Below are 55,606 nucleotides of genomic sequence, written 5' to 3'. Positions count from 1 at the left end.
GTGGGCGTCGATCGTGTTGAGGAACATCTCGATCTTGCCCTCGAGCTCTGCGATGCCCTCGCCGGTGAGCGCGGAGACGAAGACGACGTCGTGGCCGGTGCGGTCGAAGGCGTGGCGCAGCTCCGCGAGCACGAGCGGGTCGGCCTGGTCGATCTTGTTCACCACGACGATCTCCGGCGGGATGGTCTCGCCGGAGTCGCGAATGACATCGGCGAAGACCTTGTTCACCGCCTCGATCTGCTTCAGCGGGAAGGGGTCGGAGCCGTCGACGACGTGCAGGAGCAGGTCGGCGTGGGTGACCTCCTCCAGCGTCGACTTGAAGGCCTCGACGAGCTGGGTGGGCAGGTGGCGAACGAAGCCGACGGTGTCGGTGAGCACGACGCTGCGGCCGTCGGCGAGCTGGGCGCGGCGTGTCGAGGGGTCGAGGGTGGCGAAGAGGGCGTCCTCGACGAGCACGCCCGCGTTCGTCATCGCGTTGATGAGGGAGGACTTGCCCGCGTTGGTGTAGCCGGCAATCGCGATCTTGGGGGTGGTCGAGCGCTGCCGCTTGGCCCGCTTGATCTCGCGGGCGGTCTTCATGTCGCGCAGCTCGTGGCGCAGCTTGGCCATGTCGGTGCGCAGGCGGCGGCGGTCCGCCTCGATGCGGGTCTCGCCCGGGCCGCGCAGGCCCACGCCGCCGTTGGAGCCGGCCCGGCCGCCGGCCTGGCGCGAGAGCTGTCCGCCCCAGCCGCGGGTGCGGGTGTAGAGGTACTCCATCTGCGCGAGGCTGACCTGCGCCTTGCCCTCCTTGCTCTTCGCGTGCTGGGCGAAGATGTCGAGGATGAGCATGGTGCGGTCGATCACCTTCGTGTTCAGCGCCTCCTCCAGCGCGACCATCTGGCCCGGGGAGAGCTCGCCATCGAAGACGACGGTGTCGGCGCCTGTGGCGGTGACGATCTCCTTGAGCTCCTTGACCTTGCCGGAGCCGATGTAGGTGCCCGGGTCCGGCCGGTCGCGCTTCTGGTAGAGCAGGTCGATGACCTGGGCGCCGGCCGTCTCGGCGAGGGCGGCGAGCTCGTTCATGTTCGCCTCGACCTCGGCGGTCGTTCCCTCTGTCCACACCCCGACGAGGATGACCTGCTCGAGACGCAGCTTGCGGTACTCGACCTCGTAGCCGTCCTGGGTGTCTTCGGATCGCAGCTCGGTGTCGCGGGTGACGCGCCGGAAGGCGTTGCGCTCCTCCAAGTCGAGGGCGCCCACCGTGGGTTCGGCGCCGCGCTGGCGGGAGGCCGGCTGCGGGTCGTTGTGGCGGAACGCCTGGCGGAGGAGCTCGTCGTGCGTGGCCTCGTCTGTGCCGGCGGCGGCGAAGGGGCGGACGCGTTTGGGCTGGAAAGAAGATTGAGTCATTAAATCCTTAGTGTACGAGAGTGCGCGCGTAAATTCCCTATACAGCGCGCGTTTACCTTTCTCAGCAACGCGCCCGGGCCCGGTTTTCTTCCCGCGCGCGGATTCAGCCGCCGGGCGATGGCGGACTAGAATGATCCACCATGAGCGAAACAGTCATCACCGACCTGTCCAGCATCGGCCTCGGCTTCGACAGGTGGCAGGACGCGGTGGAAGCGGCGATCGCCACCAACCGCCTCGCCGTCACTGGCGAGGTGCGCGGCGGCCAGCTGATCCAGTACGCGGATCCCTCCGGCGCCCAGCTGAACATCCTCGCCGTCGAGCCCTTCGCCACCTTTGCGGGCTTCGAGGCCTCGACGCGCACCTACGCGCACATCTCCATGCTCAACGACGTCGTCGCGCTCGCCGACATCGTCGACCCGCACGGCAACACCATCACCTCGGTCACCCTCAACCTCGCCCAGGGCCCGTTGCTTGTCGACGGCCCCACCCTGCAGTGGCAGGAACTCGCCGTGACCGCCCTGGGCCTGAACGTGACCACCTACGCGAGCGCCGAGGAGTTTCACGCCCACCGTCCGGACACGCTCGGCGAGGTCCGCTCCGCCGGCGCCGAGGCCGTCGCCTCGGGCGCCGCGGTCGCCCCGGACGCGGGCGCTGAGTTCTCGGCCCGCGTCCTCGAGGCCGAGTACCGCACCAGCGAGCTGACGGGCGGGCGCTTCATCCACGTCTCGGTGGACGGCGCCTTCCCCTTCGAGGTGTGTCTGCCGGACGGCGAGCTGCCCGAGCGCAACAACGTCATCGCGGGCACCGCAGTGCTCGCGGGCTCCATCCCCGCCCCGGTCGGCGGCGGGTGCGGCGGCTGCGGCGATGCGTGCGGCTGCGGGGGCCACTAGGCTTTCGGCAACGCCGGTACGCCGACACCACAGGAGGGGGTGAGAGGGTGGATTCGTCCAGGAGGGACCTCGCGCGAGCCCTCATCGCGGCCGCGCTCATCGCGGCCGTCATCGTGCTGATCATCACGCTCAAGGGGCCGGGCCTGGTGCTCTCGGTCGTGCTCGTGGGGGCGGCGACGGTCTACGTCCGGCGGATCCTCGGCGACCCGGAGACGTCTTCCCTGCGGGCGTCGCTGGCCATCGCACGCGACGACATCTCGGACGTCCTCGCCCAGTACGACACCCTCCTGCACGGGCTGACTACCGAGGCGGTGGCGGAGCGCACCCTGCACTACCCCGCCCTCGCCGACCCGGGTACCACGAACCCGGTCATCCAGGACTTCCAGCTGCGCGCCGCGGCGGCGCGGCGCTTCGTCTCCAGGGTCGACACGCGCTTGGCTGACGGCGACCTGGACCGCGCCCAGCTCGAGCGCCTCATCGCCATCGCCGACGAGCGCGCGCTCGCGCTGGCGTCGTCCTGGCGCGAGGCGCGCCGCGCCGCGAAGGAGCTCGGCCCGGGCTACGGGCTCGGCGGCGCCTAAGCCCGGCGGGTGTCCCCCGGCGCGGAGGAGAACGCGGCCAGGTCCACCTCGCCTCGGGCCACGATGCGCGACGGGCCGGTCATGACGGCCTCCCCCGCGTTGATGTCCACCCGCACGGCGCCGCCGGGGACGTGGACCTTCACGGTCCCGTTTTCGATTCCGGCGTCGGCAAGCGCGGCGCGCGCCGCTGCGACGGTTCCGGTGCCGCAGGAGCGGGTCTCCCCCACCCCGCGCTCCCAGACGCGCATGTGCACGCTGCCCGCGTCGAGCTCGGTGAGGATCTCCACGTTGACACCCGCGGGGAAGAAGTCACGGTCGAAGACCGGCTGGCTCAGCTCGAGCGCGCGGAGGTCGTCGGCGCTCAGGCCGGGGATCACGGCGGCGAGGTGGGGGTTGCCCACGTCGACGCCCAGGCCGGCGAAGTCGAAGTCGCCCATCCGCGCCGTGGACACGCCGGTGACCTCGACCGGGCCCATGCCCACGCGCACAGAGGCCTCGCGCGGGGTGTGCTCGAGCACCGCTACCTGCTTCACGCCCGCGCGGGTGCCCACCTCGAACTCGTCGTGGCTGATCAGACCCTCGGCGCGCAGCACGTGGGCGAAGACGCGCACGCCGTTGCCGCACATCTCGGCGATTGAGCCGTCCGCGTTGCGGTAGTCCATGAACCAGCGCCCCTCGCGCTCGACGACGCGCAGCAGCCCGTCGCCGCCGATGCCCGCGCGGCGGTCGCACAGGCCCGCCACGATCTCCTCGGTGAGGTTCAGCTCGTCGCGGGGGTCGGGGATGATGACGAAGTCGTTTTCGGTGCCGTGCCCCTTGAGAAAGGCAACGGGCGCGGGTGTGGTGTCGGAAGGCTTTGCGGCGGAAGTCACGCGAGCGAGTCTAGCGCGCGAAGAGCGCCATCGACGTCCGCCTCGGCGGCCGGGAGCCACGTGATGCGCGCGTCGCGGTTGAACCAGGAGCGCTGGCGGCGCACGTAGCGGCGCGTGCCCGCGATCGTCTGCTCCACGGCCTCGTCCCGGCTCAGCTCGCCACGCAGCATGGCGAGCACCTGCGCGTAGCCGATCGCGCGCCCGGCCGTGGAGTCCGCGCGCAGCCCCTGGCCCACGAGCCCCTCGACCTCCTCGACGAGCCCCTGGGCGAACATGAGCTCGGCGCGCCGGGCGATTCGCGGGTTGAGCCACTCCGCCTCCGTGCGCAGCCCGAGGATGCGGGTGCCCCACCGCGGCGGGGCGTCCTTCGGCGGCTGGGAGGCCTGGAAGGGTTTGCCTGTCAGCTCGATGACCTCCAGGGCGCGGACCGTGCGGCGCGGGTCCTTGTCCTCGATCACCCGCGCGGCCTCCGGGTCGACCGTGGCCAGGTGGGCGTGGAGGGCATCGACGCCGACGTCGTTCAGGCGCGCCTCCCACCGGGCGCGCACGGCGGGGTCGGTCGGGGGAAAGCTCCAGGCGTCGATAAGCGACTGCACGTAGAGCATCGACCCGCCGACGAGCACGGGGACCTTGCCGCGCGCGGCGATTTCCTCGACCGTCTCGACGGCGCGCGCCTGGTACTCGGCCACCGATGCCGTGTGCGTGACCGGCCAGATGTCGAGGAGGTGGTGCGGGATCCCCCCGCGCTCGGACACGGGGAGCTTGGCGGTGCCGATGTCCATGCCGCGGTAGAGCTGCATCGAGTCGACGTTGACGATCTCCCCGCCGAGCTCGCGGGCAAGGGCGATGCCGAGGGCGGACTTGCCGGAGGCCGTCGGCCCGACGACGGCGACGGGCGCGATCATGCGCGCACCTCCCACGCCGCGACGTAGGAGCCGACTCCGAGGGAGCCGTCGGAGTCGATGAGCTCCGCGCGGACCACGTCGAGCGCGGCGAGCTCGCCCCAGAGGGAGGGCTCGATGACCCCCGCCGCGCCAAGCTTGTCGACGTCCACCCGGCCGCGGCCGGCGAGAAACTCCTGCAACGCGGCGTGCGCCTCGCGCGCCCCCTCCACCAGCGACAGCGGGGCGCGGGGCGTCAGGCCGGCGGGCCCGTCCACGACCACGACGGTGAGCAGCTCGGGGTCGAGCGGGGCGACGTGCTCGCGGGAGGAAGCCACGTCGAGCGCCCCACCCAGCGCGTAGCGCGCCACGAGCTCGGGCAGGTGCCTACCTCCGCCGACCTCGACCTGCGGGGCTCCCCACGCAGCGAAGGAGCCCTCGTGGCCGGTGCGCCAGCGTTCGTCGCGGCTGCCCACGATCTCGGCGCGGGCGAACCCCGCGCCGCCGACGTATTCGCGCACCGCAGCGAGCAACTGCCGGCCGGGCAGGTGCGACGGGGCGAGCTCGGGCACCAGGGCCGGCGAGCCGGGCATGATGAGCAGGCGGGGGTTCGTCACGGCCTCAACACTAGCTGCACGCCACGGTCCCGCGGCCCAGTGCCCGCCCGCGATGCCCCATACGCCTGACAGGGCGCGATGCCGGTCGGTAATATCTGGCACACGTGCGGGCGCGCGTCCAACGCGCCCCGCCCTGGCAGCCGTGACGCGCGGCACCGTACCAGCAAGGCCCGAAAGGACGACACCATGACTCAGCCCCCCACCCCGGGTAACACCCCGAAGCCCTCACCAGCGGCGATGGCGAAACGCACGCCCAAGCCGGGAGCCCGGCCGGGTTCGGCTGACCAGCAGCACACCACCCCGTCGCCCGTCCCGGCCGCACCGCTGGCCGCCCCCGTCATCGCCTCCGACCCGTCGAAGTTCGGCCGCGTCGCAGAGGACGGCACCGTCTACGTCACCCGCGGCGGCGTGGAGCGCGAGATCGGCTCGTGGCAGGCGGGCAGCCCGGCGGAGGGCCTGGCCCACTACGGCCAGCGCTTCGACGACCTCGCCACCGAGGTCGGCCTGCTGGAGACCCGCCTCGCCGCCCACCCCGAGGACGCGGCGCAGCTGCGAACCCAGGCGGAGACCCTGAAGGGATCCCTGGACACCCAGGCGGTCATCGGCGACCTCGACGCCCTGGAGGCCCGCCTCGACGCGATCATCAACCACTCCGAGGAGGCCAGCCAGCGCGCGAAGGAGGCCAAGGCCGAGCGTCGCGCCCGGGCCATCGCGCGCAAGGAGGAGCTCGCCGCCGAGGCCGAGGACCTGGCCGAGAACTCCACCGAGTGGAAGAAGGCCGGCGACCGCATCCGCGCCATCCTGGACGAGTGGCGCACTATCCGCGGCATCGACCGCACCACCGACGACGCGCTGTGGAAGCGCTACTCCCGCGCCCGCGACGCCTTCAACCGCCGCCGCGGCTCCCACTTCGCCGAGCTCGACCGCAATCGCGCCTCCGCCCGCCGGGCGAAGGAGGACCTGGTGCAGCGCGCGGAGGCGCTGAAGGACTCCACTGACTGGAACGAGACCGCCCGCGCCTACCGGGACCTGATGAGCGAGTGGAAGGCCGCGGGCCGCGCGCCGCGCGACGTGGACGACAAGCTGTGGGCCCAGTTCCGCGCCGCGCAGGACCACTTCTTCGAGGCCCGCAACGCCGTGCACGCCGAGCGCGACCGCGAATTCGAGGCCAACGCGCAGGCCAAGGACGCGCTCATCGCCGAGTACGACGCCCTCATCGACCCCGCCAAGGGTCTCGGCGCGGCGAAGTCGAAGCTGCGCGAGCTGCAGGACAAGTGGGAGGAGATCGGCTTCGTGCCGCGCGGCAAGGTGCGCGAGTACGAGGACAAGATCGGCGCCATCGAGAAGCGCGTGGCGGACGCGGAGGAGTCCCGCTGGCGCGCCTCCGACCCGGCGGCGCAGGACAAGGTCAACCAGTTCCAGGTCAAGGCGGACGACCTGACCCGCCAGGCCGAGGCCGCCGAGGCGAAGGGCGCGACCGCCAAGGCCGCCGAGCTGCGCGCCCAGGCCGCCCAGTGGCAGGAGTTCGCCGACGTGGCCGCGAAGGCGGTCAACGGCTAGCGTGCTGACTCCCCTCATCCTCGGCAGCGCTGACACCGACGATGCCCGGGAGGCGGTCGCTGCGTACGTCTTTTCGGCCACGCTCGCGATCCAGGACATTACGGGGCTGGCGTCCTCCGGGGTGACCGCCTCGCACGTCGCCAAGCGTCTCGAGGGCTCCGCCGAATCGCGCTCCCACCTCTTCGCGCTGTCCTCGCGCACCGCTCCCCGCCCCCTCGGAGAGCTGGGCTACCCCGAGCTGACGGCGGAAGACCTGCTCGACACCGAGGCCTGGGTATTCGTCTCCCTCCCGCTGCTCGAGGACCTGGGCGTCATCGAGGCGCACGTCACCCTCGACGCGGCCATCGCCCCACTGCCCGGCGAGACCGTTCCCCCGGCCCCGTGGGAATCCGCGCTATCGCTTCTCGACGCCCTCTCCACTGCCCTCGGCAGACCCATCCGCCAGGTGTGGGTCACCGGTCGCGCCCCTTCCAGCCTGGCCGAATTCGGCTACACGCCGGCGTTCACCGAGGTCCAGGCGGTATTCGACGTCCCCGAACTACCCGCGGGACCGTGCGACGTTGTCGCGGACTTGGCATTTGCCCCCGCCGACCTCGCAGGGCTGCGCGGCGTTCTCACCTCCTCCTCGCGCGACTACCCCCGCGGCGAGCTCGCCATGGACACCGTGGAGTGGGACGAGGCGCGGCTCCGCGACGCCGGGGCGCGCCTGCTCGACCGCGGCGGCGCCCAGCTCACGGCGCTGGCCCGCGACTGCGGCGGCCGCGTGGTGGGCATGGCCGAGGTGGTCCACTACGACTCCGACGCCGAGAATCTCTGCGAGCTTGGCCTCATCTACGTTCTCCCCGACCAGCGCCGCCGGGGCCACGGCGCGCGGATGATCCGTTCGGCTCTCGGCGCTGCGCGCGAGCGCTGGCCGAAGGTCGATACCGCGTACCTTTCCTACCCCGCCGGGGATCCAGCTGCGGAGGCCGTGGCAGCCTCCCTCGGAGCGCGCGAAGTGTCCACGACGACGGCGTGGCAGAGGACGGGGCCTTCCTGAGCCGACGATCGCGCGGCGCATCTCGCGCGCCTGCACCCGATCACACCTGCAGACATAGTTTTGCCGCGTGTACAATCTCGGCGCATGGACGGCTTCCTCCCGCTCGCCCGCCGCTACCTGCTCTTCCAGGCGGGATTGGTGGCCCTCTACGTAGTCTCCGGGTTCAACTCCAGCAGGTTCGCCCTGCGCGTCTCGCTCGGGATCGCGATCGCCCTGGGCGTCGCCGCAATCCTCACCAGCCTGGCGCTTCTCGGCGCCGTCGCGGCCCGAAAGGCGTGGCGAAGGGCCGCCGCTCTGCCCTTGGTGCTCAGCGCGCTGCTCATCGCCACCGGGTGGGGCTTCGGCATCGCGGGCTGGGCGGAGGAGTTCGCCGCCAACGACGAGCTCCCCATCATCAACATCGGGATCTTCCTCGCGCCCCTCGGGCTCATCCTCGGTTTTCCGGCTGCGGTGTCGCTCCCGGAACGCCCCTCCACCGAGAAGGACTAGAGCCTAGACCCGCGGCAGTGTGACGTAGTCCGGTAGGGGCAGTGGGGCGTCGATAGGCTGCTTGGCAGGGTTCATGTCCACGCCCAGGTCCTTGGCAAAGATGAGACGGGTGGACTCGTAGACGCGCGGGGAGTTCTCGTTGAGCTCGAAGACGCGAGCGCCGCGCAGGGTGTTTTGCGTCCACGTGCCGTCGTTGAGGCCGTAGGGGGCGAAACCCGTGCCCGGGCAGTAGCCGAGCTCGACGCCGAAGTAGTCGCCCTTGTAGCTGTTGATGTGGTCGTGCCCGCAGTAGATGCCGAGCACGTCCCCGCGATCGCGCACCGCCGCGTAGATGCCGGAGTTGAAGGAACCGTAGTAGATGTCCTCGTTTTTCACCCCGTCGATGCCGAAGGTGGTCTTCGCCTTGAGGTGGTTGATCTCGTCGTGGTTGGCGGGCCCGCCGTACCACATGTCGCGGTGCTCGTAGGTGGGAATGTGGAAGTACATCAGGCCCGGGACCGTGCGTCCGAAGCGCTGCTCGGCCTCGCGCGACGCGGCGAGGTACCAGTCGATCTGGGCGGGGCGGATGTAGTCGTAGTGCGGCACGTCGTCGTTGTTCTGCACAGGGTCAGCCCCGGGCAGGTAGTTGCCCGAGTCAAGCAGCCAGATCGCGAACTTGGCGACGTCCCTCTCGCGCGACCCCGCGATGAGCAGCTGCGCGTCCGAGTGGCCGAAGGGGCGTTCCCCGGCGGGCGGGTTGAGGTTGTGCTTGTACTGGCGCACGAAGTCCGCCATGTGACGCTCGTACACCCCGGTCCCGGCTGCCTCCACGGAGTCCTCGTCGTGGTTGCCGAAGGTGATCGCCCAGGGCACCTGGCGGTCCTCCATCGGGCGCACGACGTTGTTGAGCGCCTGGAAGACCTCCTCGGCAGTGGTGGGGCCGTCGGTGATGACGTCGCCGTTGATCAGGGCGAAGTCCGGCTTCTCCTGGTCGAGGACCTTACCCATGAACTCGATGGTCCGCCTGTCCGTCAGGTGGTCGTCCTGCGTGTCGTTGAACTGGACGATGGTGAAGCGGCCTTCCGCGTTGAAGGACAGCGGCATCCCCGCCGGTGTCGGCGCGGTGCCCGGGGCGGTGGAGGAGGACTCGACGATGGAGCTCATCCCCGGCAGGGATGACGAAGAGGACTGCGCCCGCGCCGGGCCCGCCAGCCCCGCCACCGCCGCTGCGGCGGCCGCCGCGCCGCCGCCCCGCAGGATTGCCCTGCGCGACAGGCGGCGGTGGTCGTTGGTACGGGGCTGTTCGGGGTTCATCGGGGTCCTTTCGTCGCCGGCCGTCGGCCGTTGTCCGGTTGAGTGACGATGCGGACCTTATCCCGCCCGGGTGGACGGCGGGCTAACTGAGCGTGAACCCTTGCCTACTGCCCCGCCGGGGCCTCCACTACTCGTGGCGGCGGTGCCTCTCGGCGGCGCGGGCCCGGCGGTCGTCGACAAGCAGGGGGTTGTCCTCCCCGCGCGAGATCGCGGCGCTCGCCTGCGCCCTGGCGACGTCGTCGTACTGGTCCGCGTTGCGCAGCCGCTCGGCGAGCTCCCTCTGCGCGGGCGTGCGCCGAACGACGACGGGGATGTAGGCGAACACCGCCACCGCCACCGCCGCAATCGCCAGGTAGATACCGGGGCCGTGGTGCAGCCCGGCGTCGTAGGTCGCGCTCGAGCGGCGCAGCCACACCGCGAGCAGCGAGAGGATGAGGGCGATCGTCGTGGCCATCCACCCGGGGGCGGCGAGCGCGAAGCGCTTCGTTGCCACCACCAGGGAGGTGAGCACCGCGAGGCCGAGGAAGCTGAACCAGACGAAGAGGTGCTCGGTGACCTTCACCTGCGCCTGCCGCGAGGCCTCGCCCGGCACCAGGACCTGCCAGCCGCTCGCGTCGGCCGCAAACGGCAGGAACAGCGCGACGAGGTACGCGACTACACAGCCCAGCAGCACCCAGCGCGACGTGCCGAGGTCGACGCTTTTCGACGCCTCACGCTCCTGCCGCGCCAGGTCCTGCGCGCTTTCCTTCTCTTCCGCCATCTCCGGACCTCCAGTCTTTCCCGGGTACAACGCTGGCCCCGACTCTAGCCCCGCGTGCTGCAGCAGGCTGAATCCGCCGCCGGGGCGGCGGGCGGCCGGCCCACGGTGGGCAGGCCCAGGCCGACGCCGACGGGCGCAGTGGTGGGCACGGTTCCGGCGGCGGAGTTGTCCCCCGCCTTCGTGCGCCGGTGGCTGATCACCCCGGCGTCGGCGATGAGGTAGTGCGGCTTCGAGTCCGTCACCGTCACCCGGACGACGTCGCCGGGGCGGATCTCCCCGTGCAGGTTGCCCTCGGCGCGGAAGTGTACGAGCCGGCCGTCGCGGGCGCGGCCGGACATGCGGTGGGTCTCGTCGTTCTTCCGCCCGCCGCCGGCCTGGACGAGGAGCTCCTGCTCCGTGCCAACCAGCTTGGCGTTCTCCTCGGCGCTGATGCGCTCCTGCAGCGCGAGCAGGCGCTCGAAGCGCTCCTGGACGACATCCTTGGGCAGCTGCTCATCCATCTCGGCGGCCGGGGTGCCCGGGCGCGGCGAGTACTGGAAGGTGAACGCCGAGGTGAACCGGGCCTTCTCCACCACGTCGAGGGTTGCCTGGAAGTCCTCCTCGGTCTCGCCGGGGAAGCCGACGATGATGTCGGTGGTGATCGCGGCGTGCGGCAGCTTCTCGCGCACCTCGTCGAGGATGGCCAGGAACTTCTTCGAGCGGTACGACCGGCGCATTTCCTTGAGCACGCGGTCGGAGCCGGACTGCAGCGGCATGTGCAGCTGCGGGCACACGTTGGGGGTCTCCGCCATCGCGTCGATGACGTCCGAGGTGAACTCCGCGGGGTGCGGCGAGGTGAAGCGCACCCGCTCGAGCCCCTCGATCTGCCCGCAGGCGCGCAGCAGCTTGGAGAAGGCGGAGCGGTCGCGCTCCAGGTCTTCGTCGACGAAGTTGACCCCGTAGGCGTTGACGTTCTGGCCCAGGAGCGTCACCTCGCTCACGCCCTGGTCCACCAGCGCCTGCACCTCGGCGAGGATGTCGCCGGGGCGGCGGTCCTGTTCCTTGCCGCGCAGGCTCGGCACGATGCAGAACGTGCAGGTGTTGTTGCAGCCCACGGAGATGGACACCCACCCGGCGTAGGAGGACTCGCGCTTGGCGGGCAGCACCGAGGGGAAGACCTCGAGCGCCTCGACGATCTCCACCTGCGCCTCGTCGTTGACGCGGGCGCGCTCCAAAAGCGCGGGCAGGGCCGAGATGTTGTGGGTGCCGAAGACCGCATCCACCCACGGCGCCTTCTCCACCACCGTGTCCCGGTCCTTCTGGGCCAGGCAGCCGCCGACGGCGATCTGCATGCCGGGGTGGCGGCCCTTCGTGTGCTTGAGCTGGCCCAGCGAGCCGTACAGGCGCTGGTCCGCGTTGTCGCGCACCGCGCAGGTGTTGAAGACCACCAGGTCGGGCTCGGCGCCCTCGGCGGCCGCGACGTAGCCCGCCTCCTCGAGCAGGCCGGAGAGGCGCTCGGAGTCGTGGACGTTCATCTGGCAGCCGAAGGTGCGCACCTCGTAGGTGCGGGCCGGAGTGGCGTCGTCAAGCGTGCGTTCCCGCGTGGAAAGTTGCTCTGTCACGGTGGCCCAGTCTATCGCTGGCCCGGGTGTAGTCCTAACTGCGCAAAGCCACCCCCTCGCGCGCGCTGTCCAGCACCTTTAGAGCGTCCTGCAAAATATCTGGGCGTTCCCATGAATTACATCACAGGCACCGTGTAAGAGTTAGATTCATGACACAGGCGTCTGAACCCATGATCCGCATCGCAGGCGTGGACAAGTACTTCGGCGACTTCCACGCCCTGAAAGACATCAACCTCGACGTGCCTCGCGGCCAGGTCGTCGTTGTGCTCGGCCCCTCCGGATCCGGCAAGTCCACCCTGTGTCGCACGATCAACCGCCTCGAAACCATCGAGAAGGGTTCGATCGAGATCGACGGCAAGCGCCTGCCCGAGGAGGGCCGGGAGCTGGCCAAGCTGCGCGCCGACGTCGGCATGGTGTTCCAGCAGTTCAACCTGTTCCCGCACCTGACCATCCGCGACAACGTCACGCTCGGGCCGGTGAAGGTGCGCAAGATGTCCAAGGCGGACGCCGAGCGCCGCGCGAACGAGCTGCTCGAGCGCGTCGGCATCGCCAACCAGGCGGACAAGTACCCCGCCCAGCTCTCGGGTGGCCAGCAGCAGCGCGTCGCCATCGCGCGGGCGCTGGCCATGGAGCCCAAGGTCATGCTTTTCGACGAACCCACCTCCGCCCTGGACCCCGAGATGGTCGGCGAGGTGCTCGACGTGATGACCGAGCTCGCCCGTTCCGGCATGACCATGGTCGTGGTGACCCACGAGATGGGCTTCGCCCACAAGGTCGCCGACCGGATCCTGTTCATGGCCGACGGGGAGATCGTCGAGGACTCCGACCCCCAGACCTTCTTCAGCGCCCCGGCCTCCGAGCGCGCCCGGGATTTCCTGGGCAAGATCCTGCCCCACTAGTTTTCCCGCCGCGTTTTCCAGACCAGCCCCCAGATAGCTCAACCCCCAGTAAAAGGAGACAACGATGAACCGCACCTTCCGCTCCCTCGCCTCCGCCGCAGCCGCCGTGCTCGCCGCAACCACCCTCGCCGCCTGCGGCGGCGGGGAGACCGGCGGCGACGGGCTGCTCGCCCAGATCGAGGCCGGCCAGGTCACCCTCGGCACCAAGTACGACCAGCCGGGCCTCGGCCTGCGCGAGGGCGACGGCTCCATGTCTGGCCTCGACGTCGACGTTCTGACCTACGTGGTCAACTCCATCGCCGACGACAAGGGCTGGGAGCACCCGGAGATCACCTGGCGCGAGACCCCGTCCGCTCAGCGCGAGACCCTGATCCAGAACGGGGAGGTCGCCGCGATCGGCGCCACGTACTCCATCAACAAGTCCCGCGCCGAGGCCGTCAGCTTCGGCGGGCCGTACCTGCTCACCCACCAGGGCCTGCTGGTCCGCTCCGACGAGTCGGGCATCAAGGGCCTCGACGATCTCGACGGACGCATCCTCTGCTCGGTGACCGGCTCGACCCCGGCCCAGAAGGTCAAGGACGCCCTGCCCGGCGTCCAGCTGCAGGAGTACGACACCTACTCCTCCTGCGTCGAGGCGCTGCGCAACGGCAACGTCGACGCCCTGACCACAGACGCAACGATCCTCGGCGGCTACTCCGCCCAGTCCCCCGGCGACTTCACCGTCGTCGAGCTGGAGAAGGACGGCGCGCCCTTCACCAACGAGCACTACGGCATCGGCGTGACCAAGGATGACTCCGAGGCCGTCGACGCCATCAACAAGGCGCTCGAGGCGATGTACTCCGACGGCTCCTTCCAGAAGTTCGTCGACGAGAACCTCGAGGGCGGCGTCGGCGTCTCCGAGGACAAGCCGGGCGACCTGTCCTTCCTCTAGAACCCCGGCACACGCCCCACACCCGAAGGAGAACCCGCGATGGACGCCCTCTGGGCCGACCTGCTACCCAAGCTCTGGCCGGCTTTCTTCACCACGATCAAGCTGACGGTCTATTCCGCCCTAGGCTCGATGATCCTCGGCACGATCCTCACGGCCATGCGGGTCTCCCCCGTCGGCGTCCTGCGCGGGCTGGCCACCTTCTACATCGAGACGGTGCGCAACACCCCGCTCACCCTCGTGGTCCTGTTCTGCTCCTTCGGGCTCTACCAGAACCTCGGCCTCCAGCTGGCCAGCCGCGACTCCAGCACCTTCATCGCGGACCAGAACTTCCGCCTGGCGGTGCTCGGCTTCATCCTCTACACCTCGTGCTTCGTGGCGGAATCGCTTCGCAGCGGCATCAACACCGTCCACTTCGGACAGGCCGAGGCCGCCCGCTCGCTGGGCCTGAGCTTCGGCCAGATCTTCTCCCTGGTCATCTTCCCGCAGGCGCTGCGCGCGGCCATCGTCCCGCTGGGCAACACCCTCATCGCCCTGACGAAGAACACGACGGTCGCCTCCGTCATCGGCGTCGCCGAGGCCTCGCTGCTGATGAAGTCGACCATCGAGTTCCACGCCAGCCAGCTCTTCGTCATCTTCGGCGTCTTCGCTCTCGGCTTCATCATCCTCACCCTGCCCATGGGCCTCGCCCTCGGCTGGGCCTCCGAGCGTCTGGCGGTGAGGCGCTAATGTCCGTTCGAGCAACAGTGCTTTACGACGCCCCCGGCCCCCGCGCTGTCCGTCGCAACCGCATCTACACCGCGCTGGCCCTCGTCGTGCTCGCGCTGGCCGCCTGGTGGGTGCTGGCCCGACTGGCCGACAACGGCCAGCTCACCGCCGAGAAGTGGCAGCCCTTCCTCGATTCCCGCACCTGGCGCACCTACATCCTGCCGGGCCTGTGGGGCACCTTGAAGGCCGCCCTGCTCAGCATCCTCTTCGCGCTCGTGTTCGGCGTTGTCTTCGGGCTGGGGCGCCTCGCCGAATTCCGCGTGGTGCGCTGGGCCTGCGGAGTGATCATCGAGTTCTTCCGCGCCATCCCGGTGCTGATGCTGATGATCTTCCTCTACCAGTTCTTCGCCGTCTTCAAGGTGGTGCCGCCGCGAGGCCTGGCGTTCTGGGCGGTCGTCGTGGCGCTCACGCTCTACAATGGCGCCGTCATCGCGGAGATTCTGCGCGCCGGGATCCGCTCGCTGCCCCGCGGCCAGACCGAGGCCGCCCAGGCCCTGGGCCTGACGCACTCGCAGACCCTGTGGAGGATTCTCCTGCCGCAGTCGGTCGCCGCGATGCTGCCGGCGCTGATCGCGCAGATCGTCATCGCCCTGAAGGACTCCGCCCTGGGCTACCAGATCGGCTACGTGGAGGTTGTCCGCTCGGGCACGCAGGTGGCCTCGGCGAACAAGAACTACATCCCCTCGCTCATCGTGGTGGCGCTGATCATGATCCTGATCAACTACGCCCTGACGCGGCTCGCGGTGCGCGTCGAGGCCCAGCTGCGGGCCGGGCGCGCGCGGCGCAACCCCTTCGCCAAGGTCCCCGTGGCGGCCCACCAGGGCCTGGACACGAAGGACAACGCCACGGTGGACTGGCACACGCCGGGCTACGTCAAGATCGACAACCCCGACGAGTAGCGGGGACAGGGGCCGGCACAGCGCCGTCAGTCGCCTCCGAGCTCCTCGATGCGCTGGTCGAGCACCTCGCGGCCGAGCCGCATGCTCATCCCCCCGACGTAGCCGCGCCGTGCCATGACCCCGACGATGCGGCGCAGGTGGGCGTCGTACTCGGCCCTGTCCGCGGGCGGCGCCTTCACGCCCCGGGCCTTCTTCTCGGCCACGGCGCGGGCGGTCGCCTCCTCGTCCTCGGCGCTGATCTGTTCCAGCGCCTCCGCGCGCTGCGGGGCTCCCACCCCCTTCGCCTGCAGCTCGAGGTCGAGCGCCTTGGCGGATTTCCCGCGGCGGGCGGCGCGCTGGCGGACCCATTCGCGGGCGAAGGCAGCGTCGTCCAGCAGCCCGGTGCGCTCGAGGTCGTCGAGGACGCGGTCGACGAGGGCGTCCTCGAACTCGGCGCGCAGGAGCCTCTCGCGGAGCTCCTGGCGCGAGCGGGCTCGCTGGTCCAGCAGCCCGAGCGCGCGCTTGCGCACAGGGGCCAGGGCTTCCTCGGCGGCGCGGTCGAACAGCGCCCCGCCGGCCTCGCCCGCCTCGTAGGCGTCCAGCGCCGCCTGGAGTCTCTGCAGCTTTTCCGGATCCGGGGCGGCCACGGTTCTTACTCGTCACCCCCGCCGACGAGATCGTCGTCCTCCTCGTCGAAGTCGATGTTGGGCACCATGTCCACGGGATCGTCCGTCAGCTCGTCGGACGCCGCCGCGTTGACGTAAGCGCCGACGCCGAGCTTCTGGAAGATCTTGTCCTCGATCTCATTGGCCACGTCCGGGTTTTCCTTCAGGAAGATGCGCGCTTTCTCCTTGCCCTGGCCGAGCTGGTCGCCCTCGTAGGTGAACCAGGAGCCGGACTTCTTCACCAGGCCGTTGTCCACGCCCATGTCGATGATGGAGGACTCGCGCGAGATGCCCTCGCCGTACATGATGTCGAACTCGGCGACCTTGAACGGCGGGGAGACCTTGTTCTTCACCACCTTGAGGCGGGTGCGGTTGCCGATGGAGTCCTGGCCGTCCTTCAGCGTCTGGATGCGCCGCACGTCGCAGCGCACCGAGGCGTAGAACTTTAGCGCCTTGCCGCCGGTGGTCGTTTCCGGGGAGCCGAACATGACGCCGATCTTCTCGCGCAGCTGGTTGATGAAGATGGCGGTGGTGCCCGAGTTGTAGAGCGCGCCGGTCATCTTGCGCAGCGCCTGGGACATCAGGCGGGCCTGGAGGCCGACGTGGGAGTCGCCCATCTCGCCCTCGATCTCCGCCTTCGGCGTCAGCGCCGCCACGGAGTCGATGACGATGATGTCAATCGCGCCCGAGCGCACCAGCATGTCGGCGATCTCGAGCGCCTGCTCGCCGGTGTCCGGCTGGGACACGAGCAGGTTGTCCGTGTCCACGCCGAGCTTGCGCGCGTAATCGGGGTCGAGCGCGTGCTCGGCGTCGATGAACGCCGCGATGCCGCCGGCGCGCTGGGCGGAGGCGATGGCGTGCAGCGCCACGGTCGTCTTACCGGAGGACTCCGGGCCGTAGATCTCCACGACGCGGCCGCGCGGCCAGCCGCCGATGCCCAGCGCGACGTCGATGGCGGTGTTGCCCGAGGAAATCGACTGGATGGGCGGGCGGTTCTCGTCACCCAGACGCATGATGGCGCCCTTGCCGAAGTCCTTCTCGATCATCGCCAGCGCCGCGTCGAGCGCGTTCTTCCGGTCCCCGCCGGCCGCGGCGGTCTTCTTCTTCGTAGCCATGGTTCTCCTCACATCTTTCGGGCATTTCTCGGGCGGGTCCGCGGGTCGCCGTGGATCGCGCCAGCCGTGTCGACACTGTCCGTCTACTTAGACTGGCAAAGTGGGGCGCACGGTTCCCTGCGCGCCTTGCACCGCTGCCGCCGGGATCGAATTCAAAGATATACGCCGCGCCGTCACCGGCTCGACAATACACGCAAAAACGTTCGAAATCATCCCGTGAGGGGCGGGCACTTACCACCCGGGCCTGTCGACGCCCAGACGGCGCTCCTCAGGGATGTCGTAGGCCTCGCACAGCCCCTCCCAGGCCTCCGCCGGGTCGACCCCACGTTCGATGAGCTCCTTCGCGGTCGCGCCGCGCCCGGGTAAGACCTGGGATTCCACGACCCACCCGGCCCGGGCGGGGCCGAACTCGTCCTCGACGCGTTGCTCAAACTCGGTCAGTCGCATGCGGCCAAATATACGCGCCGCCCGTTCCACAACGTTCTAGCCGACCGAAAAAGCGCCGCTTGAACACCGTTCAAGTAGAGTTTCCGCCATGACAACTCGATCCTCTTCCTCCGGAGCCGCCGCGCGCACCTCCGACCTCGCCTACGTCGCCGTTTTCGCCGCCCTCATCATTGCCCTCGGCTTCGTCGCCGTCCCCGTCGGTGTGGCCGGGGTGCCCATCCTCCTGCAGAACACCGCCGTGATCCTCGCCGCGCTCGTCCTCGGACCCCGCCGCGGCTTCTACGCCACCGGCCTGTTCCTGCTCATCGGCCTGTTCCTCCCCGTGCTCGCGGGCGGGCGCACCACCATCTTCGCCCTGGGCAGCCCGACGATCGGCTACGTACTGAGCTACCTGGTCGCCGTGCCCGTGGCCGGGGTGATCGCCGCCCGGGTCGTCGATAAGCCGAAGGCCGTGAAGGCGGCGCTGTTCGCTGTGGCCGGCTACCTCGGCCTCGCCATCGAGTACGTGATGGGCGCGATCGGGCTGATGTTCCGCGCCGACCTCGACGCCGCGGGTGCCGCGAAGGCGCAGCTGCCGTTCATCCCCACGGACGCGATCGAGATGGCCGTGATGGTCGCCATCGCCATCGGCGTGCACACCGCCTTCCCGCATCTGCTGCGCAAGGAATCGCGCTAGAGTGCCCGCCATCACCTTCGCGGGTGCGGGCGTGACCTACGAGGGCACGACGGTCCTCTCCCCGCTCGACCTGGAGCTGCGGGAGCGCCGCATCGGCATCATCGGTTCGAACGGTTCGGGCAAATCGACGCTGGTCAGGATGATCAACGGCCTCGTCGAGCCGACCGAGGGCACGGTGCTTTACGACGGCACCTCCCCCGCCTCCGACGGCAGAGCCGTCCGCCGCCGCGTCGGGTTCGTTTTCTCGGACGCGGAGTCGCAGATCGTCATGCCCCGCGTGGCCGACGACGTCGCGTTCTCGCTGCGCCGCTTCAAGCTCCCCCGCGCGGAGGTCCGTGCCCGCGTCGAGGCTGTCCTGGAACGTTTCGGGCTGGCGGATCGCGCGGAGAACTCCCCCCACACCCTCTCCGGCGGCGAGAAGCAGCTCCTCGCGCTGGCCGCGGTCCTGGTCATCGAGCCGGACACCGTCATCGCCGACGAGCCCACCACGCTTCTCGACCTGCGCAACCGCCGCCGCATCATCCGCGAGCTCGACAGCCTGGAGCAGCAGCTCATTGTGGTCACCCACGACCTCGAGATGCTGCGCGGCTTCGACCGCGTCCTCTGCCTCAACCGGGGCACACTGCTTTACGACGGCACTCCCGACGCCGCCATCGACACCTACCTGCGCCTGATGGACGACCCGATGGACGGGGAGCCACTGTGATCCGCGAGGTTCCTCTCGGCGTCTACGTCCCCGGCACCACCGCGGTCCACCGTGCCGCACCGACGGCGAAGTTCGTCGCCCTCCTGGTGTTCATCCTCACGGTGACGGTCCTGCCAACTCGGCCGTGGCACGGCGCGTGCGCCCTGGTCTTCGTCGTGCTGCTGTACGCCCTGGCCCGCATCCCCGCGGGCGTCGCCGCGCGGCAGCTCGGCCCGGTCGCTCCCCTCATCGCGCTGCTCGGGGCGTACCTGTGGTGGCAGAACGGGCTGCCGCGGGCCTCGACGACGACGCTGGGGCTGCTCGCAACCCTCGCCGCGGCCAACCTTCTGACGCTCACAACGACCGTCGAGGAGCTGCTCGAGGCCCTCGAGCGCAACATGGCGCCGCTGGCCCGCATCGGCGTGCCCGTGGAGACGATCAGCCTCGCCATCGCCCTGACCATCCGCCTTATCCCCCTGATGTTCGCCACCGTCGACGAGGTGCTGCAGGCCCGAAAGGCGCGGGGCGCGGGTCTCTCGCTCGCGGCCTTCGGCACGCCGGTGGTGATCCGCTCCGTCAAGCGGGCCCAGTCGGTCGGCGAGGCGCTCATGGCGCGCGGGGCCGGCGACTAGCGAACACCCCCGAAAGAGAAATGCACCCGGGCGGATAACGCCCGGGTGCAGTCGTGTCGCGGTGTGTGAGTAGAGGGGGACTACTCGCCGCGCAGCTCGCGCATGCGCTGCGCGACGGCGTCGCTGGAGACGTCGGTGCCGGCAGCGGGGGCCTCGGCGGCGTTGGAGGAGGTGTCCTCGCCCTTCTCGATGGCCGGCTTCGCCCCGGAGGTGAGCTCCCCGGCCATCTCGGCGCGGATCTGCTCGAGGCGGCCGTGGCCGGCCATCTGGATGCCCGCCTGCTCGACCTCGGCCATGCGGCCCTGGATGGAGTTCTGCGCGAGCTCGGCCTGGCCGAGAGCATTGGCGTAGCGGCGCTCGATCTTCTCGCGCACCTGGTCCAGGTTCGGGGTGCCGGAGGTGATCGCGTTCATCGACTGCATGGTCTCGGAGACCTTCTCCTGCATCTTCGCCTGCTCCAGCTGGGAGAGCAGCTTGGAGCGCTCGGCCACCTGCTGCTGCAGGTGCGCGGCGTTGCGCTCGACCGCCTGCTTGGCCTGGGCGGCCTGCTGCAGGGCCTGGTCGTGGAGGTTCTTGGTGTCCTCGATGGACTGCTCGGCGGTGACGAGCTGAGCCGCGAAAGCCTCGGCGGCGTTCTCGTACTCCTGCGCCTTCTGGGCATCACCCTCGCCGCGGGCCTTGTCGGCGAGCTGCAGCGCCTGGCGGGTGTTGGCCTGGAGCTTCTCCACCTCCTCGAGGCGGCGGTTGAGCTGCATCTCAAGCTGGCGCTGGTTGCCGATCACGGCGGCGGCCTGCTGGGACAGCGCCTGGTGCTGGCGCTGCGCCTCGCTGATGGCCTGCTCGATCTGGATCTTCGGGTCGGCGTTCTCCTCGATCTTGCTGTCGAAAAGTGCCATCAGGTAGTTCCAGAACTTGGAAAATGGGTTAGCCATGTCGAGGTGTCGCCTTTCGTGGTGTTTTGTCAGTAACCGCTAGCCAATCCTAGTCACAGCTAGGCTTCCGCGGCGGCCGGAGCAGCGTGTTCCAGCTCATCGGCAATGGAGTGGAGGGAGAGGTTCGAGACTGCGTCGAGGAGCACCTCCGCGACCGTGGTGTCCAGGGCCTCGCAGATCGACTGCAGCAGCTCGGAGGACACCTCCTTGCGGCCGCGCTCGAGCTCCGACAGGTAACCGGAAGACACGCGCGCCTGGGCTGCGAGGTTGCGCAGGGTGACCCCCTTGTCCGCCCGGTAGGCGCGCAGGGACATGCCCAGCGCCTCGCGCAGGAGGGTCTCACGTTGCGCCGTGCGGCGCACCCCACGGGGCGCGCTCACCGGGCGGTGCGGGGCTACCGGGTGATCGAGGAGAAGAGTTGTCGTTGCCATCAGAAGCGTCAACGATCCTCAGACTGCTTTTGTTCCCGCACCCCGGTCAGCGCTCCCACAAGGGCGGCCTCCACGGCCGAGGCGCGGATGGCGGCCCTGTCCCCCGCCAATACTCGCACCGGCTCGGGAGCGCCCGGCACCAGCGCGAATCGCCCGCGGGAGTGCTCGACGAGCTCCGCAGCCGCCGACGATGCCGTCCACAGCGGCCCCGCCAGGCCGACCCAGACCTCGCCGACCTGGTGCCCGTCTTGCGGGTCCGGGCCCGCCACGCCGGTGATCGCGACGGCCCAGTCCGCGCCGCACACCTTTCGCGCGCCGCGCGCCATCTCCCGCGCGGTGACGGGAGAAACCGGCCCGTGCTCGGCGAGCACCTCCGCAGGAACGTGGGCGAGGGTTTCCTTCAGGTCGGTCGCGTACGTCACCAGGCCACCGCGCAGCACGTCGGAAGCGCCGGCGACCTCGGCGAGGGTCGCGGCGGCCAGGCCAGCCGTCAGGGACTCGCAGAAGCAGATGGTCTGGTTGCGCCGGCGGAGGGCGTCGATAAGCGAAGAAGCGAGCTCAGACATTGGCTTTCCTTGCGTCGAGGAGGTACTGGATTCCGGTGATGACGGTCACCGCGACGGCGACGAGCATGACCAGCAGAGTCGGCACGTCCATCCACCCCGGCAGCGGGCACAGGTAGAGCGCCACGCCGAGAGACTGCAGGACCGTCTTGAGCTTGCCGCCCTTCGAGGCCGGCACGACCTTGCCGCGGCGAAGCATCCACATCCGCCACAGCGTGATGCCGAGTTCGCGCACCACGATGACCACCGTGATCCACACCGGCAGCGTGGAGGCGATGTTCAGCGTGACCAGCGCCGTGATCATCAGCGCCTTGTCCGCGATCGGGTCGGCGATCTTGCCGAAGTCCGTCACCAGGCCTCTCGCTCGGGCAATGTCGCCGTCGAGCTTGTCCGTGGCCATGAGCACGGCGAACAAGCCGAAAGCCCACCACCAGTGGTGAGCCAGCACAAGCCAGGCGAAAACAGGGACGAAGAGAATGCGCAGCGACGTCAGAACATTGGGCAGGTTCCAGTTCGACGGTGTCGCAGCGGGGGTCGGAGTGCTCACGTCTCCAATGTACCTACCGCCGCGCTACTTCTTCCCGCCTCCCCGGGAGACGTCGAGGTGCTCCGTGTCGCGCGACCCGGTGGCGGTATGGTCGCCGCGGCCGGAGGTGGCCGGGTCGTCGATCCATTCTAGGTGGTTGCCGTGGCTGTCCACCTTGCGGCGGTTGCCGTGGTCGTCGTAGTCGATGTGCCAGCTCGGGCCGCCGGTTTCGCGGCGCCCGGCCGCGATGTCGATGCGGCCCTTGATCAGGGAGGCGATGACGGTGAGCGCGAGCACGCCGACGATCACGGCGAGCGACAGGACTGTGCTGACCTCGGGCACGTGGACGTTCTCCCCGCCGTTGATGAAGGGCAGGTTGTTCTCGTGCAGGGCGTGCAGCAGGAGCTTGACACCGATGAAGCCGAGGATGATGCCCAGGCCGTAGGGCAGGTAGACGATGCGGTCGAGAAGCCCGGAGAGCAGGAAGAACATCTGGCGCAGGCCCATCAGGGCGAAGGCATTGGCGGTGAAGACGATGAACGCCTCGGAGGTGATGCCGTAGATCGCGGGGATGGAGTCGAAGGCGAACATGACGTCGATGAAGCCGATCGCCAGCAGCGCCACGAACAGCGGCGTCGCGGCCCGCTTGCCGGCCTTCGTCCGCGAGAACAGCTTGTCGCCGTGGTAGGACTTCGTCACCGGGATGACCTTGCGCAGGGCCTTGACCACCGCCATGTCGTTCGGGTCGGACTCGGGCTGGTCCGTCGCCTCGTCCCAGAGCAGCTTGATCGCCGTGTACAGCAGGAAGATGGCGAAGAGGTAGAACACGTCCGACCAGGCCTGGATGATCGCCGCGCCGAGCAGGATGAACACCAGTCGGCACACCAGGGCGATGATGATGCCGAGCAGGAGTACCTTCTGCTGGTACTTCCGGGGGATGCGGAACGAGCCCATGATGAGCGCGAAGACGAACAGGTTGTCCACCGACAGCGCCAGCTCGGTGATGTAGCCGGTGAAGTACTGCACGCCGTGCTCGGTGTCCCACAGCCACCAGATCACGCCGCCGCACACGGCGGACATGGCCATGTAGAAGACCGTCCAGAAGCCCGCCTCCTTCAGCGATGGCTCGTGGGCCTGGCGGACGTGGGTGGCGAAGTCGAAGACGAAAAATCCGAGGATGACGGCGCCTGCGACCGCCCAGATCCAAAAGGGAACGTCCATGAAAAGAACCTCCGGTCAAAAAGGGGATGCTGACATGACCGGAGGTCTCCCCCACCCCACCGTTCGGCGGGGCCGCCCGGGCCGGGGCTCTCGCGAGCGCCGTGCTGACGGCCCGTGGCGTTTTCGGGGTACTCCCCTCCAATGCGTGTGCCAGCCTACAGCACGCGGGCACGCACGCTTGGCGACGCCCCTCCCGGCACCCAAGCGGGCCTAGAACGCCCCGCCGGTCGGGTTGTAGGTCGCCTCGACGACGCTGGTGTTGTCCCCGGTGGCGCCGCCGTTGTCGTCGTCAAGCGCGTCCTTGGGGGCCTCGGCGGGGTCCGCGCCCTTGATCATCCAGATGATCGTGTCGAGCTCGTCGGGCTTGACCAGCACCTCGCGGGCCTTCGAGCCCTCGGAGGGGCCGACGACGCCGCGCGACTCCATGAGGTCCATCAGACGGCCCGCCTTGGCGAAGCCGATGCGCAGCTTGCGCTGCAGCATGGAGGTCGAACCGAGCTGGGAGGTAACCACGAGCTCGACGGCCTCGAGCAGGTCGTCCATGTCCTTGCCGATGTCGTCGTCGATGACCTTGCTCTCGGCGGACTTGTCCTCGGTGACGCCCTCGACGTAGTCGGGCTCGTCCTGCGCCTTCGCCGCCTCGACGACGGCCTGGATCTCCTCATCGGTGACGAAGGCGCCCTGCAGCCGCTGCGGCTTGCCCGCGCCCTGCGGGATGAACAGGCCGTCACCCATGCCGATGAGCTTCTCGGCGCCGGCTTGGTCGAGGATGACGCGCGAGTCCGTCAGCGAGGACGTGGCGAAGGCCAGGCGCGACGGCACGTTCGTCTTGATCAGGCCGGTGACCACATCGACGGACGGGCGCTGCGTGGCGAGCACCAGGTGGATGCCGGCGGCGCGCGCCTTCTGGGTGATGCGCACGATCGACTCCTCGATCTCCTTCGGCGCCGTCATCATGAGGTCGGCGAGCTCGTCGACGACACAGACGATGAAGGGGTACGGGCGCATCTCGCGCTCCGAACCGGGGGGCGCCTGCAGCTCGCCGGAGCGGACCTTGCGGTTGAAGTCCTTGATGTGGCGCACGCGCGCGGACTTCATGTCCATGTAGCGCTGCTCCATCTCCTCCACGAGCCACTGCAGCGCGGCGGCCGCCTTCTTCGGCTGCGTGATGATGGGGGTGATGAGGTGCGGGATGCCCTCGTACGGAGTCAGCTCCACCATCTTCGGGTCGATGAGGATGAGGCGCACCTCCTCGGGAGTGGCGCGCGTCAGCAGCGAGATGAGCAGGGAGTTGACGAAGGCCGACTTACCCGAGCCGGTGGAGCCGGCGACGAGGAGGTGCGGCATCTTCTGCACGCTGGAGGCGATGAACTCGCCCTCGATGTCCTTGCCCAGGCCGATGAGCATGGGGTCGTGGTCGGCGGCCACCTTGGGCGCGTCGAGGACGTCGCGAAGCCGCACCATCTCGCGATCCATGTTCGGCACCTCGATGCCCACGGCCGACTTGCCCGGGATCGGGGTGAGCAGGCGCACGTTGTCGGTGGCCACGGCGTAGGCGAGGTTGGACTGTAGGTTGGTGATCTTCGAGACCTTCACGCCCGGGCCCAGCTCGACCTCGTAGCGGGTCACTGTCGGGCCGCGCGAGAAGCCCGTCACCTGGGCGTCGACCTTGAACTCGTCGAAGACGTCGGTGATCGCCTCGATCATCCGGTCGTTGGCCTCGGTGCGCGTCTTCGGCGCGGCGCCGGGCACGAGCAGGTCGGTCGAGGGCACGTCGTAGTCCGAGCGCGTCTCGGGCGTACGGGGGGCGGGCGCCGGCACGTCCTTGTCCAGCTCGGATTTCGGGGTGGTCGCGGGGATTGCCGAGGCGTCGATGCCGCTGCGGGCGATGATCGCCTGGCGCATCGACTCGCGCGACTGCTCCACGGCGTCCGCCGCCGCTTCACGACGCCCCTCCGGGCGCCGCAGGACCTTCGTTGCGTTCTCATCCGCTTCCTCGACGTGCTCCGGTCCGTCAACGTCCGGGGCGACAGGGGTGGGCGCAGCGGAGCGCGCCTCCTCCCCTGCCCCGGCGGGCTCGTCGAAGAGGTTGGCGGTGCGGTCGCGGCGCCGCCCGAGGATCCGCGTCGATCCCACCTCCGGGGCCGCAGCGTCTGCGGCGTCCCCGCGGGACTCCTCGCGCGCGGGGTAGTTGTCCATCGGGGTACGGCGCCGCGGCGCCGGGCGCACCCTTTCGGTGTGGCGGCTCGGGGTGGCGACTCTGCTGACCGGGGCGCGGAGCTCGCGGCCCGCGGCGATGGAGTCGAGCTCCCCGTCCACGCCTTCGTACGGATCGTCGCTGTCCTCCGGGTCCGGGGTGTCGCCGGAGCCAAAGGCGGAGCGCAGGGCCGCCGCCGTGTAGTCGTAGGCTTCCCGCACGGTGATCCCCGTGGTCTTCAGGGCCCCGTACACGATGACGAGGGCGAGCAGCGGCACCGCGACGTAGGAGGAGAAACCAGCCGCGAGGCTCCCGCCGAGCAGAGCTCCGATCGCGCCGCCGGCGACCTTGCGGCCCTCCCAGTCCGCGGGGTTGCCCGCCAGGACGTGCACGAGGCCGAGCATGCCGACGGCGATGATGGCGATGCCCACGCAGACGCGGGTGCGCACCGCCGGGTCGTGCCGCACGTCCAGCATGAGGGCGACCGCCGCCGCGACGAGCGCCACCGGCAGAATCAGAGCGCCTGCACCGATGACCCAGTGCACGCCCTCCCCGATCACGTGGCCGACGGGGCCCGCGATATTGAGCCACACGGACGCGCCGATGACCGCCGCCAGCCCGATGATGAGCAGGCCCCACAGGTCCGCCCGGTTGGTCGGCTCACCGGCCTCCCGGGGTTCGTCCGTTTCCTCGTGCGTCGCCCGCGTGTCCACGTCCTCCTTGAAAAAATCATCCATGTCATCGTCGCGCTCGTCCGTACGCTCCGGTCCCCCGGCCCTGCGCCGGCCCCCGAACAGTGAGGCCACCGAGCGCACCCCCCGCGCAGTCCCTCGCGCGGCAGCGCCGAGGGAGTCCCCCACCACGCGGTAGGCCGAGCCCACGCGCTCCTCGGAGGTCTCCGCCGCGACCATCGTCGAGGTGGGCGGGTGCGTCATCGAGGACGGGCCGCCGTGCCACGACGTGGTGGGGCGCCCGGCACGTTCCCGGCCGCGGGGGCCAGACGGCGGGCGCCCGGAGGTGCGGTGCGCGGAGTTTTTGACAGACATGGTTGTAACACTAGTACCTTCCGCCCCGTATCCCACACGCGCCACACCGTCGGGAGGCCGAGAACCTCTTCCCCGCGTCTAGACCCTCAGCTTGACTTCCGCCTTCTTTACGAGCTCCCCGGGCCCCTTCACCCGCACCTCGACGGCCTTCCGGCCGGAGATCCACAGCAGCAGCTCGCCGGGCTCGCCGGCAACGCGCACGACGTCATCTCCGCGCTCCGCCACCGCGCGCGCCCCGCCGACGGTCACCGGAGGCAGCGCCGGCGGCGTCAGGATCACGGGCACACCCACGCCGCGCAGCGTCATCTTCCCCATCATCGCGGCCGCGCCCAGCAGCTGCTTGTCGACGACACCGCTAAACCGCCTCGGCCGAGCCACCCCGTCCCCGCGGCGGACGTCTTCGTGGTGGATGAAGTTCTCCGCGGTGTTCATCGCGGAGTCCACTGGGCGCAGCGGCAGCGGCGGACCCGCCGCCCACGCCCGGACCAGCTCGCCGTAGGGTCGCGCCTTTTGCTTCCGCGTCTCCTTCTCCAGCACGCCCGACAGCGGCGGCGCGAAAATGCCGAGCGCGGCGGCCGGCCGGTTCTCGCGGATGAAGAGGTGGGCGGCGAGATCGCGGGTCAGCCAGCCTTCGCACAGGGTCGGGGCGTCGGGTCCGACGTCGAGAAGCAATTGCGCGAGACGCTGGCGTTCTGTTTGAGCAAAAGACATGGGCCCCAGCATAACGCCGGGGCCCATTATCTCGCCGTGGTTAGAGGGACTCGCGGGAGGCGGCGACGTCCTCGTCGTCGACCGGCGCGTTGTCCGCGGCCATCGGGACGACGGTCGGCAGGATCACCGGCTCGCGCTTGTACTTCTGCTGGATCGCGCGCGAGACCTTGCGGCGCAGCTGCTGGACCATGCGGTAGGGGTCGTTCTCCCCTTCCGCGGCGAGGTCGCCCATGACCGTCTCCACGCCCTCGACGACCTTCTTGTTGAAGTCGCGGTCGTCCTCCGAGAAACCGGTGGTGGACACGCGCGGGGCCTCCAGGAGGCGGCCGGTGCGGTCGTCGATGACGCAGGTGATCGAGACGACGCCGCCCGAGGCCAGGCTCGTGCGGTCGGCGAGCACGTCGGGGTCGACGTCACCCATCGTCTCGCCGTCGACGTAGAGCTGGCCCACCTGGTACTGGCCGACAACCTTGATCTTGCCGTCGATCATGTCCACCACGACGCCGTTCTGCGCCAGCGCCGTGTTCTCGGGCTTGACGCCCGTGGAGATGGCCAGCTCCTTGTTGGCGCGCATGTGGCGCCACTCGCCGTGGACCGGCATGGCGTTGCGCGGGCGCGCCGCGTTGTAGAGGAAGAGCAGCTCGCCGGCGTAGCCGTGGCCGGAGGCGTGCACGTGCGCGTCTGCGTTGGTGACCACCTCGGCCCCGATCTGCGCGAGGTTGTTGATCACGGCGAACACCGCCTCCTCGTTGCCCGGGATGAGCGAGGAGGACAGGATGATCAGGTCGCCGTCGCGCACCGTGATCTGCCGGTGCTCGCGGCGCGACATGCGCGACAGCGCCGCCATCGGCTCGCCCTGGGTGCCCGTGGTGATGAGCAGCACCTTGTGCGGCGCCATCTTCGCGGCCTCCTCGATCGGCACGATCGTGCCCTTCGGGGCCTTCAGCAGGCTCATCTTCTCCGCGATCTCCATGTTGCGGATCATCGAGCGGCCGTTGAACGCCACCTTGCGGCCGTTGGCCACGGCGGCGTTGACCGCCATCTGCACACGCGAGACGTTCGACGCGAAGGAGGCGATGATCACGCGCTGCTTCGCCCGGGCGACCAGCCGCGTCAGCGTCTCCTCGATGCCCGCCTCGGACACCGAGATGCCCGGGACGGTCGCGTTCGTGGAGTCGCACATGAACAGGTCGACGCCCTCATCGCCGAAGCGGGACAGGGCGGGCAGGTCGGTCGGCTTGCCGTCGTAAGGCGTCTGGTCGAGCTTGATGTCGCCCGTCATGACAACGTGGCCGGCACCCGTCTTGATGGACACGCCCAGGCACTCCGGGATGGAGTGGTTGACGTGCCAGAAGCGCAGGCGGAACGGGCCGAGGTTGACCTCGGAGTCCTTGTTCACCTCGTGCAGCTTCGGGCGCTGGCGGTGCTCCTGCGTCTTCGCCGAGATCAGGGCGTTGGTGAAGCGCGAGGAGTAGATCGGGATGTCCGGGCGCAGCTTCAGCAGCCACGGGATCGCGCCGATGTGGTCCTCGTGGCCGTGCGTGACCACGAGCGCCTCGACCTTGTCCAGGCGGTTCTCGATCGGGCCGAAGTCGGGCAGGACGAGGTCCACGCCCGGCTCGCCGGAGTTCGGGAAGAGCACGCCGCAGTCGACAATGAGGAGTCGGCCGTTGTACTCGAACACGGTCATGTTGCGGCCGATCTCGGAGATGCCGCCGAGCGCGTAGATGCGCAGGCCGTTCTGCGGGGCCTTCGGCGGCGCCGGCAGGCGCTTGGTCAGGTCCGCGCCCTGCATCGACTTCATCGGGTTGCGGCGGTTGCCACCACCGTTTCCGCCGTTGCCGCCGTTACCACGGCCCCGGCCGCGCCCGCGACGGCCGCGGGAGGAGCGGTTGCCCCCGTTGCCGCGCTCACCGTCGGAGTCGTGCGCGCCGTCGCGGCGCTTGGACTGGCCGCCCTCCGACTCGGAACCGGAACGGCTCTCTCGGGCGGGCTCTCTGTCCGGGGCCTGGAAGACCGGCTGCTGGTCGGCGGGCTCGGGCGGGCCAGCCTTGCGAGTTACCTTGCGCGTCCGGTTTCGGGGTTCATTCATACTTAAAGGACTCCAGCCTTTTCCATGTCTCTACGGAGATCCTCGATCTGCGCCTCGGTCGCGGGAACGACCGGCAGTCGGGGGTCTCCAACGTCAATGCCCTGCAGGCGCAGGGCAGCCTTTGCAAAAGTTGCACCACCGAGGATTGCCTGCTGGCGAGCCAGCACATCGATGGTCGTGGCGTTGATTTCCCGCGTGCGGGCGAGGTCGCCTTCCTCGAAGCTTGTAACCATTTCTCGCAGCAGACGCGGCGCGGCATGGCCGACAACGGAGATAACACCCGTGGCGCCAACGGACAGCCACGGCACGTTGAGCGGATCGTCGCCAGAATACCAGGCCAGGCCGGTCTCGTGAATCAGCGGGGCAGCCTGGAAGAAGTTGCCCTTCGCATCCTTGAGGCCCTGGATCGTGGGGATGGTGGCCAGCTCGCGGATCGTCGCGGCCTCCACCGGGATGCCCGAGCGGCCCGGGATGTCGTACAGGCAGATCGGCAGATCGGTCGCGGCGGCGACCTCGCGGTAGTGCGCGACCAGGCCCGCCTGGGAGGGCTTGGAGTAGTACGGGGTAACCACGAGCAGCGCGTCCGCCCCGGCGTCGCGCGATGCCTTGGCCAGCTCCACCGAGGTGCGGGTGTTGTTCGTTCCCGCCCCGGCGACGAGGATCGCCCGGTCGCCGACCTCCTCCTTCACAGCCTCGAGCAGCGCGATCTTCTCTGCCGGGGTGGTCGTCGGCGACTCGCCGGTGGTGCCGGCGAGCACGAGCGAGTCGACCCCGTTGTCTACGAGGTGGGCAGCCAACTTTCGCCCCGCGTCCAGATCCAGCTCGCCCCGGGAATCGAAGGGAGTGACCATCGCGACAGAGACGGTGCCGAAAATCTCAGCACCAGTGTTAGCTTTCGTTGAAGTGCCCATAGGCAGATAGGTTACCCGCTCGCCGGGGCGGCCGTGCCACCAGCGCGCCGTATGCGGTCACTGGATGTAAGGGGTGGTGGCCATTTTCGTGCCGTCGGCCAGCTCGCTGACGAGGAAGTCATCGAAAAGCGTCGGCGCCGTGCCGCGCAGCAGCTCCAGGCAGGCGATCGCCAGTCCCCGGATCTCCACGTCGGCGTGCTCAGAGGCTCGCGCGGCGATGAACTCGCGCCACGCCCGGTAGTTGCCTGTGACCACGAAGCGCGTCTCCGTGGCATTCGGCAGGATCGCGCGCGCCGCCTGGCGGGCCTTCTTGCTCCGCAGCAGCGAGTTCTGCTCGCCCGCCGGGTCCTCTTCCAGGGCCCTGAGCAGCTCCGTGTAGACGAAGCGGGACTCGTCGACCGCGCGGAGGAACAGCTGGCGCAGCTCCGGGTCCGCGGCGATCGCGGGCGGGACCACGACCTCGCTCGCGCCGTTGTGGACGTAGCGCTGGCTGAGCTGCGAAAACGAGAGGTGGCGGTGGCGCAGCAGCTCGTTTCCCGCGGCCCGCGACAGTCCCCGCACGTAGAGGGTCGCCGTCGCGTGCTCGAGGAGGGCGTCGTGGCCGACGTCGATGATGTGGTGCAGGTAGGCCTCGTTGGTCGCCGTGTGCGGGTTGGGCCGGTCGAAGGTTTCGTAGCAGGCCCGCCCGGCGAACTCCACGATGGACTCGGCGTCCGTCGCCGCCGCGTCGGCCTCCCACCCGACACCGGCGGGGGGCGTGAAGCTGGTCGCGGCGATGAGCTGGACGTCGAGGCTGGACTCCCTGGATTCCACGGCCACCGGCTACAGCCCCAGGTAGGTGTCCAGGCCCACCGTCAGACCCGGGTGCTGGTCCACCTGGCGCACGCCGGTGAGCACGCCCGGCACGAAGGACTCGCGGCCGTAGGAGTCCTGGCGGATGGTCAGCGACTGATCCGTGGTGCCGAAGATGACCTCCTCGTGCGCGACCATGCCGGACATGCGCACCGCGTGGACGCGGACACCGTCGACGTCGGAGCCGCGGGCGCCGTCCAGGCTCTGCTCCGTGGCGTCGGGGGCCGCGCCCAGACCGGCTTCCCGGCGGGCGTCGGCGATGCCCTGCGCGGTCTTGATCGCGGTGCCGGAGGGAGCGTCGAGCTTGTTCGGGTGGTGGTACTCGACCACCTCGGCCGATTCGAAGTAGGGCGCCGCCTGCCGCGCGAACGCCATGGTCAGCACGGCCGAGATGGCGAAGTTCGGCGCGATGAGCACGCCGACTCCCGGGTTGTCCTTCAGCCACGCGCGGACCTGCTCGTAGCGCTCGTCGTCGAAGCCGGTGGTTCCGACGACGCAGTGGATGCCGTGGGTGATGCAGAACTCCAGGTTGCCCATCACCGCGCCCGGCGTGGTGAAGTCCACGATCACCTCGGCGCCCTTCTCGGTCAGCTCCTCGAGCGCATCGCCGTGGTCAATCTCGGCGACGAGCTCCAGGTCTTCCGCAGCGCGCACGCCCTGCACCACCGCGGATCCGACCCTGCCCCTGGCTCCCAGAACTCCAACCTTGACGGCCATGGCTACTCCTTACGTGTTGTTTCGTGGCTTCCTGTTTCGGAAGAATCGCTTTCCGGCCACTCTATCGCTTTCCGCCTCCGCCCCGCCCCGGGCCGTTAAAGTGGGAACTATGAGACCTATGTTGCCCATGAGACGAACCCTCTGCCCAGCCGCGCTCACCCTCGCCCTCGCCCTGGGCGTGAGCGCCTGCTCGCCCAGCGACGCCCCCTCCTCCGCCCCCGACACCTCCCGCGCGTCCACCACGTCCGCCGACAGCCAGACTCAGAGCCAGACCCAAGCGCAGTCGCAGACCCAGTCCGCACAGGCCCACGTCGCCGCCACCGCCGACGAGGCGACCACCGCCGTCGCCTTCGGCACGGACCGCGCCCAGCAGTCGCCCAGCCCGGACGCCGAACTGGTCATCGCCGACGTCCGCGCGGGCAGCCACGACGGCTTCGACCGGGTTGTGTTCGAGTACTCGGGCACCGGCACGCCGGGCTTCCTCATCGGCTACAACCCCGAGCCGCGCCAGCAGGCCTCCGGCCTGCCGCTCGAGGTGGCCGGCAACGCTTACCTGGAGGTCATGATCCAAGGCACCCCCATGGGCATGCTGAGCCAGCGCGAGGACCTGATCAAGGCCGGCCCGATGGACGTCGCGGCGGGCTCCATCCAGGGCGTCACCCACGGCGGGGTGTTCGAGGCCGACACGCAGTACATCCTCGGCGTCGACCAGCAGCGCCCGTTCCGCGCCTACACGCTGGAGAACCCGACCCGTCTCGTCGTCGACGTCCAGCGCTAGCGAAACGGCGAACGCCCAGCGCGACCGGGCGGTCGGCTGGGCGTCGTGAAGCGGGGCTTTTCTAGTCCTCGACGGGGACCAGGGAGATCTTGCCGCGGTTGTCGATGTCCGCGATCTCGACCTCAATCTTGTCGCCGACGTTGACCACGTCCTCGACGTTCTCGATGCGCTTGTTGCCGCCGAGCTTGGAGATGTGGATCAGGCCGTCGGTGCCCGGCATGATCGAGACGAACGCGCCGAAGGCGACCGCCTTGACCACGGTGCCGAGGTAGCGCTCCCCCACCTTGGGCATCTGGGGGTTGGCGATGCCGTTGATGCGCTCGATGGCGGCGTCGGCGGCCTCCCCGGAGGCGGCGGAGACGTAGATCGTGCCGTCGTCCTCGATGGACACGTCGGCGCCGGTGTCCTCGGTGATCTGGTTGATCGTCTTGCCCTTCGGGCCGATGACCTCGCCGATCTTGGACACGGGCACCTTGATCGTGGTGATCTTCGGGGCCAGCGGGCTCATCTCGTCGGGGCCGTCGATGACCTCGGCCATGGTGTCCAGGATCGCCTCGCGGGCGTCGCGAGCCTGCTCGAGGGCCCCGGCGAGGACGTCGGAGGGGATGCCGTCGAGCTTGGTGTCCAGCTGCAGCGCGGTGATGAACTCGCGCGTGCCGGCGACCTTGAAGTCCATGTCGCCGAAGGCGTCCTCGGCGCCGAGGATGTCGGTCAGGGTGACGTACTCGGTCTCCCCGTCGACCTCTCCGGAGACCAGGCCCATGGCGATGCCCGCCACCGGGGCGGCCAGCGGCACGCCAGCGTTGTAGAGCGCCAGCGTCGAGGCGCAGACCGAGCCCATCGAGGTCGAGCCGTTGGAGCCCAGGGCCTCGGAGACCTGGCGGATGGTGTAGGGGAACTCCTCCTTCGAGGGGATCACCGGCAGCAGGGCGCGCTCGGCGAGGGCGCCGTGGCCGATCTCGCGGCGCTTCGGGGAGCCGACGCGGCCGGTCTCACCCGTGGAGTACGGCGGGAAGTTGTAGTGGTGGATGTAGTGCTTCGAGGTCTCCGGGGACAGGGAGTCCACGGTCTGCTCCATCTTCAGCATGTCCAGGGTGGTCACGCCGAGGATCTGGGTCTCACCGCGCTCGAAGAGGGCGGAGCCGTGCGCGCGCGGGATGAGCTCGACCTCGACCTCGAGGTCGCGGATGTCGGTGGTGCCGCGGCCGTCGATGCGGAAGCCGTCGGTGAGGATCTTCTCGCGGACGATCGACTTCATCAGCGCGTTGTAGGCGGCGCGGATCTCCTTGACGGCGGCGCGCTCCTCGTCCTTGTCGTCATCGTCGATGTCGAACTTGTCGAGCAGGTCCTCCTCGACCTCCTCCATGTAGGAGTTCGTGGCGTCGTCGCGCTCCTGCTTGCCCTTGATGGTCAGCAGGTTGGCCAGCTTCTTCGCGGCCTTCTTCTCCACGGCCTTGTACACCTTGTCGCTGTACGGCGGGAAGAGCTGGAACTCCTGCGTGTCCTTGGCCGCCTGCTCCGCCAGGGCCGCCTGGGCCTCGCAGAGGGTGCGGATGTAGGGCTTCGCAGCCTCGAGGCCCTCGGCGACGGTGGCCTCGGTCGGGGCGGGGGCACCGTTCGCGATGTGCTTGACGACGTTCACCCCGGCGCCCGCCTCAACCATCATGATCGCCACGTCCGGCTTGCCCTTGCGCTCGACGATGCGGCCGGCGACGACCATCTCGAACAGGCAGCGCTCGTGCTGGGCGTGGTTCGGGAAGGCGACCCACTGCCCCTCCGGGTGCTTGTCGTCGGCGACGAGCGCCATGCGCACACCGCCGACCGGGCCGGAGACGGGCAGGCCGGACAGCTGCGTCGCTGCGGATGCGCCGTTGATGGCGACGACGTCGTAGTACTCCTCCGGGTTCATCGACAGCACGGTGATGATGACCTGCACCTCGTTGCGCAGCCCCTTGACAAAGGTCGGGCGCAGCGGACGGTCGATGAGGCGGCAGGCCAGGATCGCCTCAGTGGACGGGCGGCCCTCGCGGCGGAAGAACGAGCCCGGGATGCGGCCCGCGGCGTACATGCGCTCCTCGACGTCCACGGTGAGCGGGAAGAAGTCGAAGCCCTCGCGGGGCTGGTTCGAGGCCGTGGTGGTGGCCAGCATCATCGTGTCGTCATCGAGGTAGGTGGTCACCGACCCGCCGGCCTGGCGCGCAAGCTGGCCGGTTTCGAAGCGGATGGTGCGCGAGCCGAAGTCGCCGTTGTCCAGAACCGCCACGGCCTCGGTCGTGCCGTAGTCCTCGTCGACGTAGACGTCGGCGGTGTTCTTGGGGGTGAAAGTGCTCAAAGGATCCCTCTCTGTGGTGTCCGGGCGATCATCGGTGCCGCCCCTCGTTTCTGTGTCCTTGCAACGGCACCCAACCTTACCAGGCGCTTTGACACATCGCCCAGCTCGCCCGATTCTCCCGCTCGCGCCCCGCGCGCCCGGTAACATGAGCCAGCAATAATTTTCCCCACCATAGTTTCCGCAGGCAGCCCCCGAGGCTCCCGGATTCACGATGCCCAGCAAGGAGGAACCGTGAGCAGCGCAGCTCCCACCCCGCCGGCCCCCGCCGAACCCGCCACCAAATGGTCCGTCATCGGTCCCGGCCTCGTCGCCGCCGCCACCGGAGTCGGCTCGGGCGACCTCGTCGCCACGCTCATCGCCGGCCAGAAGTACGGCTACGCCCTGCTCTGGGCGTGCATCGCGGGCTCGATCATGAAGATCGTGCTCGTCGAGGGCGTCGGCCGCTACACCCTGGCCACCGGCAACACGATGTTCCACGGGTGGCGCCAGCTCGGGCGCTGGACCAGCTGGTACTTCGTGCCGTACATCATCATCTGGGGCTTCGTCTACGGCGCGGCCGCGATGAGCGCCTCGGCCATGCCCCTGAAGGCCCTCTTCCCCGGCACCAGCCTGGAAATGTGGGCGGTGCTCACCGGGCTGCTCGGCTTCATCTTCACCTGGCTGGGAAAGTACCGCACCTTCGAGAAGATCATCGCCGTCCTCGTCGGCGTCATGTTCCTCACCGTCTGCGGCATCGCCACGCTGTCGCTGTCGAACCTGCCGGAGATCCTCCGCGGCCTGGTGCCGACGATCCCCGAGGGTTCCTTCGTCTACGTGCTCTCGCTGGCCGGCGGCGTCGGCGGCACCATCACGCTCGCCGCATACGGCTACTGGCTCACCGAGAAGAACTGGCGCGGGCCCGCGTGGATGCGTGTGATGCGCCTGGACAACACCGTCGCCTACATCGTCACCGGCATCTTCGTGGCGGCCATGCTCGTCATCGGGGCGGACCTGCTCTACTCCGCCAACATCGCCGTCTCGCAGGGCGACCGCGGCCTGCTCGATTTGGCAGACGTTCTCGAGCAGCGCTACGGGCCCACCATGGCCAAGGTCTTCCTCTTCGGGTTCTGGGCCGCGGCCTTCTCCTCCGTCCTCGGCGTGTGGAACGGGGTGTCCCTCATGTTCGCGGACTTCGTCGGGCACGCGAAGCACCTGCCCGCAGACCACGCCGACATCCACGTCGGCGGGCGCTACTACCGCTGGTACCTGCTCTGGCTCACGTTCCCACCGATGCTGCTGTTCTTCCTGGGCAAGCCCACCGCCCTCGTCATCGCCTACGGCGTCCTCGGCGCGCTGTTCATGCCCTTCCTCGGGCTTACCCTCCTGCTCCTGCTCAACTCGCGCCATACCCCCAAGCGGTGGCGCAACGGCTGGGTGGCCAACACCCTCATGGCGCTGATCTCGGCGGCGTTCGTTTACATCTGCGCCACCGAGCTGTGGAAGCTGCTGCCCTTCTAGTCCCCGATGAATCCCGTGCGTCGGCCACGTGTCAGGCGGGAAACGAAAAACCGCCCGGCGTCGGGGGACGCGGGGCGGTGAAACTCAAACGCAGTACTGCGCGGACTAGCGGCGGAGGCCGAGGCGGGCGATCAGGTCGCGGTAGCGCTCGACGTTGTTTTCGCGCAGGTACTTCAGCAGGCCACGGCGGCGGCCGACCAGCAGCAGGAGGCCGCGGCGGGAGTGGTGGTCGTGCTTGTGCGACTTGAGGTGCTCGGTGAGGTTGTTGATGCGCTCGGTGAGCAGGGCAACCTGGGCCTCGGGGGAGCCGGTGTCGGTCTCGTGCAGGCCGTAGTTCTTGAGGATTTCAGACTTCTTCTCAGTGGTCAGCGCCATGAGGTTCTCCTTGTTATTTCAGTTCGCATTCCATGAATCAGCGTGCGGGCCGGACTGCTGCGAACCGCAGTCGCTCGTCGATGCCCTGAGCCGAGGGTTCAGAGTACCAAACCGGGGCGGGGCCCCAAAATCGCCGCTCAGTCGGTCGAGGCCGCGATGGCGGTCAGGCGGTCCATGAACTCCGCGAGGAAGCGCGGGGCATCGACGGCGACGGCCACGTGGGCGGTCTTGACCGGGTCGTTGAGACGGGTCTCGTCGCCGATCGTGCGCCCGCGGGTCGGACCCTCCGTGTCGGTCTTCATGTTGATGTCCAGCAGCGTCACCAGCGAGGGATCGATCGCGACGGCGACGGCCAGCGGGTCGTGCAGGCCGCAACCGCCGAGGTGCGGCGCAGTCGTCTCGTAGGCCTTGATGTAGTAGTTCGTCGCGGCGGCGAGGAAATCGCCGCCGCGGGTGCCCAGGGCCTCCCACTTCGCGGTCTCGGCGGTGGTCAGCAGCGTCTGCAGGGTGACGTCGAGGCCGATCATCGTGACGTCCTTCGCGCGGCGGAACAGAACGTCCGTGGCCTCCGGGTCCTGGTTCACGTTCGCCTCGGCCCAGGCGGAGACGTTGCCGGGCACGGTCAGCGCCCCGCCCATCATGACGATGTGGGCGTTGTCGGCGAAGTGGTCCGAGGCCTCGATGGCCGCCGCGATCGTCGTCGACGGGCCGGTGGGCACGATCACCAGGTCGTCGCCGTAGCGCTCGACGGATTCGATGAGGAAGTCGACGGCGGGGGTGTCCTCGACGGCCCGGGTGGCGTCGTCAAGCACTGCCTCCCCGATGCCGTTGACGCCGTGGATGAAGGCGGAGATCTCGAGGACCTCGAAGCTGTCGCGGGCGCGGGCGTGGCCCGGCCCGGCGAAGACGGGCACGTCGGTGCGGCCGAACAGCTCCAGGATGGCGAGCGCGTTGCGCACACCGTCCTCGACGAGCACGTTGCCGTAGGTGCCGGTCACGCCGATGAGCTCGAGCTCCTCGCTGCCCAGCGCGTAGGCGAGGGCGAGGGCGTCGTCGATGCCGGTGTCGAGGTCGAGGATTACTTTGCGGGCCATGGTCTGTCCTTCCGGTTAGTCGGTCACGTGCAGGATCTCGCGGGTGCGGGCGACATCGCGGGCCATGTGCTCGAGGAGCTCGTCGACGGAGTCGAACTTGACCATGTCGCGCACCTTGCCCACGAACTCGACGCGCGCAGTGCGGCCGTAGAGGTCGGCGTCGCGGTCGAGGATGAAGGATTCGACGCTGCGCCGGTCGTCGCCGAACGTCGGGTTCGTGCCCACGGAGATCGCCGCCGGGTAGCGGATGCCCGGCTCCATGTCGCCCTCGATGGGCTCCTCCCCCAGGACGGTCAGCCAGCCAGCGTAGACGCCGTCCGCCGGGAGGGCCGTGACGTCCTCGACGTACTGGTTGGTCGTCGGGTAGCCGAGCTCCCTGCCACCCCGGCCGGCGCCGCGCTCGATCCCCGCGGTGACCGCGAAGGGCCGGCCCATGTAGTCGCGCGCGACGTCGATGTTGCCCTCGGCGAGCTCGTGGCGGATGGCGGTGGAACAGATGCGCACCCCGCCGTCATCGAGAAGCCCGACGATCGTGACGTCGAAGCAGTGGTCGCGCCCCAGCTCGGCCATCGTGGCGGCGGTGCCGGCGGCGTCGCGCCCGAAGGTGAAGTTCTCCCCCACCACCACGCGCCTGGCATTGAGCCGACCCAGAAGCGTGTCGGTGACGTACTCCTCCGGGCTGTCGCCCGCGAGCTCCTCGCGGAAGTCGACGACCAGCAGGTAGTCCACCCCGAGCGACGCGATGAGCCGCGCCCGCTCCTCCAGGCTGAGCAGGGCGTTCGGGGCGCGGTCGGGGGCGAAGACGGCCACGGGGTGGGGGTCGAAGGTCATCACCACACTCGGCACGCCCAGGCGGCGGGCCTCGTCGACGGCCCGCCCGATGAGCAGCTGGTGGCCCCTGTGCACGCCGTCGAAGACGCCGATGGTCACCACCGTTCCGTCCGGTTGCCCGAATCCCTCGGGCACCTCGTCCAGGCCGCGCAAAATATCCACGGGGAACAGACTACGGCATACTGTGGCACCATGACCGATCCCCTCTCCCGCTCCGGAATCGTCGTCGTGGACAAGCCGGTGGGCATGACGAGCCACGATGTCGTCGCCCGCCTGCGCCGCTTCTTCGGCACCCGCAAGGTCGGCCACGCGGGCACCCTCGACCCGATGGCCACCGGCGTGCTCGTCGCGGGCATCGAGCGGGGCACGAAGCTGCTCGCCCACCTCGTCGCCCACGACAAGGTCTACGCCGCCACCATCCGCCTGGGCGCGTCCACCACCACCGACGACGCGGAGGGCGGGGTCACCGCCACCGCCGACGCGGGGGGCGTCACAGAGGAGGCGGTGCGCGGGGGCGTCGGGAAGCTGACGGGCGAGATTATGCAGGTCCCCTCGACCGTGTCCGCGATCAAGGTCGGCGGACGCCGGGCCCACGAGCTCGCGCGCGAGGGCGTCGAGGTCGAGCTGCCCGCCCGCCCGGTCACCGTCCACTCCTTCGATATCCTCGGCTTCCGCCGCGAGGACGGCTTCCTCGACGTCGACGTGCGCGTGCACTGTTCCTCCGGCACCTACATCCGCTCGCTGGCCCGCGACCTCGGCGCCGACCTCGGCGTCGGCGGGCACCTCACGGCCCTGCGCCGCGAGACGGTGGGAAGCTTCACGCTTGACGACGCCCAACCGCTGCCCCACCTCGAGGAACACCCCCGCCTCAGCCTGACGCTCGACGAGGCGCTGACGCGCGCCTGGCCCGTCCTTGAAGTCACCGCCGCCGAGTACGAGGCGCTGGCGATGGGCAAGTGGCTCGAGCCTCGCGGTCTGCGCGGCGTCCACGCCGCGGTGGGCCCGGACGGCCGGGCCGCCGCGCTGATCAAGGAGCAGGGCAAGCGCCTCGCGACGGTGTTCGTCGCGCGACCCTCGACGCTCTGACTCCTCAGCGCTGCAGAGCCTCAGCGCTGCAGAAGTTCAGCGCCTCAGCGCGCGAACTTCGCTGCCAGCGTCCGAGTGACAAAGGCCGAGGCCACGATGTAGCCGCCGCGTTCCTCCCACCGGCCCTCGAAGAAGGGCACCGGAGTCGGCCGCGCGAGCAGGTAGGACAGGAAGGTCCCGTCGGGGCGGATGTCGATCTCCGCCTCGCCGAAGTCCAGCCAGCGCCGCGTCATGGGGAACCAGCACTTGTAGGTTGCCTCCTTGGCGCAGAAGACGATCCGGTCGGCGCAGTCGATCCCGTCGGCGCGCAGCTTCTCGATGGTCGCCAGCTCCCGCGGCCGGGCGATCTCCCCCACCACCTCCTCGGGCAGGCGGTCGGCGGGCTCCGCGTCGAGACCGATGGACAAGACGTGGCGCGTGGGGGCAGCGACCGCAGCGCGGAAGCCCTCCGTGTGCGTCATCGACCCGGTGAAGCCCTCCGGCCACAGGGGCATGCCCCGCTCGCCGCGCAGTATCGCCTCCTCCGTCTCGACACCAAGCTCGCGCAGGGCCTGGTGCGCGCACCAGCGGGCGTCGCCGAACTCGCCCTTGCGGGAGTCGACGGCCTGGCTGACCAGCCCCTGTTCCTCGGGGAGGAGCTCACGGTAGTTGGTCAGGTCGCGGCTGTCGCCCGTGCGGATGTAGATGTAGCGCGCGTGGGCGGGAAAGAGGTCGAGGTGCTGCATCACGCGCCCGCCTCCATGACCGGGTAAGGCCACGCCGTGGGCCGGGGCGTGCCCTGCCACTCGCGCGGGTAGCCCAGCGACACCTCGATGTGCTCGATCCCGTCGACCGTGGTCACCCCCGGCATGTGCAGGTGGCCGTAGACGACGGCGCGCGCGTTGTAGCGCCGCGCCCACCCGCGCGTGTGGCGGGTCCCGCACCACAGCGCCACCTCCGACCAGCGCATCCGCATGATCGGCTCCTGCACGAGCGGCCAGTGGTTGACCAGGATCGTGGGCCCCTCGATGCGCGAGAGCCGCCTGGTGGTGTAGGCGAGGCGGTCCCAGCACCAGGCGCGGACGTCGACGAAGGGCGCGATGGCGAACTCGTCGGTCATCATGATGTTCTTCTCGCGCGCCGCAGAGACCGCCTCGTCGACGGACATGCCGGCACCGCGGAAGGAGTAGTCGTAGAGGGTGAACAGGGGCACCACGGTCACCCCGTCGAAGACCGGGTAGGTGTCCTCCGGGGTGTGCACCCCGAGTTCGCGCATCGCCTGGACGAGGGCCGCGTACTTCTCCCGTCCCCGGTAGCGGTCCGCCGAACGGGAGAACAGCTCGTGGTTGCCCGGTGCCCAGATGACGGTGTCGAAGCGCCCGGCCAGCTCCGCCATGACGCGCACGATGAGGTCGAACTTCTCGGCCACGTCTCCGGCGACGATGAGCCAATCGGACGGGTCCGACGGCTGGATCGCCTCAATCTTTGGGCCGTTCGCCTTCACCGCCGCATGCAGATCCGCCACAGCCCACAACGTGGTGGTCATTCTCCTATTGGTAGCACAGGGCGAGCGCTACGCCCGCTTCTCACCCACGGTCGCCCACCGCATGGAGCCGAACCGCTTCACGACGCCACCGAGGCGCAGCAGCACCGACGCCAGGTGCCCCGCCCAGATCCCCGCCAGCCCCCATCCGAAGTAGAGGGCGGCCCCGGTGAGCGGTAAGAAGCCCAGCAGCACGGCGCCCATGGTCAGGTTGCGCAGGAAGGCGGCGTCGCCCGCGCCGAGCAGCACGCCGTCGAGCGCGAAGACCACCCCTCCCGCACCGATCATCGCGATGAGCAGCCACCACGGGACCACGAGCGCGTCGAGGACGGCCGTGTCCGCCGTGAAGATGCGCTGGATCGGCCCGCCGAGCACGAGGAAGACCCCGGCGAGGACGAGGGAGAAGGCGACGGAGAAGCCAGTCGCCTGGGTCCCCACGCGCCGGGCCTCGGCGGCGCTGCCCCGCCCGAGCGCGGCGCCGGTGAGCGTCTGCGCGGCGATGGCCAGCGAGTCGAGCACCAGCGTGAGGAAGTTCCACAGCTGGAGCATGATCTGGTGGGCGGCCAGCGAGGCCACCCCGAACCTGCCCGCCACGGCCGCGGCGGCGAGGAAGGACACCTGGAAGGACAGGGAGCGCAGGATGAGGTCGCGGCCCAGGGCGAGCTGGCTGCGGATGACCTCCCAGCGTGGGCCCCAGGCCCCGGTGTGCTCCCGCGCGAGCACCAGGAGGAAGAGCGAGGCGGTGATCCCCATCCCGAGCAAGTTCGCCGCCGCGGAGCCGACGAGGCCGAACCGGCCCACGAGCAGGGGCAGGGCCACCGCCCCGGGCACGAGCCCGCACAGGGTGAGCACGAGCGGCAGCCGGGTGTTCTGCACCGCGCGGAGCCACCCGTTTCCGGCCATGATCACAAGCGTCAGGGGGATGGCGAAGGCGGCCACGCGCATCCAGCGCACCGCCGCCTCTGCGGCGCCGGCGTCGTTGGTGAGAAACAGCGCGACCGGGTGGGCGAAGGCCCACACCAGCGCCGCCAGCGCGCAGCCGACCAGCACCGCCACCCACGTCGCCTGCACGCCCTCGGCCACCGCGGCGTCGCGCTTGCCCGCCCCGAACAGCCGCGAGGCCCGGGCGGTGGTGCCGTAGGACAGGAAGGTCAGCTGCGTAGTCACCGTCGACTGCACCGCCGTGCCCGCGGCCAGCGCGGCGAGCTCGGCGGTGCCGAGCCTGCCGACCACCGCGGTGTCCAGCAGCAGGTAGAGCGGGTTGGCCGCCAGCACGCCCAGCGCGGGCAGCGCGAGCGCCAGGATCCGGCGGGCGCTCACATCCGTTGGTGCGCCCGCCATCTAGTACATCTCACCCAAAATCCGCCCGACGACCTCCTCGCGGGTGCCGCCCGCGCTCAGCCCGGCGGCCGGGATGTGCCCGCCGCCGCCGAGGCGCTGGGCGACGCGGGAGACGTCGAGGCTGGTCGAGCGCAGAGAGACGCTCCAGCGCCCCCTGCCCTGCTCCTTGAGCACCACACCGACGTCGCTGCCCTCGAGGGAGCGCGCGTAGTCGATCACGGCCTCCACCGCGGACTGGCTCATCCGCTCGAGCACGTCCGAGTCGATGGTGAACACGCACACGGAATACCCGTTGGCACTCGTACTCTCCATCCCGGCCAGCACCACCCCGAGCAGGCGGAGGTCCTCCGGGCTCATGGCGTCCATCAGCCGCAGGGCGATCTCCCTGGTGTCCAGGCCGTACCCCATGAGCTCGGCCGCCATCGCGTGCATGCGCGGGGTGCCCCAGCGGAAGTTTCCGGTGTCGGTGACCAGGCCCGCGTACAGGCAGTGCGCGATCTCGGCGTCGAGGACCACGCCCATGTGGGCGAGGATCTCGCGCACCAGCATGGTCGTGGATTCCGCGTCAACGATGAGGTTCGCCCCGCCGAAGCCGGGGTTGGTCTCGTGGTGGTCGATCACCAGGACCGATTCCCTGTTCTCCACCAGGTGTCCCATGAACGCGCCGGTGCGGTCGACGGAGGCGCAGTCGACGGTGACCACCAGGTCCGCCTCGGGCAGCTTCCCGGTGTAGGCGATCTCCCCCACGCCGGGCACTGAATCGAGGTTGGACGGGTGCGGGGAGCTCTGCCCGATGAACACCCGGGCCCGCTTGCCCGCCCGGCGCAGCCCCGCCGCCAAGCCGCACGCGGAGCCGACGGCGTCGGCGTCCGGCTTGATGTGGGTGATCACGGCGACGGAGGTGGCGTCGTCAAGCAGGCGCGCGGCGTCGGCGAACGCGGCGTCGAGCTCGGGGAAGAGGAAGCGCTCCATGTGCAGGCCCGGGCGCTACAGCTCGGTGTTCTTGTAGGGGTTGCCCTCCCCCGCCGGGGTGGCGTTGGCGCGCAGCTTCGCCAGCTCCGCGTCGCGCTCGCGCGCCCGGTTGAGCAGTTCCTCCATCCGCGCCGAGGCCTCGGGGACGGTGTCCTGCTCGAAGGCGATCGTCGGGGTGAAGCGCACACCCAGCTCGTCGCCGACGATCTTGCGGATCTGCCCGCGCGCCCGGTGCAGCGCCTCGGCCGCCTGGGCGTAGTCGGGCTCGTCGTCGATCTCTCGGCCGCGGGTGGTGTAGTACACCGTCGCGTCGTGCAGGTCGCCCGTCACGCGGACGTCGGTGATGGTCACCAGCTCGAGGCGGCGGTCCTTGACCTGACGCTCGATCGCGCGGGCCACGATCTCCTGAATGCGCTTGGCCAGACGTTGGGCACGAGGATTCTCAGCCATCTCAAGCTCCTTTACACGGGCGGGTCGTTTCCCCGGCTATCCTACAGCCCGCCCGCCGGGCCGAAGGCACGCGGGTGGGCGGCGAAGGCCCCGCTCCCAGTGGGAAACGGGGCCTGTGCTTCACGACGCCCCATGGGGCGTCGCCACACATGCTCCTAGGTGCGCGGGACCTCGACCATCTCGTAGACCTGGATGACGTCGTCGACCTGGATGTCCGGGTAGGACAGCACCATGCCGCACTCGTAGCCCTTGTCCACCTCGGTGACGTCGTCCTTCTCGCGGCGCAGCGACTGGATCGTCGCGTCCGGGGTGACAACGTTGCCGTCGCGCACCAGGCGGCACTTGGCGTTGCGGCGGACCTTGCCGTCGGTGACCATGCAGCCGGCGATGAGGCCGACGGAGGACGCCTTGAAGATCTGGCGGATCTCCGCGGAACCGATCTCGCGCTCCTCGTAGATCGGCTTGAGCATGCCCTTCAGGGCGTTCTCCACGTCCTCGATGGTCTTGTAGATCACCGAGTAGTAGCGGATCTCCACACCCTCGCTGTTTGCCTCCTCGGTCGCCTTGCCCTCGGCGCGCACGTTGAACGCGACGATGACGGCGTCCGAGGCCGCGGCGAGCACCACGTTGGTCTGGGTGACGGCACCGACGCCGCGGTCGATGATGTTGACCTCGACCTCGTCGTCGACCTCGATCTTGAGCAGCGCCTCCTCCAGGGCCTCCACGGAACCCGCGTTGTCGCCCTTGAGGATGAGGTTGAGCTGGCTCGTCTCCTTGAGCGCCTGGTCCAGGTTCTCCAGGGAGACGCGCTTCTTCGTGCGGGCCTGCATGGCGGAGCGCATGCGGGCGTCGCGCTGAGCGGCGATCTGGCGGGCGACGCGGTCGTCCTCGACAACCAGGAGGTTGTCGCCGGGGCCGGGCACGCCGTTGAGGCCCTGCACCTGCACCGGGCGGGACGGACCCGCCTCCTCCACGTCGTTGCCCCACTCGTCGACCATGCGGCGCACGCGGCCGTAATTGCCGCCGACGACGATGGAGTCGCCGACGCGCAGGGTACCGCGCTGCACGATGACCGTCGAGACCGGGCCGCGGCCGCGGTCGAGGTGGGACTCGATGGCGATGCCCTGGGCGTCCATGTCCGGGTTGGCCCGCAGATCCAGCGCGGCATCGGCCGTGAGCAGGACGGCCTCGAGGAGGTCGTCAATGCCCGTGCCCTGCTTCGCCGAGATGTCGATGAACATGGTGTCTCCGCCGTACTCCTCCGGCACGAGGCCGTACTCGGTGAGCTGGCCGCGGATCTTCTCCGGCTGAGCCTCCGGCTTATCCACCTTGTTCACGGCGACCACGATCGGCAGGTCCGCCGCCTTGGCGTGGTTGATCGCCTCCACCGTCTGCGGCATGACGCCGTCGTCAGCGGCCACGACCAGGATGGCCAGGTCGGTCGACTTCGCACCGCGGGCACGCATGGCGGTGAACGCCTCGTGGCCCGGGGTATCCAGGAAGGTGATCGTGCGCGGCTCGTCCTCCAGTGTGACGGTGGTCTGGTACGCACCGATGCCCTGGGTGATGCCGCCGGCCTCGCCGGAACCGACGTTGGCGCGGCGGATCGAGTCGAGCAGGCGGGTCTTGCCGTGGTCGACGTGGCCCATGACGGACACCACCGGCGGGCGGTGTGCGAGGTCCTCGTCGGTGCCCTCGTCCTCGCCGAACTGCAGGTCGAAGGACTCGAGCAGCTCGCGGTCCTCGTCCTCCGGGGAGACGATCTGGACGTCGTAGTTGATCTCCGCACCCAGGATCTGCAGGGTCTCCTCCGGCACGGACTGCGTGGCCGTGACCATCTCGCCCAGGTTGAACAGGGCCTGGACCAGGCTCGACGCCTCGGCACCGATCTTCTCGGCGAAGTCGGTCAGGGTAGCACCCTGGCGCAGGCGCACGGTCTTGCCGCCGCCGTCGGGCAGGCGGACGCCGCCGACGACGTTCGGTGCGTGCAGCTCCTCGTACTCGTGGCGCTTCTGACGCTTCGACTTGCGCCCGCGACCGGGCGCGCCGCCCGGACGGCCGAACGCACCTGCGGTGCCACCGCGACGGCCGCCGCGACCACGGAAACCGCCGCCCTGGTTCGGTCCACCGGGGCCACGGCCGCGTCCGCCGCCGGGGCCGCCCTGGCCACCGCGGCCGCGACCAGCGCCGGCTGCCTTCGCCGGCATCTGGGCTGGGTTCGGAGCCATGTCACCCGGGGTGGGTCGACGGCCGCCGCCCGGACGGGGTGCGGGGCGCTGCCCCTGCCCACCGCGCTCGCCGCCGGGGCGTGCGCCGCCCTGGGCGGGGCTGCGTCCGCGGCCGCCAGCAGCACCGGCGCCACCGCGGCCACCGCCCGGACGGGGAGCCGGACGGCCGCCGCCGGTGTTGGAGGAGAAGGGGTTGTTCGCCACACGCGGGCGCCCGCCCGGCTTCGGCATCGGGCGCGGCATGGAACCCGGCGTCGCGCCGCCCTTGGCGGACGCGGGCTTCGGCGCGGCCGGCTTCGGCTGCGAGGGCTTGGAGGCGCCCGGCTTCGGGGCGTTGCCCGCGGACTTGGGCTGCGCCGCCGGGGCGGCCTGGGCCGGCCTCGGCTGCGCCGGCTTCGCTGCGCCCGGCTTCGGGGCGTTACCGGCGGGCTTGGGCTGCGCCGCAGGGGTGGCCTGCGCGGGCTTGGGAGCGCCCGGCTTCGGGGCGCTGCCCGCGGGCTTGGGCTGCGCCGCCGGGGCGGCCTGGCCCGCCTGAGCGGGCTTCGGCGCACCCGGCTTGGGCGCAGCCTTGCGGGGCTTGGCGTCGGCGGAATCGCCGGACTTCTCCCCGTAGAAGGCCTTCATCTTTTTCACCACCGGCGGTTCGATGGTGGACGATGCGGTCTTGACGAACTCACCCTGCTCCTTGAGCGTGGCGAGCAGTTCCTTACTTGTTACGCCGAGCTGTTTTGCCAGTTCGTGAACGCGTAGCTTTCCGGGCACGTGTCTCCTCTTGGTTGTTGCTAGAGGGCCAGCCGCCGCAGAAGGCTACTGAGGCTGACGACCCCTAGACGTTGTCAGTGACTTTCATCGCTGATGCTGCTTCATCGCTGCGTACTCATCAGTGTTCGGTCTTCCTTATTTCGTGTGGGTCTCCCGAGACGCTCGCGAGGTACGTCCGTACATGACCTAAGTCCACCGGGGCGGACATGCGGAGGGCGCGGGCGAATGCCTGCCGTTTCTCCGCCAGCTCGAACGCTTCCCACGTCGGGGTGATCCACGCTCCCCTCCCGGGCAGCGAGCGCGACGGGTCTGCCAGCACGCGCCCCGACCTGGACGGGTCGGCGACAACGCGCAGCAGCTGCGAGTCGTGCGCCGTACGGCGTGAGGCAATGCAGGTGCGGGTTCGGACGGGAGTCGTGCGCGCCACGTTGGGCTGTGCGCTCGAGTTCATCCACGTCCTTTCTGCCAACGCCCTGCGGCGTTGAGCTATTCCACTTCTGCTCTGCCTCGCGCCGCTCGACGCGGTCAGCGTGTTTTAAGCCGCAGTTAACCTTACGCCACTTCGCGGGGATTGTGTACTTCCCCCGGGGTGACGCCCGCAGGAGCCCTACTGCGCTGCGTCGGAGTGGATGTCGATCTTCCAACCCGTCAGGCGCGCGGCGAGACGGGCGTTCTGCCCCTCCTTGCCGATGGCCAGGGAGAGCTGGTAGTCGGGGACGGTCACCTTCGCCTGCTGCGCCTCGCGGTCGAGCACCTCGACGCGCACGACCTTCGACGGAGCGAGGGAGTTGCCGACGTACTGCGCCGGGTCCTCGGAGTAGTCGATGATGTCGATCTTCTCGCCGCCGAGCTCCTTCATCACCGTGGAGACGCGGGCGCCGCGCGGGCCGATGCAGGCGCCCTTGGCGTTGACGCCCTTGACGTTGGCTTTCACGGCGATCTTCGAGCGGTGGCCCGCCTCGCGGGCGATGGAGACGATATCGACGGTGCCGTCGGCGACCTCCGGGACCTCGAGTGCGAACAGGCCGCGGACCAGTTCGGGGTGGGTGCGCGAGAGGTTGACCTGGACCTTGCGGTCCCCCTTGTTCACGCCGACGACGTAGGCCTTGACCCTGTCGCCGTGCTTGAGGCGCTCGCCGGGGATCTGCTCCGCCGGCAGGAGGATGCCGTCCTGCGGGTCCTGCTCGGTGCCGAGCTGGACCACGATGATGCCGCGGGATTCCGCGTTCGCGTCGCGCTGCACGACGCCCGAGACCACCTTGCCCTCGAACTCGGAGTACTCGGAGAAGACCCGGCCCGCCTCGGCCTCGCGCATGCGCTTGACGATGGCGTCGCGCACCGCCAGCGCGCCGACGCGGGAGAAGTTCACCGGGGTGACATCCGCTTCGCTCAGGACCTCCCCGTCCTCGCCGAGGGTGCTGAGGATGACCGCCACGTCGCCCGTCTCAGTGTCGATGTCCACGCGCGCCTTCTCGTTGTCCGCGGGCGGGGCCTCGCGGTAGTCGCGGTACGCCCACAGGAGGGCCTCGGCGATTGTGGTGAGCAGGTCGTCCACCCCGATGCCGTGCTGCTTCTCGATGGTCTGCAGCGCGCTCAGGTCAATATTCACTTGTTTTCCTCTCCATCGGAGACCAGCGTCACGGCCTCGTCGTACGACTTCTCCGCCAGCTCGATCTCCGCAGCCGGCGGGTTGTTGAATTCAACTTCTACCACCGCGCCCGCCAGATCGGAAACCGCGCGGACGTGCACCTGAGGCAGCGCGGTGCCGGAGCTCACCAGCACCACGTTCGCCTCCTCGGCGTCGAGCGCGCCGACGCGGTAGAGGCCCTGCCCGACCTTGATCCTGCGGCCGTGGCTGCGCCGGAAGTGGCGCGGCTGCGTCAGCGGCAGGTCGACTCCGGGGGTGGTCACCTCCAGGGTGTAGCCGGCGCCGAAGTTGAGGTCCCCGGCGGCCTCGTGGGCGTCGAAAAGCTCGCTGATCTCGTTGGATACCGCCTCGAGCTCGTCGAGGGTGGGGCGCGTGTCGGAGTCGAGGGCCACCACCACCTGCGATTTCTTCCCCGCCTTGACGGTGCGGACGTTTTCCACGTCCATCCCGCTGCGTTGCGCGACGGGGCGAATCAGGTCGGTGAGGGTCTCAGCTGCGGGAAATGCCATGTTGTCCAGCCTATCGTGTACGGTTTCCGGCGTGAAGATCTCCCGCCTCGCGCTCGTTCCGGCGTGCCTCGCGCTCGCGTCGTGCTCGGTGATGGACATCGCCGGGCCGCGCCCCAACGGCGAGGTCCTCGCGCTCGCCCGCCAGGCGGAGGCGGATTCGCTCTCGCTTCACGACGCCCCAGCGGCCGAACTCCGCTCCCGCCAGGCCGCGCAGCTCTACGACGAGATCACCCGCCTCTGCGGCACCGACGCTGCCGGTGCGCCCCCGGCGACGTGCGAGGTGGAGCGCGGCCCCGGCGAGGCCGCCGGCGCCCCCGACGTCGGCGCGCTGACCGGAAGCGCCGCGGAGGGGGCGGCCCGAGCCGTCTCCTCTCTGCCGGACGAGTCCGTCGACCTCGTGGTCGCGCAGGCCGTCGACGCCACCGCCCTCCAGCCGGTCAATTTGCCCCCAGTCACGGTGGCGGACACGGCCGACCTCGAGGCCGCGCGCGAGATGCTGCGCCGCGAGTTCGCCGTTGAGTACGCACTCGGACTCGCCTCCTCCTACGCGGACGCGGATCTCTCCGCGCGCATCGATGCGCTTGGCGAGGCGGCGGAGCAGCGCCGCGACTACCTGACCGGCCTCCTGGCCGCCTCGGGCGAGATCCCCGTCCCCGCCCCCGGCTACGAGTTCAGCGGGCGCCCGGAGCCCGCCGATTCCGAGCAGGCCGCGGCACTCGTCGACGAGATGGAGGAGTGCCTGGTGGCCGAGTGGCGCGCTACCGCCGCAGGCGCCTCGACGGCACCCTGGATGACGGCGGCGATCGCGCTGGCGGCGCAGGCGCAGCGGGGCAGCATCTGAGGCGGCGCGTAGGGTAAGGGCACCGACCCCGCTCTGAAAGAAGCCCTCCCCGTGACTTCCCGTGCCGTCCGCCTGCTCAGGTGGGCATCCCTGGCCCTCGTCGGCCTCGCCGTTTTCCTCATTTCCCTCGGCCCCCTCGAGGCGCCCCAGTCCCCCACCGCCATGCTCCCGGACGGTTTCGACTCCACGGAGGTCGCTGCCAAGCGCGCCGAGGGCGGCGGTGACGGAGCGGGCGGCTCCGCCGCGGTGGTGCTGTTCACCGGGCTCAGCCCGGACACCTTCGCCCAGCTGGGTCCGAAGGCGGAGGAGCTGGGCGGGCCGCTGATCCCCAACGAGGCGATGGACGCCGCCATCGTGCCCGTCGAGGTCGCGTACGAGTCCCTGCTGGACAACGTGGACCGCGTCGCCGAGCTGCGCGGGGACGCCTCCTCCGACCTCCCCGCAGGCGTGCAGGCGCAGGTGACCGGCCCGGCCGCCATTTCCGCAGACCTCTCCGGGGTGTTCTCGGGGGCGAACGTGAAGCTGCTGGCGGTCACCGCCGCCATCGTCGCCGTGCTGCTGGTGTTCACCTACCGCTCCCCCGTCCTCTGGCTCATTCCCCTGCTGGTCATCGGCGTGGCCGACCGGCTCGTGGCCACCCTCTACCCGCGCGTGCTCGACGCGCTCGGGATGGCCTGGAACGAGTCGACGGGAGGGATCCTCTCCGTGCTCGTGTTCGGCGCGGGCACGAACTACGCGCTGCTGCTCATCTCCCGCTACCGCGACGAGCTGGCCTCCCACGAGGACCGCTTCGAGGCGATGGCGCGCGCCTGGCTGCCGACGGTCAGGGCGATCAGCGCCTCCGCGCTCACCGTTGTCCTCGGCGTGCTGTGCCTGCTGCTCTCGCACACCCCGACGACGCGCTCCCTCGGTGTCGCGGCGGCCTTCGGCGTGGCGGTGGCCCTCTTCTTCGGCGCGTTCGTCCTGCCGGGCGTGCTCGCGCTGTTCGGCCGCTGGATCTTCTGGCCGCGCACTCCGCAGGTCGGCGAGGAGGCGGAGCACCGCCTCTTCGACCGCGTGGGCTCCTTCGTGGCGGCGAAGCCGCGGGCGATCCTGGCCACCTCCCTGCTCGCGCTGGGCGTGATGTGTCTCGGCATCCTGCAGATCAACACGGGGCTGACCCAGGCCGACCAGTTCATCGACACCCCCGAGTCCATCTCCGCCGCCGAGGAGCTCGGGGAGAAGTTCCCCGAGTCCTCGGCCACCCCGGCGATTGTGGTCACCCCCTCCCCCGAGGAGGCCACGACCGCCCTCGAGGACGCCGGTTTGAGCGTCACCCCCGGCGAGGGCGTCCTGCAGGTCTCCGGCGGCGACACCGAGGAGATCCGCGCCGCCCTTGGTGGCCTGGACGCCAAGGTCGGCGGCCCCGACGCGGAGCTCTACGACACCGAGGTCGCCGCCGGGCAGGACCGCGCGCTGATCTTCCCCACCGTCCTGCTGCTCATCCTGCTGAGCCTCGTCGTGGTGCTGCGCTCGCTCGTCGCGCCGCTGATCATGACGGCCTCAGTGCTGCTCACCAACGGCGCGGCCCTCGGGGCGGGCTGGTGGGCGTCCCACCACCTGTTCGGCTTCGAGCGATTCGATTCCGCCGCCCCACTCTATACCTTCGTGTTCCTCGTCGCCCTCGGCATCGACTACACGATCTTCCTGGTCACCCGCGCGCGGGAGGAGGCCCAGTCCCACGGGACGCGGTCCGCGATCCTGCGGGCGCTGTCCACCACCGGCGGGGTCATCACCTCCGCGGGCATCCTGCTCGCCGCGGTCTTCGCGGCGCTGGGCGTCCTACCGCTGGTGGTGCTGGCCCAGATCGGCATCGTGATCTTCCTGGGCGTCCTGCTGGACACCCTCGTGGTGCGCACCCTCGTGGTCCCGGCAGCCGTGCAGCTGCTGGGCGGGAGGTTCTGGTGGCCCGCTAGGAGGCGATGAGGCCGCGCAGCTTCTCGACGACCTCCCCGGCCTCCACCTCGAGCGTCTCGCCGCCCCGGATCCGCAGCTCGACCTTGCCCTCGGCGAAGGCGCGGCCGAGGATCACAGCGAAGGGCATGCCGAGCAGCTCGGCGTCCTTGAACTTCACGCCCGGGGAGACCTTCGGGCGGTCGTCGAAGAGCACCTCGATGCCGGCGGCGTCGAGCTCCTCGACGAGCCGCGCCCCGGCCTCCATGGCGGCGGTGTCCTTGTTCGCCACGGCCACGTGGACCTGGTAGGGGGCGATCTCGACCGGCCAGACGAGCCCCTTGTCGTCGTGAAGCTGCTCGGCGACGACCGCCATCATGCGGGACACGCCGATGCCGTAGGAACCCATGGTCGGGGTGGCGCGCTTGCCGTTCTCGTCGAGGATCTGCACGTCCATCGCCTCGGTGTACTTGCGGCCGAGCTGGAAGATGTGGCCCAGCTCGATGCCGCGGGCCAGCTTGACGGTGCCGTTGCCGCTGGGCGAGGGGTCGCCCTCGCGGATCTCCGCTGCCTCGACGAAGCCGTCGACCTCGAAGTCACGGCCGGCGACCAGGTTGAGCACGTGGTGGCCGTGCTTGTCGGCGCCGGCGATCCACGACGAGCCGGTGACCACGCGCGGATCCGCGTAAACCTTCACGCCGTTGGCGGCCAGCGCCCGCGGGCCGACGTAGCCCTTGACCAGGAAGTCATGCTTGGCGAAGTCCTCCTCACCCGCCAGCTCGAACGTCGCCGGCTCGAGGGAGGCCTCGAGGCGCTTCTCGTCGAGCTCGCGGTCGCCCGGGATGAGCACGGCTGCGAGCTGCGGGCCGAACGGCTCACCCTCCTCGGTCAGCGCGCGCGGGTCGTCGATCTTGATCACCATGCACTTCAGGGTGTCGGCGGCCTGCGCGTCGATGCCGTTGGCCCGGGCCCAGGCGACGAGCGCCTCGATGGTCTCCGCGTTCGGGGTCTCGCGCTCGACGGCCTCGGGCTGGCCCTCGATCGGCGCGGGCTCGGGAGCCACGGTGACCACGGCCTCCACGTTGGCGGCGAAGTCGCCGGCGGTCGAGACGACGAAGGTGTCTTCGCCGTTGTCGGAGTACGCCAGGAACTCCTCGGAGGCGGAGCCGCCCATCGCGCCCGAGGTCGCCTTGCAGATCTCGTAGCGGATGCCCACGCGGTCGAAGATCCGCTGGTAGGCGGCGCGGTGCTTGGCGTAGGACTCGTCGAGGCCGGCGTCGGACATGTCGAAGGAGTAGGAGTCCTTCATCAGGAACTCGCGCCCGCGCAGGATGCCCGCGCGGGGGCGCGCCTCGTCGCGGTACTTCGTCTGGATCTGGTACAGGGTGACCGGGAAGTCCTTGTACGAGGAGTACAGGTCCTTCACCGCGGCGGTGAACATCTCTTCGTGGGTCGGGCCGAGCAGCATGTCCGCGCCCTTGCGGTCCTTGAGGCGGAACAGGTCGTCGCCGTACTCGGTCCAGCGGTTCGTCGCCTCGTAGGGCTCGCGAGGCAGAAGCGCCGGGAAGAGCAGCTCCTGGGCGCCCATGCGGTCCATTTCCTCGCGCACCACGCCCTCGATCTTGCGCAGCGTGCGCAGGCCGAGCGGGAGCCAGGAGTACACGCCCGGGGCCGCGCGGCGGACGTAGCCCGCGCGGACGAGAAGCTTGTGGGAGGGCACTTCGGCGTCCGCCGGATCTTCGCGCAGCGTGCGCAGGAACAGCTCGGAAAGGCGTGTAATCATGCGGGTTATCTTAGCGCTAGGGTATTCGGCATGCTCATCCTCCTCCCGCCTTCCGAAACCAAAGCTCCGGGCGGCTCTGACCAGCCGATGTCGGTCTCTTTCCCCGCCCTGGATCCGGTGCGCGGGGAGATCATGGACGACCTCGCGGCACTGCCTGTCGACGCCATGGTGACCGCACTGAAGATCCCAGCGTCGAAGCGCGCGGAGGCCGAGGAGAACCTCACGCTTCGCAGCGCCCCCACCATGCCCGCGATCCACCGCTACACGGGAGTGCTTTACGACGCCCTCTCCGGCGGGTCCAAGCTGCCCACCCGGTCTGGCACGGTGCCGACGATGAGGGCTCGCTGGGGGGCGTCGATAAGCGAAGTTCTTTCCGAGCTGGGCTTCGTGGTGGACATGCGCTCCGGGGCCTACCACTCCCTGGGCCCGGTGCCCGGCGCCGCGACCGTGCGGGTGGAAACCGAGGTCGACGGCGTGCGCAAGGTGGTCAGCCACTTCAACAAGCAGTACAAGGGCGAGCTGGCGCGCGCGCTGGCCTGCGGGCCCGAGTGCACGTCGGTGGAGTCGGTCGCTTCGGTGGCGTCTGCGGCGGGGTTCGCGGTGGAGGTGTCAGGCTCCCAGCTGACGCTGGTGGTGTAGGGCTGCTTCGACGTCGCTGACGAAATCGGTCGGGTTCGCGAGGAGCTCGGCCGGCCGGTAACGCAGGATTTTGTAGCCCTGGTTCTCGATGCGCTTCTTCCTGTCGTTTTCGCGCTTGATGGTCTCCGCCGTGTCCTCCTCGTACTTGCTGTCGCCGTCGATCTCGATCAGCAGCCACCCGTCTATCGCCAGATCCGCCCGGTACGCGCCGACGCTGTGCTGCGGCTGCGGGTCGAACCCCGCCTCTATGAGCAGCGCGCGGGCCAGGGACTCGAACGGCGACTCTGACAGCGCCGTGGCGTGGCGGAGGCATCTCCTGGCGAGGGCATTCCCTTTCACCCGCCCCATGGAAGCGATGGCGCGCCCTACTGACCGCCGCTCCGCGCCCGCGCGCAACAGCCAGTCGAAAGCGATCAACCCCTCCGCGAAGCCGTGAAGTCGGGCGATGTCAATCGCGGTGCGCGTCAAGCGGGTGGCGCGGTACCCTTCGCCCGCGTACGTGTCCTTTTCCGCGAGCCGGAAGTGGCGCGCTTCGTATTCCGGGTTACGCCTGACTGAGGGGGCGATCCACCGGCTGGTGCTGGCCAATTCCACTTTCTCGCCCGTCAGGGCGACGACCCACATCCCATTCACCCGCGCCGCAGATCTTCCGACAAGCACCGCCGAGTGACAGTTGCGTCCGGCAGCCACCGTCAGGAGGAACCTGCGCTCGTACCAGGGAAGCTGATTCCACAGGGCCACCGGGTAGTAGAGCTGCGGTGAGAGTTGCCTCAATGCATCGGACGCCATCGCCTTCCACATGTCGCGATCCGTGTGGAAAACCCGGCGCGTATCGATGATCTGGCGCGCGAGGTCGCGGCGCCGCTCCGCTTCTGCAGCAACGGCCACCTGATTTCTCCGATCTGTCCCCATACCTGTGTTAGACGGCCGCCTCAGCGCCTGGGTTCCATCCGGTGTCGGCTACGGAGGTAAGACGCGTGAGGAAACTTTCCAAAGTCAGACATTCAAAGACAGATAGATCGCCATAGCCCCACCCGAGAGCTCTGCGGGAGTATGAAATGTCTGCTTCTGAATATCTGACTCTTCCCTTTCTCGGTCCCCGCGAGCACCCCGCACCCCCACACC

Annotated in this window: 54 protein-coding genes (1 of these 54 cut by a window edge); 18 read left to right on the top strand and 36 right to left on the bottom strand. The window is 69.7% G+C overall.

The window, feature by feature from the left end; translation table 11 throughout:
• Positions 1-1,386, bottom strand: the 5' portion of a protein-coding gene (gene hflX, locus DYZ02_RS00270; protein WP_115684480.1) for a GTPase HflX. The gene continues 159 nt to the left of window position 1, outside the view; 1,386 of the gene's 1,545 nt are visible here — the first part of the coding sequence; it begins with the start codon at positions 1,384-1,386; its stop codon lies beyond the left edge, outside the window.
• A gap of 140 nt (positions 1,387-1,526) precedes the next feature.
• On the opposite strand from hflX, the gene DYZ02_RS00265 reads away from it, so the two are divergent.
• Both DYZ02_RS00265 and DYZ02_RS00260 read left to right on the top strand, forming a co-directional pair.
• A complete protein-coding gene (locus DYZ02_RS00265; RefSeq protein WP_115684479.1) occupies positions 1,527-2,276 on the top strand; it encodes a hypothetical protein in 750 nt (249 codons plus the stop codon).
• Between the two features lie 47 nt (positions 2,277-2,323).
• Entirely contained in the window at positions 2,324-2,857 is a 534-nt protein-coding gene (locus DYZ02_RS00260; RefSeq protein ID WP_115684478.1) for a hypothetical protein, read from the top strand.
• Here DYZ02_RS00260 and dapF read toward each other — a convergent pair.
• From dapF to DYZ02_RS00245, 3 genes are read right to left on the bottom strand one after another with little or no spacing between them, the layout of a single operon-like run.
• On the bottom strand, positions 2,854-3,729 hold the full coding sequence (dapF, locus tag DYZ02_RS00255; RefSeq protein WP_115684477.1) for a diaminopimelate epimerase: 876 nt from the start codon (positions 3,727-3,729) through the stop codon (positions 2,854-2,856). The genes DYZ02_RS00260 and dapF overlap by 4 nt on opposite strands.
• Positions 3,726-4,634, bottom strand: coding sequence for a tRNA (adenosine(37)-N6)-dimethylallyltransferase MiaA (gene miaA, locus DYZ02_RS00250; protein WP_115684476.1), 909 nt, complete (start codon positions 4,632-4,634; stop codon positions 3,726-3,728). The genes dapF and miaA overlap by 4 nt, the downstream gene beginning before the upstream one ends.
• Positions 4,631-5,227, bottom strand: coding sequence for a hypothetical protein (locus tag DYZ02_RS00245; protein WP_245945506.1), 597 nt, complete (start codon positions 5,225-5,227; stop codon positions 4,631-4,633). The genes miaA and DYZ02_RS00245 overlap by 4 nt, the downstream gene beginning before the upstream one ends.
• A 186-nt stretch (positions 5,228-5,413) precedes the next feature.
• Between DYZ02_RS00245 and DYZ02_RS00240 the strand changes: the two genes are divergently transcribed.
• The 3 genes from DYZ02_RS00240 (at position 5,414) to DYZ02_RS00230 (ending at position 8,315) form a co-directional block, all read left to right on the top strand.
• Positions 5,414-6,787: a DUF349 domain-containing protein gene (locus DYZ02_RS00240; protein ID WP_115684475.1), complete on the top strand. Its 1,374-nt coding sequence runs from the start codon at positions 5,414-5,416 to the stop codon at positions 6,785-6,787.
• Position 6,788: 1 nt separating this feature from the next.
• A complete protein-coding gene (locus tag DYZ02_RS00235) occupies positions 6,789-7,826 on the top strand; it encodes a GNAT family N-acetyltransferase (protein ID WP_115684474.1) in 1,038 nt (345 codons plus the stop codon).
• An 84-nt stretch (positions 7,827-7,910) separates the two neighbouring features.
• A complete protein-coding gene (locus tag DYZ02_RS00230; protein WP_115684473.1) occupies positions 7,911-8,315 on the top strand; it encodes a hypothetical protein in 405 nt (134 codons plus the stop codon).
• 3 nt (positions 8,316-8,318) lie between these two features.
• Here the strand turns inward: DYZ02_RS00230 and DYZ02_RS00225 are convergent, their stop codons facing one another.
• From DYZ02_RS00225 to miaB, 3 genes are all read right to left on the bottom strand, one after another.
• Entirely contained in the window at positions 8,319-9,608 is a 1,290-nt protein-coding gene (locus tag DYZ02_RS00225; protein WP_115684472.1) for a metallophosphoesterase family protein, read from the bottom strand.
• A 127-nt stretch (positions 9,609-9,735) separates the two neighbouring features.
• A complete protein-coding gene (locus tag DYZ02_RS00220) occupies positions 9,736-10,368 on the bottom strand; it encodes an Rv2732c family membrane protein (protein WP_115684471.1) in 633 nt (210 codons plus the stop codon).
• Between the two features lie 44 nt (positions 10,369-10,412).
• On the bottom strand, positions 10,413-11,969 hold the full coding sequence (gene miaB, locus DYZ02_RS00215; protein ID WP_281268955.1) for a tRNA (N6-isopentenyl adenosine(37)-C2)-methylthiotransferase MiaB: 1,557 nt from the start codon (positions 11,967-11,969) through the stop codon (positions 10,413-10,415).
• 170 nt (positions 11,970-12,139) lie between these two features.
• On the opposite strand from miaB, the gene gluA reads away from it, so the two are divergent.
• From gluA to DYZ02_RS00195, 4 genes are all read left to right on the top strand, one after another.
• The gene (gene gluA, locus DYZ02_RS00210; RefSeq protein ID WP_181896963.1) at positions 12,140-12,868 is read left to right on the top strand and encodes a glutamate ABC transporter ATP-binding protein GluA; all 729 of its coding nucleotides are present in this window, start codon (positions 12,140-12,142) and stop codon (positions 12,866-12,868) included.
• A 64-nt stretch (positions 12,869-12,932) separates the two neighbouring features.
• Positions 12,933-13,799 (top strand): glutamate ABC transporter substrate-binding protein, encoded by an 867-nt coding sequence (locus DYZ02_RS00205; RefSeq protein WP_115684468.1) that lies wholly within the window; start codon positions 12,933-12,935, stop codon positions 13,797-13,799.
• Positions 13,800-13,838: 39 nt separating this feature from the next.
• Complete coding sequence (locus DYZ02_RS00200; RefSeq protein ID WP_115684467.1) at positions 13,839-14,525, top strand: amino acid ABC transporter permease; 687 nt, start codon at positions 13,839-13,841, stop codon at positions 14,523-14,525.
• Complete coding sequence (locus DYZ02_RS00195) at positions 14,525-15,463, top strand: amino acid ABC transporter permease (protein ID WP_115684466.1); 939 nt, start codon at positions 14,525-14,527, stop codon at positions 15,461-15,463. The genes DYZ02_RS00200 and DYZ02_RS00195 overlap by 1 nt, the downstream gene beginning before the upstream one ends.
• A 26-nt stretch (positions 15,464-15,489) precedes the next feature.
• Here the strand turns inward: DYZ02_RS00195 and recX are convergent, their stop codons facing one another.
• From recX to DYZ02_RS00180, 3 genes are all read right to left on the bottom strand, one after another.
• A complete protein-coding gene (gene recX / locus DYZ02_RS00190; protein WP_115684465.1) occupies positions 15,490-16,089 on the bottom strand; it encodes a recombination regulator RecX in 600 nt (199 codons plus the stop codon).
• Between the two features lie 5 nt (positions 16,090-16,094).
• Entirely contained in the window at positions 16,095-17,222 is a 1,128-nt protein-coding gene (gene recA / locus DYZ02_RS00185) for a recombinase RecA (RefSeq protein ID WP_115684464.1), read from the bottom strand.
• A 231-nt stretch (positions 17,223-17,453) separates the two neighbouring features.
• Positions 17,454-17,669 carry a DUF3046 domain-containing protein gene (locus DYZ02_RS00180; RefSeq protein WP_115684463.1) on the bottom strand — a complete coding sequence of 72 codons (216 nt, stop codon included), beginning with the start codon at positions 17,667-17,669 and terminating at the stop codon, positions 17,454-17,456.
• Positions 17,670-17,757: 88 nt separating this feature from the next.
• On the opposite strand from DYZ02_RS00180, the gene DYZ02_RS00175 reads away from it, so the two are divergent.
• From DYZ02_RS00175 to DYZ02_RS00165, 3 genes are read left to right on the top strand one after another with little or no spacing between them, the layout of a single operon-like run.
• On the top strand, positions 17,758-18,345 hold the full coding sequence (locus tag DYZ02_RS00175; protein WP_115684462.1) for a biotin transporter BioY: 588 nt from the start codon (positions 17,758-17,760) through the stop codon (positions 18,343-18,345).
• A 1-nt stretch (position 18,346) separates the two neighbouring features.
• Entirely contained in the window at positions 18,347-19,051 is a 705-nt protein-coding gene (locus DYZ02_RS00170; RefSeq protein WP_115684461.1) for an energy-coupling factor ABC transporter ATP-binding protein, read from the top strand.
• Positions 19,048-19,662 (top strand): energy-coupling factor transporter transmembrane component T family protein, encoded by a 615-nt coding sequence (locus tag DYZ02_RS00165; protein ID WP_115684460.1) that lies wholly within the window; start codon positions 19,048-19,050, stop codon positions 19,660-19,662. The genes DYZ02_RS00170 and DYZ02_RS00165 overlap by 4 nt, the downstream gene beginning before the upstream one ends.
• 80 nt (positions 19,663-19,742) lie before the next feature.
• Here DYZ02_RS00165 and DYZ02_RS00160 read toward each other — a convergent pair whose 3' ends face one another.
• The 11 genes from DYZ02_RS00160 to dapB form a co-directional block, all read right to left on the bottom strand.
• Entirely contained in the window at positions 19,743-20,594 is an 852-nt protein-coding gene (locus DYZ02_RS00160; protein WP_115684459.1) for a PspA/IM30 family protein, read from the bottom strand.
• 59 nt (positions 20,595-20,653) lie between these two features.
• On the bottom strand, positions 20,654-21,025 hold the full coding sequence (locus DYZ02_RS00155; RefSeq protein ID WP_115684458.1) for a helix-turn-helix domain-containing protein: 372 nt from the start codon (positions 21,023-21,025) through the stop codon (positions 20,654-20,656).
• 8 nt (positions 21,026-21,033) lie between these two features.
• On the bottom strand, positions 21,034-21,591 hold the full coding sequence (locus DYZ02_RS00150; protein ID WP_115684457.1) for a CinA family protein: 558 nt from the start codon (positions 21,589-21,591) through the stop codon (positions 21,034-21,036).
• Positions 21,584-22,135 carry a CDP-diacylglycerol--glycerol-3-phosphate 3-phosphatidyltransferase gene (gene pgsA, locus DYZ02_RS00145; protein WP_425450987.1) on the bottom strand — a complete coding sequence of 184 codons (552 nt, stop codon included), beginning with the start codon at positions 22,133-22,135 and terminating at the stop codon, positions 21,584-21,586. Before pgsA ends, DYZ02_RS00150 begins: the two co-directional genes overlap by 8 nt.
• A gap of 24 nt (positions 22,136-22,159) precedes the next feature.
• Positions 22,160-23,335, bottom strand: a complete 1,176-nt coding sequence (locus DYZ02_RS00140) for a TerC family protein (RefSeq protein WP_115684455.1) — start codon at positions 23,333-23,335, stop codon at positions 22,160-22,162.
• Positions 23,336-23,545: 210 nt separating this feature from the next.
• Positions 23,546-26,578, bottom strand: a complete 3,033-nt coding sequence (locus DYZ02_RS00135; protein ID WP_115684454.1) for a DNA translocase FtsK — start codon at positions 26,576-26,578, stop codon at positions 23,546-23,548.
• Between the two features lie 78 nt (positions 26,579-26,656).
• Entirely contained in the window at positions 26,657-27,289 is a 633-nt protein-coding gene (locus tag DYZ02_RS00130; RefSeq protein ID WP_115686288.1) for a TIGR03085 family metal-binding protein, read from the bottom strand.
• A gap of 40 nt (positions 27,290-27,329) precedes the next feature.
• Entirely contained in the window at positions 27,330-29,381 is a 2,052-nt protein-coding gene (locus tag DYZ02_RS00125; protein ID WP_115684453.1) for a ribonuclease J, read from the bottom strand.
• 2 nt (positions 29,382-29,383) lie between these two features.
• Positions 29,384-30,292, bottom strand: coding sequence for a 4-hydroxy-tetrahydrodipicolinate synthase (dapA, locus tag DYZ02_RS00120; protein ID WP_115684452.1), 909 nt, complete (start codon positions 30,290-30,292; stop codon positions 29,384-29,386).
• A gap of 57 nt (positions 30,293-30,349) precedes the next feature.
• Positions 30,350-31,105 carry an FAD-dependent thymidylate synthase gene (gene thyX, locus DYZ02_RS00115; protein WP_425450986.1) on the bottom strand — a complete coding sequence of 252 codons (756 nt, stop codon included), beginning with the start codon at positions 31,103-31,105 and terminating at the stop codon, positions 30,350-30,352.
• A 9-nt stretch (positions 31,106-31,114) separates the two neighbouring features.
• A complete protein-coding gene (dapB, locus tag DYZ02_RS00110) occupies positions 31,115-31,861 on the bottom strand; it encodes a 4-hydroxy-tetrahydrodipicolinate reductase (protein ID WP_115684450.1) in 747 nt (248 codons plus the stop codon).
• Between the two features lie 127 nt (positions 31,862-31,988).
• On the opposite strand from dapB, the gene DYZ02_RS00105 reads away from it, so the two are divergent.
• Positions 31,989-32,639, top strand: coding sequence for an AMIN-like domain-containing (lipo)protein (locus DYZ02_RS00105; protein ID WP_115684449.1), 651 nt, complete (start codon positions 31,989-31,991; stop codon positions 32,637-32,639).
• Positions 32,640-32,700: 61 nt separating this feature from the next.
• Here the strand turns inward: DYZ02_RS00105 and DYZ02_RS00100 are convergent, their stop codons facing one another.
• Positions 32,701-34,971 (bottom strand): polyribonucleotide nucleotidyltransferase, encoded by a 2,271-nt coding sequence (locus tag DYZ02_RS00100; protein WP_115684448.1) that lies wholly within the window; start codon positions 34,969-34,971, stop codon positions 32,701-32,703.
• 231 nt (positions 34,972-35,202) lie between these two features.
• Between DYZ02_RS00100 and DYZ02_RS00095 the strand changes: the two genes are divergently transcribed.
• Positions 35,203-36,468: an Nramp family divalent metal transporter gene (locus DYZ02_RS00095; protein ID WP_115684447.1), complete on the top strand. Its 1,266-nt coding sequence runs from the start codon at positions 35,203-35,205 to the stop codon at positions 36,466-36,468.
• Between the two features lie 105 nt (positions 36,469-36,573).
• On the opposite strand, the gene rpsO is transcribed toward DYZ02_RS00095, so the two are convergent.
• The 3 genes from rpsO to DYZ02_RS00080 form a co-directional block, all read right to left on the bottom strand.
• Positions 36,574-36,843, bottom strand: a complete 270-nt coding sequence (rpsO, locus tag DYZ02_RS00090; RefSeq protein ID WP_115684446.1) for a 30S ribosomal protein S15 — start codon at positions 36,841-36,843, stop codon at positions 36,574-36,576.
• A gap of 137 nt (positions 36,844-36,980) precedes the next feature.
• Positions 36,981-37,937, bottom strand: a complete 957-nt coding sequence (locus tag DYZ02_RS00085) for a nucleoside hydrolase (RefSeq protein WP_115684445.1) — start codon at positions 37,935-37,937, stop codon at positions 36,981-36,983.
• Positions 37,938-37,952: 15 nt separating this feature from the next.
• Entirely contained in the window at positions 37,953-38,930 is a 978-nt protein-coding gene (locus DYZ02_RS00080; RefSeq protein WP_245945505.1) for a bifunctional riboflavin kinase/FAD synthetase, read from the bottom strand.
• 30 nt (positions 38,931-38,960) lie between these two features.
• Here DYZ02_RS00080 and truB point away from each other — a divergent pair, with 30 nt between their 5' ends.
• The gene (truB, locus tag DYZ02_RS00075; RefSeq protein ID WP_115684444.1) at positions 38,961-39,854 is read left to right on the top strand and encodes a tRNA pseudouridine(55) synthase TruB; all 894 of its coding nucleotides are present in this window, start codon (positions 38,961-38,963) and stop codon (positions 39,852-39,854) included.
• Between the two features lie 44 nt (positions 39,855-39,898).
• On the opposite strand, the gene DYZ02_RS00070 is transcribed toward truB, so the two are convergent.
• The 9 genes from DYZ02_RS00070 to rimP form a co-directional block, all read right to left on the bottom strand.
• Positions 39,899-40,579, bottom strand: a complete 681-nt coding sequence (locus tag DYZ02_RS00070; protein WP_115686286.1) for a 4'-phosphopantetheinyl transferase family protein — start codon at positions 40,577-40,579, stop codon at positions 39,899-39,901.
• A complete protein-coding gene (locus DYZ02_RS00065) occupies positions 40,579-41,379 on the bottom strand; it encodes a metallophosphoesterase family protein (RefSeq protein WP_115684443.1) in 801 nt (266 codons plus the stop codon). Before DYZ02_RS00065 ends, DYZ02_RS00070 begins: the two co-directional genes overlap by 1 nt.
• A gap of 27 nt (positions 41,380-41,406) precedes the next feature.
• Entirely contained in the window at positions 41,407-42,717 is a 1,311-nt protein-coding gene (locus DYZ02_RS00060; protein WP_115684442.1) for an MATE family efflux transporter, read from the bottom strand.
• Positions 42,718-43,689 carry a DHH family phosphoesterase gene (locus DYZ02_RS00055; RefSeq protein WP_115684441.1) on the bottom strand — a complete coding sequence of 324 codons (972 nt, stop codon included), beginning with the start codon at positions 43,687-43,689 and terminating at the stop codon, positions 42,718-42,720.
• A gap of 15 nt (positions 43,690-43,704) precedes the next feature.
• Positions 43,705-44,139 carry a 30S ribosome-binding factor RbfA gene (gene rbfA, locus DYZ02_RS00050; protein ID WP_115684440.1) on the bottom strand — a complete coding sequence of 145 codons (435 nt, stop codon included), beginning with the start codon at positions 44,137-44,139 and terminating at the stop codon, positions 43,705-43,707.
• A gap of 155 nt (positions 44,140-44,294) precedes the next feature.
• Positions 44,295-47,129 carry a translation initiation factor IF-2 gene (gene infB / locus DYZ02_RS00045; RefSeq protein WP_115684439.1) on the bottom strand — a complete coding sequence of 945 codons (2,835 nt, stop codon included), beginning with the start codon at positions 47,127-47,129 and terminating at the stop codon, positions 44,295-44,297.
• Positions 47,130-47,247: 118 nt separating this feature from the next.
• Positions 47,248-47,580: a YlxR family protein gene (locus tag DYZ02_RS00040; protein ID WP_115684438.1), complete on the bottom strand. Its 333-nt coding sequence runs from the start codon at positions 47,578-47,580 to the stop codon at positions 47,248-47,250.
• A 156-nt stretch (positions 47,581-47,736) separates the two neighbouring features.
• Positions 47,737-48,738, bottom strand: coding sequence for a transcription termination factor NusA (gene nusA / locus DYZ02_RS00035; RefSeq protein WP_115684437.1), 1,002 nt, complete (start codon positions 48,736-48,738; stop codon positions 47,737-47,739).
• A complete protein-coding gene (rimP, locus tag DYZ02_RS00030; RefSeq protein ID WP_115684436.1) occupies positions 48,735-49,286 on the bottom strand; it encodes a ribosome maturation factor RimP in 552 nt (183 codons plus the stop codon). Before rimP ends, nusA begins: the two co-directional genes overlap by 4 nt.
• A 31-nt stretch (positions 49,287-49,317) precedes the next feature.
• Between rimP and DYZ02_RS00025 the strand changes: the two genes are divergently transcribed.
• Positions 49,318-50,127 carry a DUF4439 domain-containing protein gene (locus DYZ02_RS00025; RefSeq protein ID WP_245945504.1) on the top strand — a complete coding sequence of 270 codons (810 nt, stop codon included), beginning with the start codon at positions 49,318-49,320 and terminating at the stop codon, positions 50,125-50,127.
• Between the two features lie 51 nt (positions 50,128-50,178).
• Complete coding sequence (locus DYZ02_RS00020) at positions 50,179-52,092, top strand: MMPL family transporter (protein WP_245945503.1); 1,914 nt, start codon at positions 50,179-50,181, stop codon at positions 52,090-52,092.
• On the opposite strand, the gene DYZ02_RS00015 is transcribed toward DYZ02_RS00020, so the two are convergent.
• Entirely contained in the window at positions 52,079-53,842 is a 1,764-nt protein-coding gene (locus DYZ02_RS00015) for a proline--tRNA ligase (protein WP_115684434.1), read from the bottom strand. The genes DYZ02_RS00020 and DYZ02_RS00015 overlap by 14 nt on opposite strands.
• 30 nt (positions 53,843-53,872) lie before the next feature.
• Between DYZ02_RS00015 and yaaA the strand changes: the two genes are divergently transcribed.
• The gene (gene yaaA / locus DYZ02_RS00010) at positions 53,873-54,481 is read left to right on the top strand and encodes a peroxide stress protein YaaA (protein WP_115684433.1); all 609 of its coding nucleotides are present in this window, start codon (positions 53,873-53,875) and stop codon (positions 54,479-54,481) included.
• Here the strand turns inward: yaaA and DYZ02_RS00005 are convergent.
• Complete coding sequence (locus DYZ02_RS00005; protein WP_245945502.1) at positions 54,452-55,369, bottom strand: endonuclease domain-containing protein; 918 nt, start codon at positions 55,367-55,369, stop codon at positions 54,452-54,454. The genes yaaA and DYZ02_RS00005 overlap by 30 nt on opposite strands.
• Positions 55,370-55,606: the final 237 nt, after the last annotated feature.

Source organism: Corynebacterium senegalense, assembly GCF_900411315.1.
GTDB classification, from domain to species: Bacteria; Actinomycetota; Actinomycetes; order Mycobacteriales; family Mycobacteriaceae; genus Corynebacterium; species Corynebacterium senegalense.
This window is presented reverse-complemented; position numbering and strand designations above follow the sequence as displayed.

Excerpts from the sequence above, each read along its gene's own strand:
- DYZ02_RS00265 (WP_115684479.1), top strand. The coding sequence starts at position 1,527 with ATGAGCGAAACAGTCATCACCGACCTGTCCAGCATCGGCCTCGGCTTC.
- miaA (WP_115684476.1), bottom strand. The coding sequence starts at position 4,634 with ATGATCGCGCCCGTCGCCGTCGTCGGGCCGACGGCCTCCGGCAAGTCC.
- DYZ02_RS00240 (WP_115684475.1), top strand. The coding sequence starts at position 5,414 with ATGACTCAGCCCCCCACCCCGGGTAACACCCCGAAGCCCTCACCAGCG.
- DYZ02_RS00230 (WP_115684473.1), top strand. The coding sequence starts at position 7,911 with ATGGACGGCTTCCTCCCGCTCGCCCGCCGCTACCTGCTCTTCCAGGCG.
- DYZ02_RS00225 (WP_115684472.1), bottom strand. The coding sequence starts at position 9,608 with ATGAACCCCGAACAGCCCCGTACCAACGACCACCGCCGCCTGTCGCGC.
- DYZ02_RS00220 (WP_115684471.1), bottom strand. The coding sequence starts at position 10,368 with ATGGCGGAAGAGAAGGAAAGCGCGCAGGACCTGGCGCGGCAGGAGCGT.
- gluA (WP_181896963.1), top strand. The coding sequence starts at position 12,140 with ATGATCCGCATCGCAGGCGTGGACAAGTACTTCGGCGACTTCCACGCC.
- DYZ02_RS00205 (WP_115684468.1), top strand. The coding sequence starts at position 12,933 with ATGAACCGCACCTTCCGCTCCCTCGCCTCCGCCGCAGCCGCCGTGCTC.
- DYZ02_RS00200 (WP_115684467.1), top strand. The coding sequence starts at position 13,839 with ATGGACGCCCTCTGGGCCGACCTGCTACCCAAGCTCTGGCCGGCTTTC.
- DYZ02_RS00195 (WP_115684466.1), top strand. The coding sequence starts at position 14,525 with ATGTCCGTTCGAGCAACAGTGCTTTACGACGCCCCCGGCCCCCGCGCT.
- recA (WP_115684464.1), bottom strand. The coding sequence starts at position 17,222 with ATGGCTACGAAGAAGAAGACCGCCGCGGCCGGCGGGGACCGGAAGAAC.
- DYZ02_RS00180 (WP_115684463.1), bottom strand. The coding sequence starts at position 17,669 with ATGCGACTGACCGAGTTTGAGCAACGCGTCGAGGACGAGTTCGGCCCC.
- DYZ02_RS00175 (WP_115684462.1), top strand. The coding sequence starts at position 17,758 with ATGACAACTCGATCCTCTTCCTCCGGAGCCGCCGCGCGCACCTCCGAC.
- DYZ02_RS00160 (WP_115684459.1), bottom strand. The coding sequence starts at position 20,594 with ATGGCTAACCCATTTTCCAAGTTCTGGAACTACCTGATGGCACTTTTC.
- DYZ02_RS00155 (WP_115684458.1), bottom strand. The coding sequence starts at position 21,025 with ATGGCAACGACAACTCTTCTCCTCGATCACCCGGTAGCCCCGCACCGC.
- DYZ02_RS00150 (WP_115684457.1), bottom strand. The coding sequence starts at position 21,591 with ATGTCTGAGCTCGCTTCTTCGCTTATCGACGCCCTCCGCCGGCGCAAC.
- DYZ02_RS00140 (WP_115684455.1), bottom strand. The coding sequence starts at position 23,335 with ATGGACGTTCCCTTTTGGATCTGGGCGGTCGCAGGCGCCGTCATCCTC.
- DYZ02_RS00135 (WP_115684454.1), bottom strand. The coding sequence starts at position 26,578 with ATGTCTGTCAAAAACTCCGCGCACCGCACCTCCGGGCGCCCGCCGTCT.
- DYZ02_RS00130 (WP_115686288.1), bottom strand. The coding sequence starts at position 27,289 with ATGTCTTTTGCTCAAACAGAACGCCAGCGTCTCGCGCAATTGCTTCTC.
- DYZ02_RS00125 (WP_115684453.1), bottom strand. The coding sequence starts at position 29,381 with ATGAATGAACCCCGAAACCGGACGCGCAAGGTAACTCGCAAGGCTGGC.
- dapA (WP_115684452.1), bottom strand. The coding sequence starts at position 30,292 with ATGGGCACTTCAACGAAAGCTAACACTGGTGCTGAGATTTTCGGCACC.
- dapB (WP_115684450.1), bottom strand. The coding sequence starts at position 31,861 with ATGGCCGTCAAGGTTGGAGTTCTGGGAGCCAGGGGCAGGGTCGGATCC.
- DYZ02_RS00105 (WP_115684449.1), top strand. The coding sequence starts at position 31,989 with ATGAGACGAACCCTCTGCCCAGCCGCGCTCACCCTCGCCCTCGCCCTG.
- rpsO (WP_115684446.1), bottom strand. The coding sequence starts at position 36,843 with ATGGCGCTGACCACTGAGAAGAAGTCTGAAATCCTCAAGAACTACGGC.
- DYZ02_RS00085 (WP_115684445.1), bottom strand. The coding sequence starts at position 37,937 with ATGGCCCGCAAAGTAATCCTCGACCTCGACACCGGCATCGACGACGCC.
- truB (WP_115684444.1), top strand. The coding sequence starts at position 38,961 with ATGACCGATCCCCTCTCCCGCTCCGGAATCGTCGTCGTGGACAAGCCG.
- DYZ02_RS00070 (WP_115686286.1), bottom strand. The coding sequence starts at position 40,579 with ATGCAGCACCTCGACCTCTTTCCCGCCCACGCGCGCTACATCTACATC.
- DYZ02_RS00065 (WP_115684443.1), bottom strand. The coding sequence starts at position 41,379 with ATGACCACCACGTTGTGGGCTGTGGCGGATCTGCATGCGGCGGTGAAG.
- DYZ02_RS00060 (WP_115684442.1), bottom strand. The coding sequence starts at position 42,717 with ATGGCGGGCGCACCAACGGATGTGAGCGCCCGCCGGATCCTGGCGCTC.
- DYZ02_RS00055 (WP_115684441.1), bottom strand. The coding sequence starts at position 43,689 with ATGGAGCGCTTCCTCTTCCCCGAGCTCGACGCCGCGTTCGCCGACGCC.
- rbfA (WP_115684440.1), bottom strand. The coding sequence starts at position 44,139 with ATGGCTGAGAATCCTCGTGCCCAACGTCTGGCCAAGCGCATTCAGGAG.
- DYZ02_RS00040 (WP_115684438.1), bottom strand. The coding sequence starts at position 47,580 with ATGAACTCGAGCGCACAGCCCAACGTGGCGCGCACGACTCCCGTCCGA.
- rimP (WP_115684436.1), bottom strand. The coding sequence starts at position 49,286 with ATGGCATTTCCCGCAGCTGAGACCCTCACCGACCTGATTCGCCCCGTC.
- DYZ02_RS00015 (WP_115684434.1), bottom strand. The coding sequence starts at position 53,842 with ATGATTACACGCCTTTCCGAGCTGTTCCTGCGCACGCTGCGCGAAGAT.
- yaaA (WP_115684433.1), top strand. The coding sequence starts at position 53,873 with ATGCTCATCCTCCTCCCGCCTTCCGAAACCAAAGCTCCGGGCGGCTCT.